This is a genomic window from Atopobium sp. oral taxon 810 str. F0209 (genome assembly GCF_000466405.1).
Lineage (GTDB): Bacteria > Actinomycetota > Coriobacteriia > Coriobacteriales > Atopobiaceae > Olegusella.
In genome coordinates, this window is sequence record NZ_KE952948.1 from 1 (window position 1) to 57,671 (window position 57,671).

Here is a 57,671-nt window from a genome sequence, read left to right on the forward strand (position 1 = left end):
GTGAAGTAGAACGTGGCTTTTGGCAAGCAGAGCCTCACTAGGGGAAAGAATACGTGGCGTTTGGCAAGCAGGGCCATGCTGCATGAAACAGTTCGTGGCTTTTGACACAACACACGACACCAGATTGATGACCCGTCGCAAAAAACGGCAGCCCGCCAAAAGCGAGCTGCCGACAGAGGGAAGGCACGTAAAACCTAGAGCTTAAAACTCGAGGTTGTGCTCGTCTTCCTTGGAGAAGAGATGCACCGCATTGCCTGGGAAAGAGAAAGAAATCGTTGTCTCGGGAGCAAATGCCGTTAAACCTGACTTTGCTAGCTCGGTAGTCTGAACGATAACGATAACGTCTTGACCTTTGGCATTCAGATGCAGGTGAATCGATGAGCCCATCATCTCGGAGACCTCAACGCTACCATTGAGCGTATTGGCTGCGGGAGGCTCGCTGGTATCAAGTACCAAGTGCTCGGGACGCACGCCCAAGGTAATAGCCTGGCTCTGAACATCGTGGGCAAGCAGACGCTCCTGCTTGTCCGCGCTTGGCTCAACTACAACATCACCGATAACCACCGAGTAGCTATCTCCCTTGCGTACGAGCTCGGCATCAAAGTAGTTCATCTGAGGCACGCCAATGAAGCCTGCAACAAAGAGATTTGCGGGATGATCAAAGACTTCCTGAGGAGTGCCAACCTGCTGCACCACACCATCTTTCATGATGACAATGCTGTCACCCAAAGTCATAGCTTCGGTTTGATCGTGTGTGACATAGATAAAGGTGGTATCAATGCGCTGGCGCAACTTGATAATCTCTGCGCGCATCTGGTTGCGCAGCTTTGCATCAAGGTTGGAGAGCGGTTCGTCCATAAGCAGAACCTTGGGCTCACGAACAATAGCGCGACCGATAGCAACACGCTGACGTTGGCCACCAGACAGCGCCTTGGGTTTACGCTCGAGGTACTCAGTGATGCCTAAAATCTCTGCAGCTTCACGAACCTTGCGGTCAATCTCGCTTTTCTCAACCTTGCGAAGTTTAAGGGGAAAAGCGAGATTGTCATAAACGGTCATATGAGGATAAAGAGCATAGCTCTGGAAAACCATTGCGATGTCGCGATCCTTGGGCGCCACATCATTCATAAGCTTGCCGTCAATCAACAGCTCGCCACGGGTAATCTCCTCTAGGCCTGCAACCATACGCAAGGTAGTAGACTTGCCGCAGCCCGAAGGGCCAACAAGAACAACAAACTCGCGGTCAGCAATTTCGAGGTTGAAGTCCTCTACTGCCAAAACACCCTCATCGGTTACCTTGAGATTGTGCTTCTTCTTGGGGGCTTGAGCCTTTTTGCCAAACAAGCCCTTCTTTGCCTCGGTGTTGGGATACACCTTTTCGATATGACGTAGGCTTACTGTTGCCATGAGTGCTTCACACTCCTTTCGTACTGGGTGGTAAGGTCGGCAATTTGTGCCGCCAGACTACTGCTCAGCTGGCCAGGCACAAGTCGCCACTGCCAGTTGCCGCCGAGAATTCCCGGCGAATTGATACGAGAATCTGCACCGAGACCCAGATAATCCTGAATCTGTGCCATAAAAAGCTGTGCCTTGCTTGCCATACCTGCGCGTACAAAAGCCCAAGGAAGATCGGACTCATCCTTTATCTTGAGATACTCAGACGCCGCTGCCAAATCACTCGCTTGCACCTCTTGTGCCCATGCAGCAATAGGCGCGTTGTCATGAGAGCTCACATAGCACACACAGTTTTGGGGATAGTCTTCTGGCATAATGCCTGCACTATCCTGATCGCGTGAGTCAAAGGCAAATTGCATAATCTTCATCCCTGGAAGGGCAGATTGAACAAGCAATTCACGTACCTCAACTGTAAGGTAGCCCAAATCCTCAGCGATCAAGCCACAATCCCCAATGGCAGATTTAATGGCATTGACAAGACGGATACCAGGCCCTTTGACCCAGTGACCATCTTTGGTGGTCGTCGCACCATAGGGTACCGCCCAATAACTCTCGATACCGCGGAAGTGATCGATGCGAATTACGTCAAACAGACGAGCAGCACCAGCAGCACGGCGACGCCACCAGTCAAAACCATCAGCTTCCATTGCTTCATAATCGTACAAAGGGTTACCCCAAAGCTGACCTGTTGCTGAAAAATTATCAGGTGGTACACCTGCAACAAACGTGGGGACATTAAGTTCATCCAACTGGAAGTTTGCAGGCTCAGCCCAGACATCAGCAGAATCCATTGCCACATAAATTGGCATATCGCCAATGATGCCCACACCCCGTTTGTGTGCGTAGCGACGCAACTCCTCCCACTGCTGGAAGAAGAGATACTGCGTATACACAAAGAGGCGTACATCACTAGCGAGCTTTGTGCGATATGCTTCGCAAGCTTTGTTTTCATGCAGGCGAATAGCCTCATCGGGCCAATCGGTCCAAGCAACCATACCAAAGTGGCGCTTTACGGCCATAAACAGCGCATAGTCATCAAGCCAAGTGGCATTTTCCCGAGCAAAGCTAGCAATTTTTGCAGCATCACGCTGCCAGCCACGCTCGCAAGCCAAGGCTAAAAGCGATAGGCGATGCTCATAGAGCGCCTGGTAGTCAACACGTGCGGGGTCATTTCCCCACTCGACTGCCATAAGCTCTTTTGTCTCTAGAAGTCCATCTTGAACAAGCAAGTCAAGATCGATCAAGTAGTGATTACCTGCAAAAGTCGAAGGACTTTGGTAAGGCGAATCTCCATAGCTCGTAGGACCTACCGGCAGCAATTGCCACCAGCTCTGCTTTGCTGCAGCAAGAAAATCAATCCACTCGCGCGCAGCAGCGCCCAAGCTACCAATGCCATAAGGTGATGGTAGTGAGAACAGTGGAGCTATGATACCACTCGACCTCTCCATGACTAACCCTTCACAGCGCCAGCTGCGACGCCCTTGATGATGTGCTTCTGGCAGGCAAGATAGAAGGCAACAACAGGAATAATGGCAAGCAAAATCAAAGCCATCGTTGCACCTAGATCAACTGTGCCGTAACTACCCTTGAGATACTGAATATGAATAGGAATCGTACGATATTCATTGGTATCAAGTACCAAATATGGCAGGAGATAGTCGTTCCAAACCCACATAATCTCAAGGATACCTACAGAGATAAGGGTAGGTTTGAGCATGGGCAACACTACGAGGAAGAAGGTACGAACAGGTCCGCAACCATCAATTGCAGCAGCTTCTTCAATCTCAAGAGGAATTGCTTTAACAAAGCCCGAGAACATAAAGATGGCAAGACCTGCGCCAAAACCTAGGTAGATGATGGGAATGGTAAAGGGATTGTCCATGTGTAACACATAGGCAGTACGCGACAGGGTAAACATCACCATCTGGAAGGGCACTACCATCGAGAAGACACACAGATAGTAGACGATCTTGCAAAACAGCGAGTTCACGCGCTGAATATACCAAGCGGCCATCGAGCAGAACACCAAAATAAGCGCTACCGACAAAACGGTAATGATGACCGAATAGAGAGCAGAGCTTGCAAAGGGATAGTTACCAAAGGTCATACCTTTGATGAAGTTATCCCAACCAGCAAAGCTTTCTGCTGTAGGCAAAGCAAAGGTCTCGGTCTTAACGAAGGTATTCTTCTTGAATGAGTTGATAATCACGGCAACCATAGGCAGTACCCAAGCAATGCAGATGATTGCAAGTGTCACCGACAAGGTAGTCTTGGTACGACGCTCGGCAGCGAGAGTCTGTTCTTTTGTCTTTGCCATTACTGCTGCACCTCCCTTCTACGGGTGTAATAAAGCTGAGCCAATCCAAGTGCTGCAACCAGCACAAAGAAGATGACAGCCTTGGCCTGTGCAACACCGCGAGCAGCGGTTGCAGAGCCATAGAAGGTATTGAAGATGTTAAGTGCCAGCATCTCAGTCGTATTGATGGTGTTGCCATCAGGCTGGATGATGTAGGGCAAACCACCCGTAAGAGCAAGGTTCTGGTCAAAGAGCTTAAAGCCGTTGGTAAGCGACAAGAACATGCAGATGGTAATCGAGGGCATGACATTGGGAATTGTCACCTTAAAGAGAGTCTGCAACTTGGTTGCGCCGTCAATCTTGGCGGCCTCAAGCATATCCTCGGGCACAGCCTGCAAGCCAGCAATATAAATAATCATCATATAGCCAACCTGCTGCCAGCACATCAAGATGATAAGACCCCAAAAACCGTAGGTAGTATTAAGCAAGATTGATGTGTTGTAGGCGCGCAATATGCCATCAAAAATCATCGACCAGATATAACCCAAAACAATGCCACCAATGAGGTTGGGCATAAAGAAAACTGTACGGAAAAGATTGGATCCCTTGATGTTTTGGGTGAGTACATAGGCAACTGTAAAGGCCAACACATTGATAAGCACGAGACTTACCACTGCGGTAAGAGCTGTGTACCAGAAAGAGTGCTGGAAGCTTTCATCAGCCAAAGCCGTTGCAAAGTTTGAAAAGCCAACAAACTGAGCATTGGAAACAAGCCTAAAGCTACACAGCGACAAATACATGCCTTGGATAAAGGGCCCAATGAAGCCGATGCAAAATGCAGCAAACACTGGCAGGATAAAAAGCCATGCCCAATGACGTGTAGACCTGCGGATTGAATTTCCAGTCTTGAGCTTAGCAGCCATTCTCTCTCCTTTCTGCTTCTCGAAATGAATTCAATAAATACTGGAATTTGGGTAAAGAGCCGAGACGGGGTAATTTCATCCCATCCTGGCTCCACACTAAATCGCTAGTACGAGTTGCTAAAGCTTAGGCATTTGCCTTTGCGTACTGGGTTGCCCAGCCATCGACAAACGCAGTCTTGACTGCATCCCAGTTTGCATCGGTCTGATCGGCGCAGTAAGCGTTCATAGCCGAAACAAGAGCTTTACGGTAGTCATCAACGTTGGGCTGATAGCTGGTAACCCAGTCCATGACATAGTTGCCCTTCTCGGTGTAAGCAGCAGCAGCGTTGAGATAGCCGTTGGTAGACTTTGCAGCGTTCTGGAACGGCATAATGCCGAGCTGCTCGACGAGCTGAGCAGAAGCATCAGCATCGGTAACCAGCCAGACCATGAAGTCCTGGGTTGCCTTCTGCTGCTCTTCGGAGGAGTTGGTGTTGACAGCCCAGCGGTTCTCGGTGCCGCAGTTGAGACCAGCCTTCTCCTCGCCCTCAACGCCGCAATAATACGGAATCATCGTGGTGTTCTTCTGAGCCTCTGCATAGGTGGCATACTGCCAGCTGCCCTGAACATCGAAGGCCGCCTTGCCATCGATGAACTCCTGGCCGTTGGAGTAGGAGGTATCGGTTGAAAGGGTCTTGGGGTCAACGGTGCAGTTGTTGATGCACAGGTCAAAGAGCATCTTGTAATTGGGCAGGAACTCACCGGTGATGGTCTTGGGGCACTCATCCCACTTCTTGCCAGCCTTCTTCTCCTCGTAAAAGTACTCGAGGTTTGCCATATGGCCGGTGAAGCGCCAAGAGCTGTCGTCAGTCATATCGCATGCGGTGAATGCGTCAAATCCAAGTTCGTCCTTGCGCTTGTGAATGTCCTCGACGACCTTCTTGAGACCCTCAAAGTTGGTGATCTCGTCCATGCTGTGGCCAGCCTTCTCCACGAGGTCCTTGTTGGCGATGATGCCGTAGCACTCGTAGCAGTAGCCCTGAGAGACCATCTTGCCGTCAGCGTCAAAGAGATCGTAGGTATCGTCGATCTCTTCTTTCTGGATGTCGGTGCCCTTGAGGTCGATAGCATAGCCGCCCCAAGATTTAACACCCGCAGAGTTGCCAATAACAAAGAGGGTGGGAGCCTTCTCTGCCTTGTCCATATCAGCGGTCAGGGTCTGCTCATAGGTACCAGCAGCCGCAGTCTTGACCTTGACATTGATGCCCTTGTCCTTGCTGTACTGCTTAGCAAGCTTCTGGAGGAGCTCATCAATCTCGGGTTTGAAGTTGAGCCAATAAACGGTAGCGCCGCCCTCGTCTGCGGAGGAACCAGCACCACCCTTGCCACCCTTGCCGCCGCAAGCGGCGAGAGTCGTTGCTGCAACAAGACCTGCAGTACCCAAGAAAGTCTTACGTGTCATTCCCTTGCTCATACCAAATCCTTTCCCTCTGTTTATATTTCCCGCATCTTGCGATGCGTTCGTGCCCTACATAAGTTTGTGCCCTACATAACGAGCCGTACCTACTTTGTTGCATCTACGAAGCAACTGGAGCGATGGTGCCTCCCTTCCGCAGATGTGTCTCCACGCGGATGTGCCGCGTAGAATCCTCCTTATTGAGCATCGAGAGCAGCGTATCGACTGCAAGCTCTCCCAGCTCTATCTGGGGTTGTACCAAGGTGGTTAATGTAGGAATTGCAAAGTACGACAGCTCAATTCCGTCGATTGCAATAAGCGAAAAATCCCGAGGGACTATCAAGCCTTCATCATGAAGACCTTTAAGCGCAGCAATTCCCAGTGAATCGGCTACCGCAAAAAGAGCTGTTACTTCAGGATGATTTTGAATGAGTGTACGAGTTCCCGAATAGGCTGCCTCAAGAGAAAAATCCAAAGCACAAACAACAAGATTTTCATCTATCGTCAGTCCTGCTTCGCGCAGAGCTCGACAATATCCGCGATAGCGAAGCTCGGAAATGGAGTGATCATCTGTAGCCGAGAGAAGCACTGCTATATGCTTGTGACCCAGTTCAATAAGTTTATTTGTTGCCTGAAAAGCAGTTGCTTCGTCGTCAATAGCAACCGAGGAATAGCAACTTTCATCAAGGCTGCCAAATTGATTGGCATGAGTACAACAACAAATGACTGGAACACCAATAGAAGCAATGTCTTCGGGGTTATAGTCAAAACGACCGCCAAGCAAAATAACACCGCGCAGACGCTTAGACTGAGCAAGCGCTGCCGCTGCCGCAACCTCATCAGAGTCAAACTCAATTTGATCAATGACCATGGTGTACCCAGCGCGATCAATACACTGCCCAATGGTGCGTACGATGGGAGCATAAAAAGTATTTTCTGCACCACGAATCACTAGACCGAGGTGTTTTACTTGGGTTTGTACAAGATCACGAGCGCTGATATTGGGTACATAGTGAAGCTCGCACACAGCATCCATAACCTTGGCTCGAGTTTCTGCACTCACATCGGGATGACCATTGATTGTGCGGGAGACTGTACTCACTGCAACGCCGCTCAAGGCTGCAACGTCTTTGATAGTGGCCAAGGTCTCCCCCTTTCGGCTCATCTGTGCAAGGCTTGCTTTGTCTTGCCAATGGAAACGTTTCTGGTAACGTTTCCAACTACTTTTATACTATCTTGTAGACATAAAAAAGGGGCACTAAAGTGCCCCAGATTCTAGGCGAGCGGTTAGTTTTGGTCGGCAAACGTCTCTTACGCGATGTTTGCCTTATACCCCGCCTCTTCAACTGCCTTGACAAGTGCACTATCGCGAACAAGCAGGCCCGCGTCAAGATCAGCTGTACCCTGCTCCAAATTGACGGTGACATTCTTGACACCTTTCACGTCCTCAAGCGCTTGAGTAACATGAGCGACGCAATGTTGGCACATCATGCCCTCGACCTTGAGTTGTTTGTGAGACATTTCTTCCTCGCCTTCTGTCAGTACAGACTGACTCTCTTGAACAACGACGGTATGTTGACTGCTAAATTTAGGCTTCTTTGGCTTCCACAAGCGCAAAAGCAAGGCATTGCTTACTACAAAGACGCTGGAGGCGCCCATGGCTGCAGCGCCAATCATCGGATTAATTTGGATGCCCCAAGGTACAAGCACGCCCGCCGCAATAGGAATGCAAAGCGCATTGTAAAAGAGCGCCCAAAAAAGACCTAACTTGATTTTTTTGAGCGTTGCCTGCGACAACTCAATAGAAGTTGCTACATCATTGGGGTCGGAGCGCATCAATACAATGTCTGCCGACTCAATGGCGACATCGGTACCAGCACCAATAGCAATGCCAATATCTGCGCGAGCAAGTGCGGGCGCATCGTTAATACCGTCACCTACCATAGCAACTGTACGACCAGCCTTTTGTAGTTCGCGAACTTTTTGCTCTTTTTCCTGCGGGAGCACGCCTGCAACAACCTCATCAACACCAACTACCCCAGCTACTGCTGTTGCAGTGGTCAACTGATCACCAGTAAGCAGCAAGGTTTTGATACCCATGCCACGCAGACGGTTTATTGCCTCGGCGCTACTAGGCTTGATGGGATCAGCAACAGCAAGCATACCAAGAGCTCGCGTACCCTCCGCAAAAAAGATCGGAGTTTTAGCCTGAGCTGCAGCAGTCTCAGCAGGGCCAAGCAGAGCTCCCAACTCGACGCCCTTTGCCTCCATCAGACGACGATTCCCCGCAAAAACCTGCTGCTCTTCCAAAATTCCTGTCAGTCCGCCACCATCAATTTGCTGAAATTTCTGCACAACAGCAGATTGTCTGTCTTGAACATGATGGGCTTCTGCCCAGCTCATGACGGCGCGTGCCAAAGGATGTTCGCTTTTTTGTTCAAGCGCATGAGCAAGCTTTGCAAGTTCATCTTCACTGATGTTAGCTGCCACTACAACGTCGGTAACCTCAGGTGCTCCTGCCGTGATAGTACCCGTCTTGTCCATCACAACCATATCTACATTGCAAGCACCCTCAAGGGCCTCAGCACTCTTGATAAGGATGCCATGTGCTGCTCCCCTACCAGTGCCCACCATAACAGCAGTTGGAGTGGCAAGACCTAAAGCACAGGGACAAGAAATCACCAGTACCGATACCGCATGAGTAAGCGCTACTGAAAGCCCCGCACCCAAAAGCAACCAAACAATCAGTACTATCAAAGCAATGCCAGTAACTACAGGTACAAATACACCGGCAATCTTGTCCGCCATGCGCTCAATAGGAGCTTTAGAGCTGGTAGCTTCATCGACCAAGCGAATAATGGCAGAAAGTGTCGTATCATCTCCGACTGCCCGAGCCTCAACTGTCATCCAACCCGAGGTACTCGTCGTGGCAGCGCTCACCTTTGAACCCACCGTTTTTTCTGCAGGAATAGGCTCGCCCGTGATTGCAGATTCATCTACCAAAGCAGAACCTTCAATTACCACACCATCTACCGGCAAAGACTCGCCAGCACGCACGATAACTCGCTCACCTAGGTGCACTTCCTCGGCAGGAACCTGCTGCTCTTCTCCGTCACGCATAACATTTGCCGTTTTGGGGGCAAGATTCATCAGCGAAGCGATCGCATCAGTAGTGTGACCCTTTGCTCGGGCTTCAAAGTACTTACCCAAGGTAATCAGGGTCAAAATCATACCAGCAGAGTCAAAATACAAATCATGCGAAGCCGCCATCGCCTGGGTAAAATCGCCACCACCAAGCGACCAAGCCATACGCAGAGTCGCGGCAAGCGCGTAAATTACTGACGAGGCAGAGCCAATAGCAATCAAACTATCCATGTTGGGCGATAGATGCCCTAAGGTGCGGAAACCAACCACAAAGTAATTACGATTAACCAAAAGGATAGGCACCAACAAAAGCAGCTCAACAAGCGCCCTTACCATTATTCCTTGTTGACCCACAAAAAATAACAATTGAGGCCATCCAAACATGGGACCCATTGCAATATAGAAAAGCGGCAATTCAAATATTACGGAGATAATGAGCTGGTGAAGCTTTTGTTCTTGAGTCTTGCGCGCAATCTCTCCGGGCGCAAAAACAGCAGTATCCTTTTTACTTACATCTGAGCGTTGCCTACGCAGAGCACCATAGCCTGCTTTTTCCACGGCTGCCACAACCGCCTGGACTGTTGCAGGCGAGCCATCATAATCTAGGGTCATCGAATTTTTAAGTAGGTTCACATCTGCAGCACCAACACCTGGCACAGCAGATGCGGCTTTTCCCACACGAGCAGAACAAGCAGCACAAGTCATGCCAACAATATCAAGAGTTTCTTTCATGTCTTTCCCCAAAATCCAGCCTCACATCCTCGGCTGGGATATCAACAGTTTTTAAGCGCCAAATTTCTTGAGTAGGGCCATAACCTCATCAAGCACTTCGGTGTTGCCCGCCTGAACCTGCTCGACTACACAGGTTTCTAGATGCTCTTTGAGTACTATGCGACTCACTGCTTTGACTGCACTCTCCACAGCAGCAAGCTGCGTTAGCACATCACCGCAGTAGCGATTGTCATCAATCATGGTTTTTACACCATCGAGCTGACCAATCGCGCGATTGATACGACGAGTAACATCAACTATGAGTTCATCCGAGCGAGGCGTCTGCTTATATGCACAATGCTCTGCCATCCGAATCCCTCCTCCTATATGTTGCAGTTGAAGGCAGTATACCCCTAGGGGGTATATCTAAATCAGCAGGCTGCTCTGTGTGGAGAAAAAGGCAAATCCTCTACTCCTCAAGCTGGCGGAACTTTTCCTGCATGGTGGGATTGCCCCAAGTAAGCTTACGGATAGTAAGACCTTGCGCTTTGTCATTAGCAAGTCGTAGTTGATTTTCGGAGGTTAAGAGGTTTTCTTTAACTTTTTGCAGATGTGAGATTGTCTTATCAATTTCCTCGATAGCCGTGTCAAAGCGCTTTGACGCTGCAGCAAAATTTTTGGAAAAACCATCCTGGAAATTCTGCATCTTTTCTTCGAAATGCGTCACATCGATATTTTGCTGACGAATCTCAGCCAATTCACGGCGAGCATCAGCTGCCGATAAAGCAGCATTGCGTAAAAATGAAATTAACGGAATAAAGAACTGTGGACGGATGACATACATCTTAGGGTAGCGATAGGACACATCCACAATGCCTTGATTGTAGAGTTCGCTTTCAGGTTCAAGCAGACTGACAAGCACAGCATACTCACAGCCCTTACGACGCCGATCGGCATCCAATTTGGCAAAAAAATGCTCATTAGTCTTTTGATTGCGCGTGTCCGAATTTGTAGACTCATTTTTCATCTCAAACATGATGGAGAGCAATTCAACCCCATCATCAGCCTCTTCGCGAAAGATGAAATCCCCCTTTGTACCCTCGGAAGCATCGTTATCTTTCTCAAAATATGCATGAGGAAACGCTGTCATACGAATCTTGTTGAATTCGTTTTGGCAGTGCTGCTCTAAAGACTCTCCTACGAGCTTGACCGAAAGCTTAGACTTCATATCTTTAAGCTGTGAAATCTCTTCTTCGCGAAGTTTGATGAGGGCATCGCGACCAGCAAGCTGCTCAGACATCTGCATCTGTAAGGTATTAACACTACGTTCTGCTTCACTTTTTGCCAGCGCAAGTTGAGAGGTCAGCTCATCTCGCTCCTTTTGGGCTTGAGCATGCATCTTGGTAAGTGCAAGTTCGTTTTGTGCCTGAAGTGTATCTTTTTGGGAGGCAAGCTGAGCTGTCAGTTGAGCAATACGAGTATCGCGCTCGGCTAGCTGAGTTTGTACCTGCTGGATAGTTTGGGTCTCAGCAAGACGTACTGCTTGATCGCGGGTATCTTGAGCAGCCTTAATTTGAGCTTTGAGTTCTGCTAGCTGAGCATCACGCTGAGCAATCTCATGAGCAGCAATTTGCTTGTCTTTAGCTGCATCAGCCAAGAGCTGATCGCGAAGTTTTGCGAGCTCGAGCTGCTGAGACTTTTGACTATCAGATCGCAGCAAATTCTCGCGCGCCTCAAGCTCATGTTTGAATTCCTTGTCTCGCACTTGTGCCACAATTTGAGCGTAACCACTTTCATCAACAGTGAAATGCGTACCACAGTTGGGACAAACGATATCGCTCATGAGCTTTCCTTCCGCTAGCTTTGCTTAACGCTTATCTTCTCACAAGCACCGGACAGCAAAAAGGCTGTCAACATATGACAGCCTTTAGGTACTTCTTTACACAAACAAAATGAATAGGTCTACTCGCCAAAGCCTTCAAAAGGATTGTTGCCTTGAGAATTTTGATTGTTCTGCTGGTTGTTTCTCATGAGTTGCTGTTGGCTCTGTAGTTCCTCATCGTTGCCTAGCGTCACCGTAAAGCTCTTTTCTGCGCCATCACGATTGACGGTAACCTTGACTTTATCGCCCTCGGCATGGCTACGAATGCTCAAAATCACGCCATCAGCGGAGCTAATCTTGTCATCATCAATTGCAGTAATGATGTCACCCTTCTTGATACCAGCCTTTGCGGCGGGGCCATCCTTGTCAACTTGTGCCACATAAGCGCCCTCGTCAACAGAGAGACCGCTGGAATTTTGAGAGTTAACTGTCAGCATCGATACGCCAATATAGGCATGAGTAACCTTTTCGCCAGCAATAATTTTCTTGGCAATATTTACAGCGTAATTTCCTGGAATCGAAAAACCAATGCCCGAGAAGTCACCGCTTGAGGACTCTACCAGTGTATTGATACCTACAAGCTCCCCCTTATCATTAACTAAGGCGCCGCCGGAATTTCCTTGATTGATAGCAGCGTCAATCTGAATAAGGTTGGCGTAAACCGTGGTACCCGAAGAAGAAGGCAATAAGGTTGAGCGGTACAAAGCCGAAACAATGCCCGTCGAAACAGACTGGTTGAGACCGAAGGGGCTGCCAATGGTCATAACCCAGTCACCAACAACCAACTTATCGGAGTCGGCAACATTGATTGGAGTTACGCTAGCGCCCTTGAGATCAACTTTGATCACAGCAATGTCAGAGGAGCTATCTGAGCCTACAACCTCGGCATTGTAAGTTTTGCCCTCAATATCAACGGTAAGCGACTGAGCATTTTCAACTACATGATAATTGGTGATGATATTGCCTTTTTTGTCCAAAATAACGCCAGAGCCCAGAGCTTCCCCACCTGTAGTTTTGACACTGATGGACACAACGGAAGGCAAACACTTGGTAGCTACTGCCTCCGCAATCGAAGCATTCTCACTGTTGGCATTGATAGTTATTTTGTTGCTTGAACCAGCAGTTGTAGTAACAACTTTTGAGCCAAGAACTCCTGTACCAAGAAGTATCGCCGTTAATGCACCAGCACCTACTACACCACCAAGTACGCCCTGCAGAAAATGCTTAGCTCCATTGTGTTTTTTCTTATTGGCATTTTGCACTGTGGGCGCAGGCGTAGGCTGATCACCCACAGGACCATTTGCGCCACCATAGTTTTGTGTGGGCTGTGGCTGTACTGCCGTAGGCTGCGCCACGGGGTTTACACGCGTCGGCTGTTCAGAGACAGGATTACTTACCGTCGGCTGCTCAGGGGTAGGATTCTGCTTATCAAAGATGGGCTGCTCATCAAATTCACTCATCGTCGCTCCTTTGCTTCGGCATTGCTTGTATGCCAAGCCTCAAATATAAGAAAAATTTACCCTTAATGAAAGTTCTCATACCCAATAAGCACTAAGAGTACATTTAGCCAAAAAAACAGTGCGGCACGATAATTCTCAAATTAAATTCTGCTACTTTATTAAATACATGTCGCATCGTGCTTTTTCGGCGCACATAAAGTTGTAGCTAGGCATCAACCTAGCTACAAAGACTTTAGGTATAAATTTTTGGATCTACAGCTTAAATCTTGAAAAGATAGCCGACGCCACGTACGGTCACAATATGAGCTGCAATCTGAGGACCTACCTTGGAACGAACGCGTCGGATATGAACATCAACCGTACGAGTGCCACCGCAATACTCAAAGCCCCACACGCGGTGAAGCAGAGCTTCGCGCGAATAAGCACGTGACGGGTGTGTAGCCAAGAAGGACAACAGCGAGTACTCCATTAGTGTTAAGTCAACGCTCTTCTCATTAATATAGACCTGATACGTAGCCAAGTTAATCGTCATATTGTCAACAGAAATGATGTCATCTGGAGCGTTTTCCTCACCAGGCCACAGCAGCAGAGAACAACGCACCTCAAACTCAGCATCACTGGCAGTAGAGCAAATAAAGTCATTGTGACCCTGAACGGGCAAATGGAATTTGCTGAGCTTGTGCTCGTCCATAATAAAAAGACGAGGAATGAGGCCGTTGTCGGCCACGTAGCTATCAACGCTGGTGAGCGTTTCATTTTCCATATCTTCGGGATCAATAATTACCAGAGAAAACTCATGACCCGAAGAAATTGCCTGCGAAAACGTAGCAGGCGTGGCTAGTGCAACCGAAACGTCAAGCTTATGCGTAAGCTCGCTCATTCTTGCATGATAGCGATCAGACTTCGCAATGAGCAAGATATTCTTGTGATGCATGTGCTTGCTCCCCGTACTCTTTTGCTAAGACAGTGCCAAAGGCCCTGCACATTTCAAAAAGAATAGCATATTGATATAAGATTAGACGCGAATATGAAAACCCACATCGAGTCTCTAGTTGTTACCAGAGACTCGTTCCTTGCAAACATATCTTAACTAGCTGGAGTCTTAAGGTTTTAAATACCTGCGTAATACCTGTCACGTTCCCAGTCAGTAACGGCGCTACAGTACTCATCCCACTCCTTATGCTTTGCCTCAAGCATATAAGAAACAATGTGGTCACCCAGCACTTCACGCATAAGCTCACTCTTCTCAAAGACGTCTAAAGCCTCACCCAAGGTGCGCGGCAATGCGGCCACACCTAGACGTGCAAGCTCGGCAGGACCTTTTGCCAAAGTCTCGGCATTGACTTCACTGGGGAGTACAAGCTTTTCTTCAATACCGCGAATACCTGCAGCAAGAGTAGCTGCGATAGCAAGGTAAGGATTGGCAGAAGGATCGGGGCTACGTAGTTCGCAGCGGGCAGACTGGTGCTTGCCTGGTTTGTGCATAGGCACGCGCACTAAAGCGTTACGATTCTTGAATCCCCAGGTAGCATATGCAGGCGCATCTCCCGAAGGCACCAGGCGCTTATAAGAATTAATTGTTGGGTTGCAAATTAGGGTGTATTCGGGTGCATATTTGAGAAGACCCGCCATGTACTGGCAACCAACCTCAGAGAAGTGTGCATGCGGTGCATCGGAGTCACCATCGCGCGGACCCCAAAAAACGTTATTGCCATCTAGGTCAAAGAGCGACTGATACAAAAACATTCCAGAGCCTGTGTACGCACTCATCGGTTTGGGCATAAAGGATGCCAACACTCCGTTTGCCTGGGCCATCGAGCGGATGACATAACGCGCAGTAATGATGTTATCGGCAGCAGTGAGAGCCTCGGTAAAACGTAGCTCAACAGCATTTTGCGAGGGCGCACTAGAGTGGAAATTGTACTCCACGGGTACAGACATGCGCTCGAGCATCATGGTGGTATCGCGACGCAAATCAGAACTTGAATCAAAAGAAGTCAAATCAAAGTAGCCTGCATAGTCCAAAGGACGCGCCTGATTGGGGCGAGCAGAACCATCTGAAGCAAAATAAAAATACTCAATGCGAGGGCCAATGTTTGCTACATAGCCTTTTTCATCAAGATTTCCGAAGAATGTTTTGAGGCAGGTACGAGGATCACCCTCAAAAGGCTCACGACGAGGTGTAGCGATGTTGCAAATAATGCGCGCAGAGGGACCTTCGGAGGAATTGCCCGGCAAAATCTGAAAAGTCGAGGCATCAGGGAAAGCCAGCATGTCAGATTCCTCAAGCGGTACAAAGCCATCAACGGAGGAACCATCAAAGCCAATACCCTCTTCAAAAGCTTCTTCCAAATCTTCGGCTGAAATGGCAAAAGATTTTAATGTACCAAGCACATCGGTAAACCACAGTCGTATAAAGCGAATGTTGCGTTTTTCCACTGTACGCAGAACGAAATCGATGTTTCTGTCGTCGCTCATTCAATGCCTCCCTCAGGCATATCGTGCCAGACCAACTCTGAACAGCTATTGCACTGAGCAGTCCAGCAAAACTGCGCATATCCATAGTCGAGCATGGGAGTATTCCATATATAAATTTCGTCTCTGTTACCTGTTTTGGCTGAACTCCGCAGAAGGTAGACTAACGACCTTGTACGTCCTTTTCAAGAGCAGAATTTGCGCGCTGGAGCATATCGGCTGCAGCGGAACAGTGACCTGAACCCGTAGCGCGTGCCTCACAGGTACCAGCGCTGCCACAACTAGCACACTCTCCTCCGTCTTTCCTGAAAGAACGAAACGCCAAAAATACACCCAGCCCAATGAGCGCTAGGACAATCACATCAACCATGGGAACCCCCTCGTCTTTGTTAGACAAGTATAACTATACCCAACAAACTCTGCCCTGCGGCAGTGATACGTTGATTGCTACGTGAGGAACACACAGACCCCGCTCTCGCTTACAATAAGAAGTATCAGGTCGCGGAATACCGCGTAGGGACAAGACGAGAAAGAGGAACAGATGGCAGACGACCAGAACATGCACCTCGTCATTATTCGCCACGGCGAGAGTGAGTGGAACAAGCTCAACCTCTTCACTGGTTGGACAGATGTAGACCTTACCGAGACAGGTCACCAAGAGGCTGCTGCAGGCGGCCGTGCGCTCAAGGAGGCAGGCTTTGACTTTGATGTTTGCTACACCTCCCTGCTCAAGCGTGCTATCCATACCCTCAACCACGTCCTTGATGAGATGGATCGCAATTGGCTACCTGTTCATAAGACATGGCGTCTTAACGAGCGTCACTACGGTGCGCTCCAGGGTCTAAACAAGGCTGACGCCGCTGCAGAGCACGGCGATGAGCAGGTCAAGATTTGGCGTCGCTCCTTTGATGTGTGCCCACCTGCACTGGAGCCTGGCGATAAGCGCGATCCCCACATCCAAGATCAATTCCGCGATGTACCTCAGGAGGAGTTGCCTTACACCGAGTGCCTCAAGGACACCATTGCTCGTGCATGGCCGTACTTTGAGTCCGAGATTAAGCCTCAGATGGAGGCTGGCAAGCGTGTGCTCATTGCTGCTCACGGTAACAGCCTGCGTGCTCTTGTGATGCAGTTTGAGCACCTTACTCCTGAGCAGATTCTTGAGGTCAACATTCCTACTGGCGTTCCTTGCGCATACACCTTTGACAAGGACTGGAACGTTATCGACAAGCATTACATTGGCGATCCTGCCACCATTGAGGCAAAGATTAATGCTGTTGCCAACCAGGGCAAGGCAAAAAAATAGTGCAGTCGAGTAATTGCGCTGCTTGTTGTTGCAATTCTTTCTTTTGCTGAATTGTACTGCAATAAATTTTGAGCCAGGGTTTATGCCCTGGCTCTTTTTTACTTTTCTGCTCCAAAGACAATGAGAATATTACCTGCAATAAGAAGTACAATTCCTCCCGCAAGCACGAGATTACGCACTTCCCCCATAAAGGAGCTGGGAAGATAAAAAGCTCCTAGAACCAGGTAGATGCTCATAATGACAGCTATCAATCCAACCATCTTCTTGAGCGTGGGTGTCATATTGCACTCCCCTTGTCCTGGAGCGGATATTTTGATGCTCCCACCATGCCAGCACGGACCATACGCGCGTACGCTCCATTTGAAGTTATGAGCTGATCGTGTCTACCATGTTCAGCAATTACTCCTTTATCAAGCACGATAATATCGTCAGCGTTGCGAATGGTATGTAGGCGATGTGCAATCACGATAGTAGTTTTGTTATGGCACAAAGCAGAGAGCGCCTCCTGAACGTAGTGTTCATTATCAGCATCCATGCTGGCAGTTGCCTCATCGAGAATCACAATTGGTGCATTTTTTACAAGTGCACGCGCAATAGATAAACGTTGAGCCTCTCCACCAGAAACACTGGCTCCGCCCTCTCCGATCATAGTGTCAAAGCCATAAGGCATCTTTTTGATAAACTCAAGGCAGCGCGCTTTTTTGGCAGCCATCAGAATCTCATCATCACTTGCGTGGGGACATCCCATAGCTATATTTTCGCGGACAGTTCCTTGGAATAGATACACATCCTGAAACACCATACTGATTTGATCCATAAGCACAGCAAGAGGCATATCGCGGATGTCAACTCCACGGATACGTATGGTACCTTCTTTTACATCCCAAAAACGACCAATGAGATTTGCAATAGTCGACTTTCCACTACCCGACTGTCCTACCAACGCAAGCATCGTATGAGGTTTCACTGAAAAAGAGATGTCTTTGAGTACATTTTGATCACTATACGCAAAGGTCACATGTTCAAACTCAATCTCGACTGAATTGTTCTTTGGCACACTCTCTTGTCCCGTATCGGACAACTCTGGAACAGAAAGAAGCCATTCAATACGATCCAGCGCACTTTTGGCAATGGTAAGAATTTCAGTTTGACCATAGGCGCTCTTTATAGGCACAAAAAGCTGAAAGAGAAATAGAAGTATCCCGATGAACATGGCCAGAGAAAGGGAGTTCATTTCAAACTGTATGACAGTCACCGCAATTACAGCTGCTGTTCCTAGGGCATACAACACAAGTACCAGCGCTTTAAACGGAGCATGTTCGTTTGTATATGCAACATTCACCTGCTTAAGATTAAAAAAAGAGGAGTGTAAGTCGCGAGCGCTTTCACCCGATGCGCCGTAGGCTTTCGCTGTTGGCAAACCAGCAACATATTCCAGTACTGCCTTGGTAGATAGTTCCGTTGAAGCACGAAGCTTTTCAGAGTTTTGTACAGCTTCTTTAAATGCAATACGTTCTATAAGCATTGCAATCAACTCTACTGCCAGCACCACAGCACCTACGGCAGGGCTCATTACACATAACCAGAGGGTGATAATTATCTGCGATACCAAGCCGCTTACCACTTGAGATAGGGCTGTCATACCCATCTCCTCGAGGGAAATGATATCGCTCGAGAGAATTGAACTTACCTTTCCCAAATTCCCCTCAGTAAAAAAGCCCATAGGAAGTTTACGCAGATGAGCTCCAATTTCACGGCGCTTCTCAGCAAATACAAGATAGCCAGCACCTGATTGCGTGCGGTCAGTCATATATTGAAATAGTGTCTGTAATCCAAAAGAGCAGATAAGAGCAGCGGATGCAATGATACAAAAATAAATAGTGGCAGTTCCCTCGAGTATTGCATTAATCAAAGCAATGGATATAACAAAAGGAACCGTTGCGCAAAGTGAACGCAAAAACGTAAAAAGATAGGCAAGACGTATACGACGTGCATACGGCCCGCAAAATACGAGAAGTCGATGAACCATGGCTAGCATGAGTCAGCCTCCTGATCTTTGAGGGTCCATGCATCCGTTTCAGCAGAAGATGTCCACAGCCGGTGATATGTCTTGCTCTCATTCATCAGTGTTGGGTGGGTCCCACAAGCTTCAATACTGCCTTGCGACAGGACAATAATCTGATCGGCATCAACAATCGATTGGAGCTTATGGGCAATAACAATAAGCGTCTTATCTTTGACAAGTGCTCGAATAGCAGCATCCATTTTCGCCGCATTCTCTGCATCAACCGATGCAGTCGCTTCATCCAAAATCACAATAGGAGCATCTTTTAATATAGCCCGAGCAAAAGCGATACGCTGGCGCTGACCTCGGGAAAGCTGCAAGCCCGCAGCACCAGCATCAGTTTGATACCCATGGGGAAGCAAGTTAATAAACTCATCGCATTGTGCCGCACAAGCAGCACGGCGAACTTCTTCATCGCTTGCGTCAGGTTTTCCTAAACGAATATTTTCGAGAATGCTTTTATTAAAAAGGAATACGTCTTGGGAAACATATGAAATCAACTGCGCTGCAGCTTGAGCCGACATATGTGTTATGTCCTGACCGCCTACACAAATGCTACCCAGCTCGACGTCATATTGGTGGGCAAGTAAGCGCGCAATAGTGCTTTTGCCACTTCCGCTCTCACCCACAATTGCTGTTACTGCGTTTTCGGGAGCTACAAATGATATGCCTCGTAACGCTTCTGAACCGCGATAGGAAAAACGCACATTTTTAAACTCAACCGCATGATTTGTACCACAAAAATCTTCATTGCCCATGCATATGGATGGCATATCAAGTGCTTTTTCTAAGGACTGAATCTTGTAACTTACAAGTGGAATCGAGCTAAGGAATGTAATGCAATGTATCAAAAGTGAGCTTATGCCAAAAGCAAGGCACAATACTAAAACTAATTTTGTGAGCGATAGAGCGCCGATAATCACCAAAAGTGCTCCTACCGGCAGTGCATACAAAACTATATGAGAAAATAAACTGCCATAGAGTGCCATCCATGGCCAACTAATTTGATACCAATCTAAGACATAATCACGGTGAGCATCAATAGCATCTTCAAGCTGTTTGCCTGAATTGTCCTGTCGATTGAATATGCGCACAACTTCCATGCCATTAACGTATTCAACAATAGTATTATTCAGACGTTTTGATGCGGCAAAGTAACCGCCCATGCGTTCTATACCTACAATACTCATCTGTCGAGATGCAACAAAACCTAAAGCAATAACAACAGCCACCAGTATTGCCAGCTCCCAATCAATAAAGAGCAAACACAGCATAACTACAACGACAACAGCTGCGTTAGCCATACCTTCGGGAATCATATGAGCAATAAGCAACTCTATGGATTCAACATCATCAACAAATAGTTTTTTTATTGCTCCTGAACCGCAATCAATGACCGATCCTAAGGGCTGCGCATCAAGACAGCGTTGGAGGTGTATGCGTAAATTTTCCAAAATGGTAAATGCTGCGTGATGAGATATCACCAAACCGCCTGTATAGAGCACGGCATGCAGCACGCCGCACAGTGCCATGATTGCAACAGCGGGTAGAGCATCTGTCCAGGTGAGTCCAAATCCAGATAGCGCACGATCAATGAGATAGTACACAAACCAATACGGAACAAGACTCGCAGCAGCACCAAGCGTCATACATGCTGCAGCAAGCCAAACCTTTTTGCGATGTTCCCCTGCATATGACAATATTTTTGCAACGGGTCCACGGGTATCGCGCTTCTTGCTTGAACTTGCATCGCTTGGTGATAAGAAATAACCCAAAACACGCGTAATACCGCCCTCATCAAGCGGATAGAATGCTTCTACACGACCATTTTTTATATACAGCACATGGGTGCAACACTGCAGGATAAGTTCCGGATCATGGGTGATAATAAACGATGTACCAACATCTTTCCCCACAAGCTTAATAAGAAAGCCAAATCGCTCCATACCCCGTCGATCCAGGCCGCTTGTAGGCTCATCATAAAAAATAATTTCTTTTCCTGCACACAATGCCGACGCGATAGCAACACGCTGCTTTTGTCCACCTGAAAGCGATGCGGGATGACGGGTTTTGTATTCTAAGAGCCCCAAGCGATCAAGAATGTCATTGAGCTTAGCGTCAGAGACTTCAGTGTTAAGCCTCAATTCATCTTCAACGCTTTCGGAGAAGAGCTGGCGATTAACATCTTGCATAACCATGAATGTCTTATGCGCCCGCATCTTATCCGTCATGTAGACGCCATGAAATGCCACAGAGCCATCGGAAGGAATGAGACCGCAAAGCGACTCTGCCAATGTTGACTTACCACAACCATTATCACCAATAATTGCAACAGTCGCACCAAGCGGAAGAGTGAGCCGATCAATATCCAATATACGAGCATTACCCCGCATACAAGCCAAATCCAGCGCATCAATGGCAACATCAAAATGCGTCGAGGAGGAAAAAGACTGACTCGTAGTTGTTATTCTCTCAAGATGGGTACAGCGAAGACCAAGCTGGGAAAGTTGGCTTTCGGATAACGCATCAAATTCTTCAACAGAATATATACGCTCGATATGCCCATCTTTGATATATACAAAGCGATCGGCAATATCCATGAGATAGTGTAGTCTATGCTCTGATAAGACGAGCGTCTTTCCCTCTGCCTTCATACGCGCAAGGATATCGTGCAAACGTCGAATTGCTTTTTTATCAAGGTTGGACGAAGGCTCATCCATAACAAATACGCAAGGATTTTGAGCATAAACTGAACCGCAGGCGATTTGCTGCTTCTCTCCGCCTGAAAGTTCAAAAATATTGCGATTCATAAGTGCATCAAGCTTCATATCAATGCGAGCTTTTTCAATGCGCTTAACAATTTCTGCACGATCTAAACCTTGGTTTTCGCAACCAAATGCCAACTCACCAGTAGTATCCATATTGAAAAATTGGCTTTTTGGATTTTGAAAAACGCTTCCTACCAGCTCTGAAATCTCGGCAAGCTCAGCAGTGCTTACACACATGCCATCAACATAGACCGTCCCATCAAGCTGACCTTCATAAAAGTGAGGAGCTAAACCATTGATTAAGCGTGTAATGGTCGTTTTCCCACAACCGCTCTCACCTACAAGGACAACCACTTCTCCCTGCTCAATTTTCAGAGTAATATGATCAACTCCATCGCCCGTGGCATTTTCTCCACCATAATGAAAGCTGACGTCATTAAGCTCTATCAAAATGCCTCCACCTAAGGAAGTTCTATGCTCACCCATACCACCAGGCAAACAAGTATCGCCAGTACGAGATAGTCCGAAAATCTCATTTTTACATCTGCCAACGTAGTACGCGCCACATTACAATCAAGACCTCGCGCAAGCGAAGCAGCTGCCAGCTCCTCCATCACAGCAACGGTACTAAACAACAGCGGTATAAGAATGTATTCAATTGTTTGAAATGGTGCGCGAATAATTGCAGTAGGCGTCAATTCAATACCACGGAATGCCATCGCTTTTCGTACGCCCATCCATTCTTCCTGGACGGTAGGAACGAAGCGGAACATAACGGTGAGAGGGATGACAACTACCATTGGCATATGCATTGCTTGAAACGCTGCAAGAATCTGACTGACACGTGTAGTCCGCACAAGCAGTGTAAAGGCAGCTAGGATGGGAAAGAACAGTCTATAGAGCGCATAGATGGCCATCACAAGCGAAGCCATACCCGCTGACACGGAAGGCATGGAAGCAACCAATACGTTTAGGCTTTCCATCAACGCACTCATAAGCATGAGTTTGATACCAACAAAGCGCTTTCCATTAAGGAATATAAGAATGCACTCAAGGGCGCACAACAACATCAAAGGCACCTCTCCCGCAGCCCCAAACGTAATAAGACATGCGGAGAGAAGTACCAAAAATTTCGTTCGGGGATCAAAGCGAATTATTGCTTGAGAGTCGTCTGCGTAGGTATCGAAGACCACTTATATAATCGCCGCCTTTTCAAAATGCTTTTTGAGCAATTTGCTAGCAAGCAACGCGCCACCAATGCCTCCGACAAGAGCAAAGCCAATGGTTCCAAGATAGAAACCACCTTGGAAAATTTGGGTAGTAGCCTTCACATATGCGGCGCCATAGTATTGTGCGCTCATGGCCAAGGAAGCATCAAGATCGAACACAAAGCAAAGGTAAGGCCCGCACATGCTCAAATTGAACAAAACAAAAGAGGCGAGATACATCTTACGAGACTCATATTTACCCATAAAAATCACAAGCTCAGCAAGGAGAGGTCCTACCAAACAAGCACAGAAGGTATACCACCTTGTCGAACCAGCTACTAAGGCAAACAGCAGACCCAAGATAAGAGCCGTGCCAAACTTTTTTACCTTCATAACACAGAGTATATAAACTGTGCCGCCAATAAGACCTACAAACATAGGAGCAAGCCAATATAGCAAAGGTATTGCTCCAAGACCCATCACAATAGCAAGCATAAGAACAATGTATATAGCCCCGAATGCTCCTGCATAAATTAAATCTTTCGTGGTGAGCTTATTTTTCTTCTCACCAGATTGAGACATCTCCTTGCTCATAGCTCTCCCTTTTTACACGACTACCCGTACATGACTGCTAACATAGCAGGTTAGCTATACTGTTATACAAGGCTAACACATTCTACAATCACATTAAAGTAAGGTGCGGTTGACAGTATGGGAGAGCCTGAATTCTTGATATGAGGCATATAGGAAAAACGTGTGTCCACACATACACATGCGTTCAACCAATGATTAGCAGATGAAAAGTTCCTCAAAGGTGCATATAGGTTCCCTTGTCACCATCCCGCCCGAAAGGTTCACCGTTCATCACCTCGTTTGGAAAAGGTTCACCGTTCACCATCTCCTCCAGAAAAAGTTCCTAATTCACGTTTGGCTCCACAAAATGCCTGGTAAATTTTGTGCCAATGGGGAAATAGGAACCTAATTCACGGTCTGCTGATGAATTGTGAACCGTTTTGCGGGGTAGGTGTGCCAGATGATGCGTCCGTCTTGAGGAACTGACCTCATTGCGCTTCATATCGCCTCTGCATACAGGGCGCAGTGTTTTCTCTGCCATCAGGCACTTGGACAACAAAGATAACGAGGGTAAACATAGGGTTTCGCCTGCACTGTCAGGTCAGAATCGGACACACATTTTGCCTGACCGCTTAAAATCTCCAGACAGAATTTAAGCATCGATTTTTCCATACTTGACCTACGGATATATCCCAAATTTGGGCACGCATTTTTTCCTATACGCCTGGTATGACAGCTGCGCTAAGCCAAAGCCGCTCACGGTTTAACTCCGCGATCGGCTTTCTTGTTCTCATATTTTGACTATGGGCGCGATATTTCAAATAAGCTTGCATAACCACTGTGGTAAAAACGGACAAGCGCTTGTATATGTTCAGCAGCGGTTCTTTCATCTGGTTCATTACAAAAAATTTCAAAGAGACAGGAAAAATAAGAGCGCGCGAGCGTATGCGCCAGTACATCAGAGATAGGACACATACTTTCATTGCTCTGAGCATTACAGATTTCAACATATTCAGTAGTACTTTTTGCCTCAATCTCCACAAAGCGATCAACGTAATTTTCCCACGGTGTACCACTTGCTTTTTCTAGCACAAGCAAAAAAGAATCGCGATTGGCATAAAGTGCTTCCGTTACATGCTTACTCACCGCAAGCGTGTAATCAAGCATGGCTTCCATGCTTTGCCTATCGGGGCTTAAGGCATAGAACTCTTCTTGAGCTTTTTCAAAAAGGGTAAGAAGGCCTGCAGCTGCAGGCTCAACAAGTGCATTAAAGAGCGCTTGTTTTGAAGTAAAGTAGCCATAGATAGCACCTGTAGTCATATGTGTTTGCTGAGCTATCGTACGCAGAGATGCCTTCTCAAAACCGTACTTCCAAAACTCAGTACGAGCCGCAGCAAGAATTTTTTCTCGTGAAGAACTCTGTACTGCACACATACCAATGCCCCTCTCGCCCGCTTGCCTTGCCAGCCATTATAGACAAGCGGGCATACGGGCCTTATACAGCAGATATCTTCCAACCAGCAGCTTGCTTGCGCATATTTACAAATGTGGCGTAAAGACCACCTTGCTGCATAAGCATATCGTGTGTACCACGTTGAACAATGCGTCCCTTGTCACACACAAGTATTTGGTCGGCATCACGTACCGTTTTTAAGCGATGCGCAATCATGATGACCGTTTTACGAGAGGTAAGTTCAGCGATGGCACGTTGCAGTTCCAGCTCATTTTCGGGGTCAACATTTGCGGTTGCCTCATCAAGCACCACAATTGGCGCATCTTTTAAGATCGCTCGCGCAATTGACAATCTCTGGCGTTCTCCACCCGAAAGCACTGAACCATTTTCACCAAGACGTGTCTCATATCCATCTGGTAAAGCAGTAATAAAGTCATGACAACACGCTCTTTGTGCTGCTTGTACTACCTGCTCATGGGTGGCGTTAGGAGAGCCAAATTTAATATTGTTTTCAATCGTATCGTCAAAGAGAAACACACCTTGAAATACGGTAGAGAAATTTGAAAGCAATGCATCAACCTTATAGTCGCGCACATCATAACTTCCTAAGCTGATGCTACCTTCGTCTACATCCCAGAAGCGCTCAATTAAACGCGCTAAGGTAGTTTTTCCCGAACCAGAGGGACCGACAATTGCACAGGATGTGCCTGCTGGGATATTAAAGCTGACATCTTCTAGGATACGTTCTTTTCCATAGCCAAATGAAACATGATCGACGGTAATATCAAGGCTGTCTGGGGTTTCTTTGCCGCCACCTTCGCTCATCTCTTTCGTAGCAAGCAGTAAGTCAACGCGATTCATCGCAACTTCTATATGGCGCAAAATGGTAGAGAAGGTTCCAGACATTTCAAGACGACTGAACACCATAAAAGAGGCAACTATCATCGTGAGGCTGATGCCCGCATCCATTGAACCCGTAATATACAACCAGCATGAAAGGAGACACATTGCAACACTTGTCGCTTTTGAGACAACAGCTTGCATCACGGCAAAACGCATGGCAGCCAGCTCAAAACTCACATTCTCTTTTTCACAGGCATCAATGGCAGACGTCAATCGATTTTGAGCGCTATCAAGAAGGGAAAACGCACGTACAACAGAAATGCCGCGAACATATTCTAGGACTGCTTCTACAATAGACTGCTGAGCTGCAGTTCGTCTGTCAGAAGCCACGCGCACAAAACGCTGTAAGAGTTCCATACTTCCGCCAAACAGAGCGGTAGTTGTAAGTGTCAAGAACCCTAATCTCCAGTCAAGTACGAACATCATCATGCAAATCATAAATGAAAAAGCCAAGCCACCAAGCACTGCTTGATATACTAATCCACCGAGGTTTTGCACATCATCAAGGGTATTTGTCATAATGCTCGTAACTTCACCTAGGCTCTTTTCATTGAAGTAACCCATGGGCAAATGACGCAATTTGTCACCTACATCCATGCGTTTCTTTCCCGCATTACCAAAGTTAGCCGAGCAAAAATTCATACTCGCAAGATGTGTAGATACAAATGAACCAACAATATTTACCAACATGATGGCAAGAGCAATAAGAGCTGTCGTTCCCGACACCTCATTGCGAACAAGACTAGATAGCACAACCCAAAGCGCCGTAATTTGTAGCCCCTCAAATAACGCATGAAGAAGGGTAAAAATGAGTCCGCGCCTTAGTTTGAGTTGGTAGGCATTGCCAAATGCAAAATACTTTCTTAGAACAGAAAACATAGTAATGCCCTCCTTTAGGCTGCGTCGCGTGCGCCGATATGTGCCGTATACATATCTGCATAAAGCGGGCAATTCTTCATGAGTTCACTGTGGGTACCTCGAGCCTCAATGCAACCCTTTGACACCACAACAATCGAGTCGGCATCGCAGATTGTAGAAAGTCGATGCGCAATAACAATAAGCGTTTTACCAGCAACCAATTTGGCAACCGCAGATTCAACCTCAGCTTCACTTTCGGGGTCAGCATATGCTGTAGCTTCATCGAGCAACACAATAGGTGCATCTTTCAGCATGGCACGCGCGATGGTAATACGTTGGCGTTCACCACCTGAAAGATGTCCTCCAGCACTACCAACAACTGTCTGATAGCCCTTCGGTAGCGCTACTATAAAATCATGACAACCCGAAGCTTTTGCACAAGCAATTACCTCAGCATCACTTGCTTGCGGTCTACCCATGCGGATATTATTCATGATACTGTCATCAAACAAATAACTATTTTGGTCAACATAGGCAATTTGCTGCGCGAGCTGATCTGCGCTCATCTCTTGTAGTGAATGTCCACCTATACACACCTTGCCACTATCAGGGTCCCAAAATCCTGCAATAAGACGCGCAAGAGTGGATTTTCCCGAACCAGAAGGTCCGACTAACGCTGTCATCTGACCTGCTTTTATTTCCAAATTTACACCGTGAATAACTTCTTGATCGCTATAAGAAAAATGAACGTCTGAAAGACTGATATCGTGATTCTCAAGTAAAACTGGCTTTGTAGCGCGGCGTTGATTGGGTAAATCAAGTACTTTGGCAATCTCATCTACCGTGGTACCAATCTGCGCCAAAGAATCTGCAAAACTCATTGCGGCATACAGCGGCGGGAAGATGCCCACCGAAAGAACAGCACACATGACAAAGGTGGCTGCATCAAGTGTTCCCTGTGCAACAAACAAACAACCTAAAGGAAGCACGGTAACAAGCGTTGCAGGCGCCAGCGAAAGAGCACCATCCGACCAAATTTGGCAATGTGCCATCCAATCGATAAACGCATGTGCAGATGCATAAACAGCACGGGAGAATTTCTCATATGAGCTGGCAGATTGTCCAAATGCCTTGATAACCTCAATACCAGCAACATATTCTACTGAGGCATCATTCATGGCTTTGCCTGTTGTTACGGTATTGCCATACCACGTTTCATAGTCATGGGCCATCCCCGCCATGCAAAACATTCCTAAAAAGAACGGAACAAGTGCTGCCAACGCCAATCTCCAGTCAAGGGTAAATAGATATATCAAGACAAGCGCCGGAATCAGCAAGTTTGATGTGAGCTCAGGAACTGCATGAGCAAGCATGGTTTCGATACTATCAACCTTCTCGACCATGAGTGATTTAAGCGTACCTGAGGGAATATCAAGAACATAACCCATAGGGACATGAACGAGCTTTTCAGCCAAAAGCTGCCGGATATTCGAAATAGTAGCAAACGTAGCAATGTGCGAAATTGCCGTCGAAGCAAAGTGAAATACGAGATATACAAGGTAGCCTACTGCCGCCACTACTCCCCAATGCAAAAAGAAGTTCCAATCTCGTTGCCCCGTAAGGATGCCTGTAATCATATGACCAGCGGCAAAATAAGGCACCATACTTCCCGCAACACCAATAATTGCGAGGATAACGCTGAGCACATAACTCCCTTTTTTCTCAGACCAACCCAAAAGTCTCACTAGAGGTGATGATTTTTGGGATGGATTTGACGAAGAAGTTTCCATCTCTTTCCTTCCTAGTAGTTATCCTTAGCTAACTATATAACAGTGTTATAACAGTTTTTATGCCAGATTCCTACCCAAAAAGTAGAAGGTTTTCAATAAAAAAGGTGCCAACCATTGTTGACACCCATTTGAAATATATGACCGAGCAAAAGAGCTATAAAACAGGACTACCAGGACAGAAGCTCATAGCCGTCTTCGGTAACAACCAGCTGGACTTCCCACTGAGCAGAATCACTACCGTCCTTGGTGCGGACTACCCAACCATCACTCTGGTCAATCCAAATATCATGACTACCCGCATTGACCATAGGTTCAATCGTAAAGCACATACCTGGCACAAGGACATAGTCAGTATCTGGCTCGCCCACAAAGCTCACAAAGGGATCTTCGTGGAATTCCTTGCCAATACCATGTCCACCATACTCGCGCACCACCGAATATCCTGCTTCTTCAACGCAACGCTGAACAGCATAGGAAACATCGCCTAGATGACCCCAGGGTATAACTGCCTCAAGACCCGCCTTAACTGACTCGTGCGTCACCTCCACCAAACGGCGGCGCTCATCGGAAACCTCACCAATACAAAACATTCGACTCGAATCTGAGAAATAACCATTCAAGATAGTCGAACAATCAACATTAACGATATCGCCTTCCTGCAACACTACTTTGGGAGAAGGAATACCGTGGCACACCACATCATTAATCGAGATACAAACGCTTTTTGGATAGCCTTCATAGTTGAGGTCAGCAGGTACGCCACCATGTGCGGTAGTGTATTCGTAAATCCACGTATCAATCTCCTCGGTGGTAACTCCTGGAGCAATGCGCTTCCCCACCATATCCAACACACCACGATTAATTTCAGCAGATTTACGAATGCCCTCGATATCAGCCTCGGACTTCATGAGACTACGAGGGAGCACCTCTTCACCCTCAAGCGCGAGTCTTTCCATACGCTCATCTTTGCGCATATGGCATTTCTTGTACTTCTTGCCCGAACCACACCAACATTCGTCGTTGCGACCTGGTACATATTCATTGTCATACATGGCTTACTTCCTTTCGTCGCGTTTCATTATAGGTTTCAACCAGCAAAAATCAGTCTTGACGCAAGAAGAGCACTGTCATACCATCTCATACTAATTTGATATCTATCGAATTAGTGAGGAAAGGACATGGCAGGAGAAGCATTCACCGCACTATCTGATGCAACACGCAGACGCATTTTGAAACTCTTACAAGACCAAGATCTCACTGCGGGCGAAATTGCCGAACATTTTGACCTGAGCAAAGCCACCCTAAGTCATCACCTTGCCATTCTCAAAAATGCAGGGCTTGTAAGTTCTGAAAAAGAAGGACTCTACGTACGCTATCGACTCAATACCACTGTTGTTCAGGGACTTATGGCGTGGCTGTTTGAGCTCACGTCACACGAAGGGACGCAAGACCATGAAGGCTAAGGAAAAGAAGTTTTGGCTGGTAATAGCCCTACTTTGCCTCATTAATTTAGCAGCTCACCTCTATTTTTATCCGAAGCTCCCTCAGACTATTCCTACGCATTGGGATACAAGCGGACAGATAAATGGTCATGGTCCTCGTTGGGTAGCACTGATTTTGTCGAGCTTGCCTCTGGGGATGCTGGTGCTTTTTTACTTTATCCCCAAGATTGATCCAAAAGGCGAGGCGTATAAAAAAATCCAAGGGCTTTGGCATGGCTTTATCATTGCGACTAGCTGTTTATTCATTATCCTTTCTTGGATTACGGAAGCCACAGTATTTGGCTGGATTCCTCAAAGCAGCAAGATAGTTCCCCTACTCATACTCTGCACATTAGGAGTAGGCCTTATTGCCCTAGGGAATTATCTTCCCCGTGTACGCCAGAATTACAGCTTTGGCATCAAGACGCCCTGGGCACTGGCAGATGAGCATTGTTGGCAAAGAACACATCGCATGGGCGGCATTACGTCCATATTTATGGGAGTAGGACTCATCGTCTGCGGTCTTGCCAGCGATATTTTACAAGCGCTCGCAGCACCCATTCTTTCAGTAATTTTGTTGGGCGGAGTTGTGTGGATATATCTCTACTCGTATTTAGTTTATGCAGGTAAAATGCGCTAAGCAGTCAGAGCGCTATCAAGCAGAGCAAAACACGTCTACTGCTCTTTAACCTGACCTGAGAGCAAACGTTTTGTCATAACAGAGTTTGCTTCAAGCTCCTCTGCATCGTCAAGCGGCTCGAGCGTTACATCACCGTAGCGACGCTCGAGTGCACGCGCAATCAGATAGTCTGCCACCCCAGGATTTTTTGGGAGCAGAGGCCCATGAATATAGGTACCTACCACATTTTTGTAGAGACAGCCCTCAAAACCCGTCTTACCATCATTGCCATGACCATATAAAACCTTGCCCATAGGCTCAACGCCAGCGCCTAAATGCGTGCGCCCACCATGGTTTTCGTATCCCACAATACGCTGTGGGGATATGCGACTCTCCACTACAATATTGCCAATAAGACGTGGCTCAGCTCTATCGGTATACATGTCCACCAAAGATAGACCTGGAAGCTTTTCATCCCCCATCAGATAGTTGGAACCTAGTAGCTGATAGCCACCGCAAACTGCCGCAAGTACACCATTATCCTCGACAAAAGCAGCAAGCTCTGCTTGAACCGAGAGGAGCTCCTTACAAACAATACTCTGCTCACGGTCAGATCCCCCGCCGATAAAAGCAATATCTATATCCGAAAAAGTCGGACGATCACCCATGTGACACTCAATGACCTCACAGCCAATCCCACGCCATTCCAAACGACGGCGCAGTACAAGAATATTGCCCGAATCGCCATAAAGATTAAGCAGCTCAGGATAGAGATGCGCAATACGAAGTGTCCGAGAAGTACTAGACATGACGCGCCCCCATCTCTTCGAGCTCAGCTTTGGCAGGCCAGAGCGCCGAGTAATTTGTGAGTACATAGAGTGTTTGTTTTGTATCAGATGCTTCAAGTGAGGCGAGTGTACTTTTTACATTTTCAGAAATCGATGATGCAATCCCTGCATACTTAAGGCGTACTTGCAGGTCATTTGCGCGACTGCCGCTGCAATATACCTGTATAGGATTCTCGTCGTCGGAAAGACGCTCAAAATCGACATCCCAAATCCAAGAGATATCCTTACCATCATTTACATTGTCATTAATGGCAATGTGAACATATTTGGGGCGCTCATCTGCCAACAAAAGAGAAATATTTTGGTTGAAACCCGTAGGATTTTTTGCAAGGTTGAGGACAACTTCACGCCCATAAACGTTGAAGTGTTGCAAACGACCATTGGCAGGCCGGTATTCATCTATAGTGCGCTGAAAACTTGCATCATCTGTGGCAGCAAGATGCGCTGCAGCATAGGCGGCAAGCAGGTTATACACCATGTAAACGCCACCAAAATCAGCATGAAGCTGCAGCGGCTTTTCATTACCAAAGCCAGGTCCCGACACACTAAATGCGATTCCTTCACGGCTGACTTTGACCTCGCGAGCTACAAAGTCGAGCTCAGGACGGGCAAAATCGCAGTTGGGACAATGAAACGCGCCAAGCTGTGCATAGCTGCGATAGTCATAGCTAAGCTCTGCTCCACATTGTTGGCAAAAACGTGCTTCGGGCACGCGGTCGGCTGTTTGATCTAAATCTTCACCAATACCAAAGCTCAACACATGCGTCCCTGCCTGAGCGGCACGATAAGCCACACCTACCGAAAGCGGATCATCGCCACAACAGACAAGGACAGTCTCAGGAGATGCCAGCAGGGCTGACACAATAACATCCTGTACGTGCTCAATTTCGCCTGCCCGATCTAATTGATCTCGAAAGAGGTTGAGCAACACGAGATATTTGGGTTGCAGTTGAGGAAGGATATGAACTGTTGAGAGTTCGTCCGCCTCAATCACTGCCCAGTCTGCCGTCTTTCCAGGAAGCAGTGCCGCCGCAACACCAGGAGCCATATTTGCCCCCACGCGATTGCAGAGCACACGTTGACCCGCAGCCTCAATAGCAGACGCCACTATATTGTTAGTAGTGGTCTTACCATTTGTGCCACAGATAACAATCGAGCCTTTCTGCAGTTTTCCTGCCAAAGCTGCAATCACCTGCGAGTCTATCCCCAACGCCACTCTTCCAGGTAGCTGGGATGCATTGCGGTGAAGCAAATCTCGCAAGCCCCAAGAAGTTAGTCTTCCTAGAGCGATTGCAACTGATGTGCGCAAACTCACCCTTATTCCTCTGTTTCGGTTTCGGTAGTCTCAGCCTGTACAGCTGCTTCAGCAGCAGCTGCGGCGGCAGCGGCATCGGCACGCTTGGAAGCAGCATACTCTTCCTGCGTCAAGACATCCTCAATACGAAGATTGACACCAGCAACTTCGAGTCCTGTCATACCCGTGACCTGCTTGACCACGGTCTTTTTGACATCCTCAAAAACCTGGGGAGCATAGGCACCATACTCAATCATGACTGAGATATTGACACGTACAGCAGAATCGGGGGTAACCTCAACCGTCACTCCCTTGCGAGGCGCATGAGCACCAAAGGTTTCCTGTACACGATCGAGCCAGCCGCCCTTCATACCAATAACACCTGGTACATCGCGCATAGCAATGGCAACAATTTTCTCAATGACACCATTGGAGAATGTCAGGGAGTCTTCACTGTCGAGATCTTCTTCAGAGTCAACAGCTACTCCCTCACCCCCATCCCATACGGGCTCTATAGCAGTACTGGTCTCGCTTTCCTCGATAGCAGCAAGAGGGACTGCGGGGGTATCTACACTTTCCTGAGAAACTGCCTGCTCAAGCTCCTGCTTTTTGTCTTCACTCATGGAAGTGTCCTTTCTAGCTGCACAAAGGCCAGTTCATAATCTTAGTTGCGAGGCTCAAAAAGTGAGCGAATGGTACGAATAATACGGGGATCACCATCAAGTAGCTGCCCCACCGCAACACCAGCAATACAGAAAAGAGCAATTTCTAACGTAGTCCAAAAGCCAACAATCAAAAAAAGAATTGCTAATGCAAGACCTGTGACACCACCGTAAAAGGCGTTCTCATGACCTGGGAAGCTACGATGAACCCACCCAACAACAGCCTGATGCGGAAGCTTGCTCGCCTCAGCACTCTGCGGAGACACTTTTTCACTAGCCACTAATTGTTGAGAGTTGGCTTCAACTGCTTTGGTCTGCTCTTCTTTATCAGCGGCTATCTGCTGTTCTATGGTCATCTTGGGTTTCTTTTCTTGCATTATGAGCCCTCCCTATCAGTTGTAGGGACTTCTTCAGTTATATCCATGTCAACAGAAAGATCATCGTCGTCGTTAGCCTCAGACTCAAGCTGAAGTGGACGCAAAGCCGTTGTGTGTCCCATGGGTACACGAATATCTTCAGCAACAGGCACTTCGGGAGCAGTTGGCTGAGACTCAGACTCTGCCGACGCAGGATGTGCTTTTGCCATCGTGTTAGCATAGCTGGCTTCAAGGCTGTCAAAATTGACAGGCTCGTCATGGGTGACGGGATCAACAAACTCAATCGTGACGCTATCAACCGTATCGCCACATATCTCGGCAAGCCCAAGCATCAAGCGGTCGTGAAGCTCTGCTCCCAACGTTGCAACATTAACCGTATTGTTGGGCTGAATGCGACAAAAGACACGCACATGGCCGCGTTTCTTTGCTTTGACGTTCACACTCCGTGCCGTCAACGTACCATCGCGCTCTATGGTATGCACTGCTTGCGCACGAATAGCATCACGCGTGACTTGCACCTCATCGCCATCAACAACAGACACAATAACCGAATGCGGATTACGCGGAGTAAACAAAGCGCCCAACAGACATACCAACAGACCTAGACCCGTAATGCAGGCAAGCACAAGAGCAGCTGTACCGCCAATAGGATTGGCGAGCACAGTCGCAATGCCATGCTGATAGATGCCATACCAAGGCAGCACTAGTATTGCGAGGCAGGCCATTCCAGCCAGTCCAAAGACAAACATGCACAAGCGCTTAAAACCGCTCATGCCCCACCCCCTCATACTCTGCAGCACACAGGCCGCGATTAATCTACTCTCATGAAGGATAACGCAAGCGCCGGACACGTGGTGTGCTTGCTTTTATTCCATGCCAGTCTTTACATCCTTATCCTCAGGATTGCCACCTGCATTGATGACCTCCATCAGACGCGAAGTTGCCGCTTCATCATTAATGACATAAGACACACCATCAATATAATCAGTCGTGGATGGTAGTGCTGCACGATAAATAGTGGGTGATCCACCCAACATACGCAGCATAATCGGCATCATGTTGTAACAGCGCATCGAACTGTCCATCATGTCGGCCATTGAATTGGCAACACCTACCATCTCCCAAGGCGGCAGCGTGCGAGCTTTGCTCATGATGGCCTGCAATACCAGCATCTGGTCTGCTTGACGTTGAAAATCACCCAAAGCAAAGCCATGACGAACACGTGAGAAAAGCAATGCAGTCTTGCCGTCCATCTGATGCGTCCCTGCGGGTAGGACAAGTCCTGTGTACTCAGGGTCATTTACATCCACTGGCACCTTAACCGTAATGCCACCCACTGCATCTACGAGCGAAGATAGCCCATCAAAGTGAATAACGGCAACCTTTGAAATAGGCACATTCACGAGCGTGCTCACAGCAGATGCCATGCCTCCAGCTCCGCCAAAAGCATAGGCAGCATTGATTTTTTGAGTACCGTGACCAGGAATTTCTACTTTGGTATCGCGAGGAATGGACAACATCGTAATCTTGTTGGACACAACGTCAATGCGCGCCAAAATAATGGAATCGGCACGCGACACTGCATCGCCCTCTCGCGCATCAGAGCCCAGCAAAAGCACATAATAGGGCTGCAGGGGAATATGCATCTGGGTAGCTTCCGCCACGCCTTTTGCCTCGGGATCTTTGAAGGCAAGTCTATTGTCGATAGGCAAAAACACCAGTGCATACACCGCTGCAAGTACAGCAATCAAGACAACTAAAAACTTTAGGAATCCATGACGTTTGTGCTCACGGTGTGGTAAATGAATCTGGCGCCCTGGCTGTCTATCGTAGGCACTCTCATCAAAATATTCCTGCGCAGACCTGCGAGACCTGTGTATAGGTGCAGCAGACCAGCTATCAGTATTGCCGTAGCCTTCATTTCTATAGCGACGATCAAAATCGGCACGATTTGCCTCAAGACTGCTCAGACTCGCCGGATGTTGTGGCAATTGCACGCCTGGATTTGCATTTGCACGACGAGTCTGCGACGCCGAATTGGCAGGCGGCAAGTCGGCTGCGCCCCGCGAAAAGGCTGAGCCACTCTGAAAATGTCCCTTTTTGTGATTATGCGAAGCGACCTCGAAGCCATTGGCCTCGAGGTCGTCGTCATAATTGCGATATTGCCTACTCAAGCGCACCTCGCAATGCTCGTCTTGGCCAAAGTTGCTTTACCTAACTATACGCAAAGCACCTAGGTCGAGGCTACTCGTCAGCTGCGAGGGCCTCCTCAATCTCATCAGTACGGTTCATGGTGTCATAAACGTTTTGAACGTCCTCAAGCTCCTCAAGGCGATCAACAAGGCGCTGAACCTTTTTGGCATCAGCAACAGAAACCTCAGTGGGGGTCGTAGCAATCATCGTGAGCTCGGAACCCTTAACCTCAATACCCTGAGCTTCAAGGCCCTTTTGGACATCCTGCATCTTGTCATAGGCGGTATAAACAATCCACTGATCGCCAGCATCCTCATAATCGTCGCCCTCAGCTTCGGCGACTGCCATCATAAACTCGTCCTCATCGACAGCATTCTCGCGGTCGGCAACCTTCTTGTCATCGCTCTTGATGATTTTCTCAACAGCAATAGAGCCTTTACGCTCAAACTGGAAAGCAACAGAGCCCGAGGTACCAAGATTGCCACCAGCATGAGAAAACGCAGAGCGCACGTCTGCAGCAGTGCGGTTTTTATTGTCGGTTAGGCAATCAACATAGACAGCGACACCCGCAGGGCCATAACCCTCATAGCTAATCTCTTCGTAGACAGCGGCATCGGCACCAGCACCAAAGGCCTTGTCAATAGCAGCCTTAATCTTTGCATTGGGCATGGAAACCATGCGAGCACGAGCAACAGCAGCAGCAAGCGTTGCATTGTTGTCCGGGTTGGGGTCGCCACCAGACTTGGCGGCAACAGTAATGTTGCGCGAGAGCTTAGAGAAGAGCGATGAACGCTTTGCGTCGATCGCTGCCTTCTTGTGCTTGGTGGTAGCCCACTTAGAGTGTCCGGACATGCAGGTCTCCTTCTTGCATCGTGGTAGAAACAGTAGAATTTTAGCTGTTTGTCTTGTTAAGGGAAAGAGAAAAGCTTCTCCCCTACTCAAAACCCACGCAGTCATGGTAATTTTTGCTGCCAATTTTTACCGTCTACCTAGGCTCGTTCAATTGAGAGTCTACATGCGTTAAAGTCACAAGTGAAGAGTTTGTATTGTTGTATTCCTCAGCTAAAGGAGGCGCTCATGCTTTATATAGGTAACTTCAACTACAATGATGAAAACGATGTCTCTGACAACTACGTGTTGATGCCTGCCGTAGTAGAAGCTGCAGATGCAGAAGAAGCGCTGGATCGTTTTGAAAAGATGTTCGAGCGCATAAACGCCAAGTCCGACCTGCTTGATGGTGCGCATTCCATTTACCTGGACTCTTTGGTTGAGCTCGATCGTGCGCCTGAATCCGCCGTACTCATCCAATGGGAAAAGATTGTTCCTACAGATGAGGGGCTCTGCTCTATTACTTCAGCTCTGCCCGAACTCGAAGAAGGTGAAGCGGCGTCTGCTTATGGTTGGAATGACGACGATGGAGAGTTTGAGCACATCCACGTCCACAACGATAACGAACATATTGCAGACGCCGAACTCGACGACTTTGATGATGACCAGAATGGTTTTGAAGAAGAGCCTTTCATGAGACTCTAAGCTCTGCTTTATTAAGTGCTAAAGCAAACTCTACACGTCACGTAAGAGCAAATCCCCGTCGTCATGCCCACGGCGGGGATTTTGCGTTTTCTTGCGCACAGATGGTTCAAGCTTCGGACGCTATACCCACAGATGGTTCAAGCTTCGGAGTATTTCCAAATAGATGGTTCAAGTGTCGGAGTTGGAGTACACAAAACAGCTGGTCATTTTTTTCGGTAGACCGAAGGATGAACCATCTGTGTGAGTGTGCGCCGAAGAATGAACCATCTAGGAAATATCATCTAGGAAATGCGCATGAGGTGAATTCGCTGGGGGCTTTTGAAGTGAGCAGCAATGATGAGTACTGCTATACCAGCAATAATCAATGGCAACGACAGAATTTGGCCCATTGTCAAAAAATTGCCAAAGAGATAGCCCAGCTGGGCATCTGGTACACGCACAAACTCAATCAACGCACGAAATACCCCATAGAGCAGCAAAAATACACCCGAAAAAGTCCCTTGTGGAAGGGTGGGCTTACGTCGTGACAGCACAAAAAGTACCAAGAAAATCACGACGCCTTCAAGCAGAGCTTCATAGAGCTGCGAGGGATGGCGATAGACCATACCACCGCCTGCATCAGAAAACATGACACCCCAAGGCAGATCAGTTGGTTTGCCCCAGAGCTCGCCATTGATAAAGTTGGCACAACGCCCAAAGAAAAGCCCAATCGGTGCAGCACTTACTCCTAAGTCACAAAGGGTTACAAGCGACAAATGCAGTCTACGTACTACAATCCCGCCCCCTATGATTGCCCCTATAAGGCCACCATGAAAGCTCATGCCTCCTTGGTTGAGTGCCAAGATCTCAAGCGGATGCTCCAGATAGTAGCCAGCTCCATAAAAGAGCACATAGGCAAGACGAGCTCCAATAATGACACCAAAAGCAAGACCAATCATGACTGATGTCAACTCGTCGAGGGTTAAATCCAACCCCCAGCGTTTTTGCGTCCTCCAAATCCAAACAGCACCCAGTACAAAGCCAGCAAGATAAGCCAAGCCATACCAGCGTACTACCACTGGTCCCAGTGCAAAAGCTATGGGATTAAGCTGATGATACAGCTCGTTAAGCCACATACCTGCGCTACCTTAGAACGGCATTGCAGGCATAACCTTGGTTACGCCTGGGACATGCTCCATCAAAATGCGCTCAATGCCCTCACTCATGTCATACGAAGACAGAGGGCAACCAGCGCAAGCACCCTGCATCTCAAGCGTTACCACACCATCATCAGTACAATCGATAAGCGCTACATCACCACCATCAGCCTGTAGGCTCTGACGGATAACGTCAATTGTCCTCTCAAGAAGGTCCCTATTTACTGCCATCTCTACCCCTTCCTTCGCGAGCACATTGACACACGCTCGCCATAATCCCTATTTATCAGCTAGACATTAGGCTATGTTACCCGATACAACTTTGCGCATTCACTTGTATCTTTCTTTACATGAATGCCAAATGTGTACACCCTGAGATGCCTCAGACGCCAAAAGACACCCACGGAAAACGAAACATCCATCTGTCGCCTAATCAATCGGGCTAAATAGATGTCCTGTATCGCTTCCTGCAAGGCGCGGAGCAGGACGTTTGCCCGCCTGTACTGCCAAGAGCGCCGCTTGGATACGCTTGAGTTCGCTGCCCACTTCTTGCTCACTTAACAAACTACAATCCACCATCAAGCGGCTTACTCCCGCAGAAAGCAACTCTCCTATCTCTGGCGTCAAATCCAAAGGACGAGCTGCATACAATCTTGAGCGACCCTGCAAATCCGTACGCACAGGCAACAAAGAGCCATCTCGACTACGCAAAGACAAACGTTGCTTGCGTAATCCACAGTGAGCACAATCCTCTATACAATGTCCTGCAGTCTGCAAAATACAATGCTCACTAGTCATCGCGCGGATGCGTCCCGATACAGTCACGCCTATGGGAGTCTTTGCTTGGGAAGCAATCTGACGTATCTCCTCAAGCGTTAGCTCCGAAGACAGCCAAAAACCCTGCGCACCTTGGGCTTCAAGCCAAGAGAGACAGCTTGCATTATGCACAGGAATACATGCCCTAATCTCAGGATACGCACCTCTATCAACAGCTGCCGCCAACTCGGATACATTACCTACCGCAAGCTCGCTACCTGGCACGATATAGTTATCAATACGTTTATGATCTGCTTGTCGGCAAACCTCATCAAGCCAAGGAATTACCTCGGCAGGCCAAGTTGAAAGCGTTGGATCGGACAGCTGATCATCACGAACATACACGCGATGAGCACCAGCAGTGAGTGCCGCATGTGCCACCTCAGGCGTTACCACCAACGCGCAGATTTCTGCAGTCTGCACTGATTTCATATCAGTAAGTAACGCAGCTTTTTCGCGAGGACCGCGCAGTCCTACACCTACATTCTCGGAGCGCCCTTCATAGCTTGCAAGCAATTCTTTTTCAAGCAATCTACAAGCCCTTGATCTCAGCTTATGTAGGGAAGAAAAACCTAGACCCACCCCTTCATCAAGCTCAACATCTATGGCTCGCGCTTCAAAGGCAGAGTTTCCCAACCTACCCGCATGCTCCGCAAGGTCCTCAGTTGTCACAGCCTTGGTGCGTGCCGCCTCAACCAGATCGCCTTCTGCGCGCACGGAAGCAGAGCCATCGACGCAGCTCATTTCAACAGCAAGTGGCATACCCATATGTGCAATAACCCTCATTGTTATCGCGCGTTTGGGAGCAGCACTGGGACGTGCCGCCAAAGCCGAAGCATCCAGCGCTGCCTGCGAGCGAATAACACGCACCACACTTCCCGCAGGTAGTGTGCGTACCGTACGACATGTGAGGATCTCGCCAGGACGTACATCTTTTGATGCCAAGGTAGTCAAAAACTGCGAGGGATCTTCAAGCGGCCTCAACTCAAGCAAATCACCTTTGCCCACTGGCACGTCAACGCGCAGTGTGACTTCAGCCTCGTGGTGCATGCGCGTACGCTCACGACCACCTGCCGAACCGCCCTGCACCCGCCTAAAACTCCCAAGGTCGCGACTTGAAAGCACCTCTCCTGCCAGCTCGCCACGGTTATTCGAGCGGTCATAGCTCATCATCTCATCGCCTGAGCGACCTTTGAGATAGGCATCAGTAAAGTTACGATTGAAGGAACGCAAAAGCAAGTCTCGACGACGATTGATATTGTCCTGACTAGACTTGCGCCCTGCAGCAACATCATCTAAAGCCCCGCGATAAGCAGAGACTACCGACCACACATAGTCAGCCGCTTTCATACGACCTTCTACCTTGAGGGAGCCAAGTCCTGCTTGTGAAAGCTCAGCTAAATCACTTATGGTGCAGTAATCTTTGGGACAAAGCGGTCGAGTGCGTCCGTCCGCTGCTATCACACGACCCTTACTATCCACCAGATCGTAAAGCAGACGGCAAGGTTGCGCGCAAAGACCGCGGTTTGCCGAACGGTTACCCACCGACGAACTCAACTTGCAAATACCCGAATAGCAAAAGCAAAGCGCGCCATGCCCAAAGTTTTCAAGCTCTACGCCCTCCTGTGCAATGCGTGAAATCTCAGCCAAGGACAACTCGCGTGAAAGCGTCACCCGCTCTACCCCAAGAACATCACGCACCCATGCCACAGCACGCCCGTCATGCACATTTGCCTGAGTAGATACATGAATTTCGATGTCAGGACGACGGCGACGGAGTTCCGACATCAGACCCCAGTCTTGCACGATGAGTGCGTCTGCACCAAGTGCCCAAGCATGGGCGGCCCAGCGTACAGCCCGCTCTAGCTCGTCTTCCTTGATAACAACATTTTGTGTTACGTAGACCCGTGCACCCGCAATATGAGTAACGCGGCAGGCTTCACGAAACTCCTCATCAGAGAAGTTATGTGCACCTCGACGCGCATTAAAATCGCTACCAAGACCACAGTAAATTGCATCGGCTCCTGCAGCCAGCGCCGCATAAAAAGCCTCAGGTCCACCAGCGGGCGCCAGCAGCTCAGGTACCTGCCGAGCGCCAGCTTGATTAGTCATCTTTCGCTCCTGCATTTAGGCAAGACGAGCAAACTTGCGCTTGCCAACTTGCACTACACAGCCAACATGCAGCTGTTCGGGGTCAATGTTGTAATTCTTTGCAGCAACAGCAACCTGATCAATTTTGACGCCGCCACCGTCAATCTGGCGACGCCCGTCACCTGCCGAGGCGCAAAGTCCCGCTTCGGCAAGTACACGAGCAAGATAAATCTTGCCTTGGTCGTTGGGAGTCAAATCCACGCTGACTTCAGCAATATTCTCAGGCAGCTCACCCTTCTTGAACCGAGCATCAAAAGCAGCTTGTGCTACAATACCCGCACCTTCACCGTGATAGAGATCACAAATATTGCGAGCAAGTGCGCGCTTAAGCTGGTAAGGGTCGGCCGTACCATCTGCATAAGCAGCATCAATTGCATCGACTTCATCGACAGGCAGTGTTGAGCAGAGACGGTAATACATAGGCACTACTGTGTCATTAATACTCATGAGCTTGCCAAACATTTCGTCAGCAGGGTCAGTCAGACCAACATAATTCTTGTAGCTCTTAGACATCTTCTTGACACCGTCAAGGCCCACAAGCAGCGGCATCGTAAGAGCTACCTGTGGTTCCATGCCAGATTTTTCCATCAAATCGCGACCAGCGAGAAGATTAAAAATCTGGTCGTTACCGCCCATCTCGAGGTCAGCCTTGATAATCACCGAGTCATAGGCTTGCAACACGGGATAGATAAACTCATGCAATGCAATTGGCATACCATTTGTGTAACGATTGTGAAAGTCTTCACGCTCAAGGATGCGTGCAACATTGAACTTGCTCATCAGACCAAGCATTGAGCCCAAATCCAAAGGTTTAAGCCATTCGCCATTGTGAACAATTTGCGTACGCTCGGGATCCAAAATCTTGAGAGCTTGCTCGACATAGGTGGCAGCGTTGGCTTCGACCTGCTCTTCTGTTAAAGGAGGACGGGTAGAATCACGACCCGAGGGGTCGCCAATGAGCGCCGTGCCATTGCCAATAATGAGTGTTACCTTGTGACCAAGATCTTGAAACTGACGCATCTTGCGCAAAGGCACCGCATGACCTAAGTGCAGGTCAGGCGAGGTAGGATCAACGCCTAGCTTTATATTCAGAGGAACTCCACGTTCGAGTTTCTTTTTGAGCTCATCCAAAGGAACAATCTGCATAGTTCCCGAAGTAATTACCTTGAGCTGCTCTTCTACCGATAACACAACAGACCTCCTGAGATTTTATTAACTACCATCGCCCCCCAATAAATTAGTTGAAGGATGGACTCTCCTACTCTAGCAGGACAGGCGCGGTCGAACCCTTATAATGTTGACGCAAATGTCGCTCGCCTGAGGAGGACTGCATGGGCATTCGTACGCGCAGGGCCCGTCTGCATTCGCGCACACATATCGTCGGCTTTGGAATTGTTGGCGTTTTTGGCTTTTTAGCCTTATTCGCCGCCGCTGTGGGTATTTCTCTTGGAGCACTGGTTTCAAGCTGGCTCCAGAACCTACCTGACTATCAGTCAGCCGATGCCTATCTCGTGGCAGAGCCTACACAGGTGCTTGCCTCTGATGGCACGGTCATGGCTGAGTACTATCTGCAAAATCGTCACTCTGTAAAGCAGGCTGACGTAGCAGATGCCGTATTCAAGGCCACCGTCGACGTTGAAGACGAGCGCTTCTACAAGCACAATGGTGTTGACCCGCAGGGTATTGCTCGAGCTATTGTTTCGCAGCTTGCTGGTCGCTCTGAGGGTGCATCTACCATCACTCAGCAGCTTGTCCGCAATACTGTCTTGTCTGATGAACAATTCGAGCAGAGCCTCAAGCGCAAAGTTCGCGAGGCCTATATTGCCATTCAGATGGAAAAGACCTACACCAAAGACCAGATTCTGATGATGTATCTCAACACCATCTACTATGGTCATGGTGCTTATGGCATTGAAGCTGCAAGCAAAACTTACTTTAATAAGAGCGCCAAAGACCTCGATCTCAATGAAGCCACAACTTTGGCTGGTATCCCCAACTCTCCTGGCTATTTTGATCCCACAGTCAACATGGAGGCCTGCAAGAAGCGCCGCAACCATGTACTTGACCGTATGCTTGCAATTGGTGATATCAGCAAGGAAGACTATGACAAGGTTAAGAGCGCAGATATCAAGCTCAACCTAGGCAGCTTCAAAGAATCTGATAGCTCTAGTCCCTACTTTACCGACTATGTCCGCGAACTACTACTTAAGGACTTTGATCAGGATCTGATTCTCAAGGGCGGCCTGAAGGTCTACACCACACTCGACCTTAATTGGCAAAAAGCTGCCGAGGAAGCCGTATCCGACCAACTCAAGACCATTGATGACGACCAACTACAAGCAGCACTGTGCGCTATTGACCCTGGCACTGGTTATGTCAAAGCCATGGTCGGTGGCAGAAGTTACAAGAAGAGCCAGTACAACATGGCTACCCAAGCAAGGCGTCAGCCTGGTTCGAGCTTTAAGGCGTTTACGCTGGTAGCAGCGCTTGAAGCGGGTGTGAACCCTAATATTTACTTGGATTGTAGCTCTCCGCAGCAGATTACCAGCACTTGGAAGGTACAAAACTACGCCAACGAGAATCTTGGTATTCTGACTCTGCAACAGGCACTTGCGGTGTCTTCTAACACAGGCTTTGCACGGGTTGCCATGGGTATTGGCGCCGACAAGATTGTAACTACTGCTCATGATATGGGCATTGATGTTGACCTACCTGCTTATCCTGCTATTACCTTGGGTACCGAGGGTGTACCTCCCATTCAAATGGCAGAAGGCTATGCCACACTTGCCACTGGCGGTATCCACCATGATGCCGTTGCTATTACACGTATCGAAGACCGCAACGGTAATATCGTCTACGAGCATAAAGATGATGGTAAGCGCACTGTACCTGCAGAGATTGCTCAGGCTGCAACTGAAGCTCTGCAAACTGTTGTCACGAGTAGCAGCGGTACGGCAAATGTTGTCTCCTACACCACCAACTACAACCAGCCCATCGCTGGTAAGACTGGCACAACCGAGGACTTCCGTGACCTATGGTTCTGCGGATATACACCTCAGGTTTCAGTTGCGGTATGGGTGGGCAACGAAGATAACACTCCTGTCTTGGTACATGGCAGCTACCTGCATCCTTATAACACCGCCTGCCCCATCTTTGTAGGCTTTACCAATGCCATTCTCAAAGATACAGCACGTGAGGAGTTCCCCACCACAGACAAAAAGCCCACCTACAAGGACAATAGCGCTTGGGACTTTGCTCGCACCTATACCATGGAATACGAAGTCGAGGAAAAGACCGAAGAGACCACAACTGAGCAGAACACTGAAAATACCGAGAATACTGAGAACAATACTCAGAACAACGAAAATCAGACCGATCCTAATAATGGCGGCGGAGCTACAACTCCTGACAACACCGACAATAGTGGTGATGAGCAGCAACAAGATGCGCCTGCGGGTGAGTAACAGTTACTTGTGTGACCCTTATACTGATAAAAAGCATGCTCGACTCAACATCAAGCGTGCTTTTATCAAGCGTGCTTTTTTGTTGCCATGCTTACATGTAAAGCTACTTGTGCGTACTGCGCAGCTTTTCTATGAGATTGAGCAACTCGATTGCTGCCTCGTCATCAGCCGAAACTACAAGTACCGTATCGTTACCAGCAACGGATCCGCAAACATCGTGCAAAGCTGCCGCATCAACAGCAGCAGCGACACCTGGAGCAGTACCCGGCTGACTTTTAATAATCACAAGATTGTGAGCACGATCAACATTTAACACAAATTCAGAAACCATGCGCTGAAGATGCAGGTCTTCGGCGAGCACATAGATACCTTCAGAGAGCTTACGCAAACCCATATCGGCAATATCGCGCGAAACAGTAGCCTGAGTGCATTTATATCCGATATCCTGCAGTTCATCAACTAACTCACGCTGAGTACGGATGGACTTGCCGCGGACAATATCACGAATAGCATCTTGCCTACTGTTGCGTCTTTTCACCATAATCAACCCCACAAATCCGATATGTATGCATAAACCTCAAAATTCAAAGGTCATAATACCTTCTCATTTGAGCTGCATGAGATATAGCCACTATGCATCATACCTACTTAATAATCGAATAATTGAACTTTATGTTTGAACGAGCGGCAAGCGGTAAGAACCAAGGGGACAAACGGAGTTTTACACGTCTCCTGCACATAGTTTAGCTATACATTAAGCACTTATAAATCTTCGAAAGAATTCTCAAAAGGATTACTGATAGCTCAATATGTTAGTTTTCATGAAAAACATGCGTTACCATTCGCATATTTTTTCTCAGCTAGATTTGCGGGCTTGGCATACTATAGATATGGAATACAAGGCACTAAGCTGCTCAGCCTCATAGAGCAGCAAAGTTATAGCTGAGAGGATTCCCATGTCCAATTATGCAGATTCAAACCGTGGCGGTTCGCGTCCGCGTTCTGGCGGCTATTCCGATCGTCCTGCTCGCCTACGTTCTACTTCTAGCAATAGTGGAGCAGGACAAGGTGCTCGTCGTGGATACCGTTCTGGGCAGGGTCCTTCTCATGATAGACGCGGCGGTCAACGTCCCTATCGCTCCAATCGCAATTATCGTACCATCAACGGTCATGACACTGGCTATTCATTGCGCCAGCGCGGCATCAACTTTAGTGGACGCAAAGGCGGTCTGCTTTCCAATCTTGATCAGCGTAGTCTCCTCATTCTTGCTGGCGGCATTATTGCTCTGCTTATTTTGATATTTGCTATCTCAAGCTGTGTCCGCGGATGTGCTTCTGGAGCAAACAAGAAAAATAATTCAACCAGTTCAGTCAACTCTCAGGACACTAGGGTCTCAGCTAGTGCGTCCCCTGACATCACCAGCAAGCTCACCCCTGCTTTGGATAACGCTGACAGTTTGTACAAGATTGCTAAAAATGCTGACAAATATAAGGATAGCCGCATGATTGATTTGGCTGTTAACGAGCCAAATGCTATTAAGTTTGTCCTCACCTACCCCGATGCCGACCACACCAGCGGTGCATATGAAGACACTGTTGAAAAAGGTACCTATCCTTTACTCTTTGATTGGGATTCTCGTTGGGGTAATGTGGATTTTGGCGACGGCGCTCTTGGCGTCACAGGTTCTGGCCCCACTTCACTTGCCATGGCTTATATGGGTCTCACTGGTAAAACCGACCAAACTCCCGCCACGATTGCCAAAGCAATTGCTGATGCAGGTGCAGATTCTGGCGACACGGGCATGGCAACGTCCTTCTTTGACAAGGGCATCTCAACTGTGGGCCTAAGCGTTACTTCAATGGAAGTTAGCAAAGACAATCTGCACTCTATTTTGGGCAATGGAAGCCCTGCTTTGGTACAAGTAAAAGACGATAGCCTTACGGCATCAGCACATTGGATACTTGTAATTGGCTATGGCAACGATGGCTCGATTGTCGTTTATGATCCCACCTCATCGGCGGTATCTTCCCACAGTTGGGATGCAGGTACCATCAGCTCAAGTGCAAGCGCACTTTACTCGGTAGGCGTTGCCGCACAAAACGATACGAGCGACGGATCCGATAGCAACAACAGCGACTCTGGTACAAGCGACACTGGAGATACATCTTCCGATACCGCCGACAGTTCCAACCAGTAAGCCATCTGGGCAGGTCGATTTTTTGCCAATGAGGAATTAGGATTCCTTTTCGATTGGGATGATGAACGGTGGACCTTTTCTTCTCTTAGGACCGTTCCACAATAGGCAAGACAGACCAAACAAACACATGAAAAAAGCCCACACCTGCAAGGATGTGGGCTTTTGCGTAAGCTTATAACAAGCAGAGCGCCATGCTACGAGAGGATCTTCTCGCTAGCAGCACGAAGTTTTGCCTCAACCTCTTCGGCTTCAGCGCGCGTTGCGCCCTTAGCAAAGAGGTATGCCTTGACCTTGGGCTCGGTACCAGAAGGACGGAAGATAACCTTGTTGTCGTCTTCCAAGCGATACTCGATAACGTTTGCCTTGGGCAGGGTCTGCTTGGGCTCCTTCTGAAGACCACCCACGATAGCCATCTGAGCACCAGTGGCAAAGTCGGTAGTACCGATAACCTTGTAACCAGCAATCTCGGTCAGAGGCTTCTCGCGCAAACCAGCCATAATCTCTGCCATGCGCGCAGCACCTGCAGCACCTGGGAAGGAAGCATTGACCGTACCATTGAGATAGTAACCGTACTTCTGATACAAGGCATCCATAGCCTCGTAGAGATCCATACCCTTAGCTGCATAATATGCACTCATCTCTACTGCGAGCATCGTGGCAACGATTGCATCTTTGTCACGAGCGTGAGTACCTACGAGGTAACCATAGCTCTCCTCAAAGCCCATGAGGTAGCGGTCTTCTTCACCCGCATCTTTAAGCAGGTCAATCTGGCCACCAATATACTTAAAGCCAGTCAGCACGCGACGCATCTCAAAGCCATAATCACGAGCCAAAGCATCAGGCATGACAGAAGAAACAATGGTAGAAACAGCAACCTTGCGGGTCACATCCTCGCCATTTTCCTTGGCCATGGTTGCCAGCCAGTCCATCAGCAATACGCCCATCTCATTGCCGGAAAGCAGCACATAGCCACCATCGTGAGGAATAGCGCAACCCATACGGTCGGCATCAGGGTCGGTAGCCACCATGAAGTTCGGCTTGACCTTGTCGCACAAATCCAAACCCAGCTGCAGTGCCTCGCGGAATTCAGGGTTGGGGTACTGGCAAGTTGGGAAATGTCCGTCAGGCTCTGCTTGCTCGGGAACAACGGTCACGTCCTCAACGCCAATCTCCTTGAGGATGCGCGTGACGCACTCCATACCAGTGCCATTGAGCGGTGTATAGACAACCTTGAAGCCCTCGGGAGCCTTAAAGCCAGGAACAGAGACCTTCTTGACAGACTCGATAAAGTTGTCGAGAACCTCCTCAGGCGTCCACTCAACCAAACCCTGAGCCAAGGCTTCGTCAAAGTCCATCATCTTGACTGCATCAAACATGGGCGTACGCGCGATAGAAGCGGAAATCTCATCTGCAGCTTCATTGGCAATCTGGCAGCCGTTGTCGTCATAGACTTTATAACCGTTGTACTGGGCGGGATTGTGAGAAGCAGTCAGCACGATACCAGCAGAAGTATGCAGGTAGCGCACGGCAAATGACAGCGTTGGCACAGGCTCGATACGAGGATAGACATACACATGGATGCCATTTGCAGCCAAAACCCCTGCTGCGACCTTCTGGAAATCCTCACCCTTAAGACGAGAGTCACGGGCAAGTGCCAGCGAGGGATTTTCGTAGTGAGCATTCAGATAATCTGCAACGCCCTGAGTAGCTTGAGCTACAACATGCACATTCATGCGATTGGTACCAACACCAATCGTGCCGCGCAGACCTGCCGTGCCAAACTCAAGGTCGCGATAAAACGCATCGTTGAGTTTTTCCTCATTTCCAGGGGCCATCAGGTCTTCGAGCTCAGATTTGAGATCAGCTTCTGTGACGTTCTCAGCCCAAAGCTGTACCTTGTCCTGAATCTCTTTGTCCATAGTCAGCCTTTCTGTCGAGCCGCGACACTTGTCTGCGGCCTTCTCGCATACTTAATTTAGTTTACCCCGACAGAGTGCATGAAAGCCGAGCAAGACGGCAGAAGGTGGTATTTACCAAGGCTAAAGAACAAGTCTGTCACCCGAAACGGACAAAAGACTTACATCCTCTATCTTTTCTCAAGCAGAGCTGGGTATTAGCAAACTTTCTAGACCGCAGTCGGCCGACAGCGCCGCACGATATAGCAATGATGAATACGCTTATTGCGCAAAAAATCATCGGGGATTGTTTGGTCAGTAATATCACTAAGCTCCACTCCTGCTTTGGCAAGTTTTTCAAACTCTGGTACAAAGTCTCGCAAATTGCAGCAAAACACACAGCTACCCGCCCGTGTCAGCAAACGCGAAACACCAATCAAGAGTTCCACATGGTCTCGCTGAATATCAAACGAAGAACTCTTCATACGCGAGGAATTGGAGAAAGTAGGAGGATCAAGATAAATCAAATCCCAGCGATTGCGTGTATGGCGTTGCTCATTTACCCAGCTCAAGACATCCGCTTGTATATATTCATGCTCAGGCCCACCAAAACCATTGCGCCCCATATTGCGCTCAGCCCACTCCAGATAGGGACGGGAAAGGTCAACCGTCGTCGTATATTTGGCACCACCATCCGCAGCATAACAGCTCGCACTACCCGTATAGGCAAAAAGATTCAAGAAACGCTTGGAGCCAGCAGTTGCTTTGGCCATCTCGCGAATACGTGCGCGAATATCACGGGTATCTAGGAAAAGCCCCACGTCCAGCCCACCTGAAAAATTGAGCTCAAAAGTCAGTCCGCCCTCATCTACGAGATGTGCTCCAGCAGGTAGAGCAAGCTTACCTTTCTTTGCTGCACTATCACGTACTACTTGGCGATTTGCATATTGCGAGCCACCGCGAGCACGCAAGCGCTGACGCACAAAGATATCTCCTGCAGCCACACCTAAAACAGGCGCTGCAATAGCAAGAGCATCCGAAAGTCGAGTGCGCGCTAAAGCAGGGTCAATTTCCTTGGGTGCAGCGTACTCAGACAATACCGCCCAAGGGCCCCCTCCCGTTCCACCATATTTGGCTTCATCAATGAGCACAGAAGGTTCAAAACGCTCAATAGCGACAGCATAATCCGGTAGGTCAGCATCATATACACGGTAGGCGCCTACATCCTCGCGACGTGCCCAACGGCGACGCAGTCGCCAAGCTTTTTCCAAGCGGCGGGCAAATTGCTCACTTGAGGGTAGTTCCACCATCACAGTCGAACCATTCTTGAGCGCAAGCGGCATACCTTGACGCGTGTCTTCTCCTAGCTCGTAGGCTGCAAGCACTCCTTCATCTGCGCCAAGATAGATGCGTTCCTCCAGCGTGGGCTCTAAACCCAAAGTCACACCAAGGCTTTTGTCACGCCCAAGCACGGCAAGAGTTGAACCCGATGGCAAAGCTGCTGCAGCAGAACGTGCCTGTGCCAGCTCGCGCGATGTTTCAGCAAAGTCTGCAGCTCCACTTAGATCACAGCAAAGCAAAACATCAGCAGCTCCAAGCTGCGCAGCATCAAGCCCGTCTATACCAACGTCAATAAAGTTTGCTGTCGTACTGGCTTCGGCAGCCGCCTCCGCGCGTTCATCAGCCTCATCAAGCAAAGCAAACCACGCTGCTTCATCATGTCTAAGCCACGACTCAAAGCTCCAACGATGCCGTAACAAATTGGGTGCTCTGTCATCGCGCTCTACTTGTGCTTCCGCAAGCAGAGTCGCTGCCCTCGCTCCTAGTACCAACAAAGTTGGTGTTTGGTGCCTACACAGGCGATACCAACCGCCTGCTGCCAAAAGTGCTGCCGCATAGTCGGGACGCAAAGATTCACGCAGACTGGATTCGCGCCGCCCATCGCGGTGGAAAAGTGGCTCTCCCGCCAGCTCAATACCTATTACTGCTCGCTCACGCGAAAGACGAACCATCACCGTCAAATCTGCTTGACTGGGATCTGTGGCCAATCGCACGCCACGCATCTCTGCCATACGGTCGGCAATAGCATCTTTAGTACGCAGAGCAGTAAAACGAGTATTGCGTAGCTCAGAATTAGTGCCATGCGCATCAACCGAAATGGTTGCTGTACGTGGTAGCTCTTCTTCCCAAGCAATCTGTGATACACCCTCGTAAAGCTCATCAGCATTACGAGCACCTACACGCGCCAAAATCGCAACCACGCGGGAGGCAAGGCGCGACCATAGGCAGACACGATAAGCATCTGCCAGTTTGCCTTCAAAGCCAACCTGTCCATGCAGGGGGCGCACACGAGGTGTACCCAAAGCCCGCAGTTCATCAGCGAGAAGGCTTTCAAATCCTGCAGGACAGCTGGCAAAAAACTCCATTATTTCCTCCGGCGTGATTGCGTAGGTCAACACGCGTCTTTAATGCTTACGGTAAAAGGCTGCAAGATCGGCATCCATTGCCTCAAGCGTGGGAACATCCACATAGGCCATATGACCACAGCCATAGCGATGGAATTCTACGCGTTGCTTGATTTCATCAGAGAGGAACTGTGCAGAGAGATCATGGACAACATTCCAATAGGTTGTCGCTGCATCGTAGCGACCACCAAGCACGCACATCTTGATAGTAGGATCGCGACGCAAAGCACAGGCGATATCAATGGCAACGTTGGGAGCACCGACTTTTTCACCCGTACCAGGAGCCTCGTGCTCCCAGTCCCATTTCATACCAACACGCTCATAGTTGTTGTCAAGATAGCGAGCAGGACTACGATAGCCCAAGCTATCACGTAGGAAGGTACGGAAGGCATTGTTCCAGACAGCATTAACCGCATCGTCAGCGGCATCCTCACCTGCAATCCAGTCAGGAGTTTGCTGATAGCTTGGCGCATCAGATACAAAACGCATATCGAGACGGCCACAAACTTTGCCCTCGTCTGCCAAGATATGCCTACGGAAATCCTCCAGCGATACACGTAGATGGCGAGAGGCGATGTAGTCAGCAGACAGACCAATAAGCTCGGACATCTGCTCGGCCACCTTGCGTTCGCGCTCCTTGCCTAGGCGGTCTCCAACAAGCAAAGCGGGGGCATAAACCTCGTCAGAAAAGCTCATTGCCTTGTCAAACCAGCTGTCTACATCAATATCTTTGCCTGCACGGCCAAAGAACTGTGCTGTTGCAGCAAATGTTGGCAGCATGCCCAAGTAATACAGATCCTCGCCAGGTAGGGTCTGTACCCAATCCCAAATTGCAGACAGCATGGTCACACCAGTCAACTTGACGCCACGCTCGCCCAAAAGACGCATCAATACCGCATTGCGGACAGTGCCGTAGGACTCACCCAACAAATACAATGGACTTGCCCAGCGACCCTCACGCTCTAGCCAATCAGTAATAGCACGGCAAAAAGCATCAGCATCCCCATCAACACCAAAGAGCGACTTGGGTTCTGCATCTGCAGCAACTGGTGAAAAACCCGTACCCGGTGCGTCAAAAAAGACAAGGTCAGAATATTTCAACAGGGTATGAGGATTGTCAGTCACAGGAGCAGATGAATATAGGTGGTCAGTACCTGAGGTCTCTACGCGCAGCGGACCAAAGCCACCAAAGTTGATAGGCACAGATGCACAACCAGGACCGCCGTTAAAAAGGAAGGTCACCGGACGCGTGGGATCAGATTTACCCTCAGCATCAACTGCAACATACGCAAGATGAAACATCTGAGCCGTCAGGCGACCCGTATCATCACGCACGTCGGCGTGGCCTGCCGTGGCGATGTAATCGATAGTTTCCCCCTCACCCTTCCAGCTAAGGTGCTGGGATACAGCCTCAGGTACAGGCACAGTTCCCGAACCCTGAGCCACCCAAAAGTCACTCTTTTTTGCGGGGGTTGCGGCAGGCGTAGCCACCAGCTTTCCCTCAGTTTCTTCTGCCATATGAGCCTCCTTAAAATCGCGCCGAAGCGCATCTCTTGTCGACAAACACTATAGAGCAGACAAGCAAAACTCGACCTGCCATCCGCACTTCTTCTCTGCATCTACGGGTCTCAACTTGCCCCGCCCCTACAAAAAGATAAAATTATAGATTCAGTGTGCGCTAACACTCGCTTCACACATAGTTTAAATACAGCATGTTGCTTGATGTCTGCGCAGGTAGATACGTTGTTTGGAGCGTCATGAGCATAGCTAATATGCCTGTTGAGGGACCTTCAAAGACCCCTTTGGGATCCGTCAAAGACTTTTCTCGCAAAAAAAGTCACACACATAAGGCGGCACGTGGAAATGCGGGCATTCCGTTTTCTATGGGTATGGTGTTAGTAACCTTAGGCGTTGTCTACGGCGACATCGGCACGAGTCCCATGTACACCATGAAGGCAATCATGGAGGGTAACGGCGGACTCAAAACCATGAGTAGTGATGTGGTTTTGGGTGCTTTGTCTCTACTGATTTGGACCATCACCTTAATTACAACGGTGAAATACGTCCTTATTGCCATGAAAGCAGACAACCACAACGAGGGCGGTATTTTTGCTCTCTACAGTCTCGTGAGGCGCTGTAGCAAGTGGCTGCTCTTCCCTGCTATGGTAGGTGGAGCAGCACTGTTGGCAGATGGCATCCTCACTCCTGCCGTCACCGTAACCACAGCTATTGAGGGTCTGCGCACCATTGAGGCAGTCTACAACATCATTGGTGATAATCAACATATTGTTATTGGTATCACCATTACCATTCTCTGCGCACTTTTTATGATTCAACGCGCAGGTACCTCTACCATCGGCAAAGCCTTTGGTCCAGTCATGACTCTATGGTTTGGCTTTTTGGCAGCCATCGGTTTGATGAATATCATTACTACAGGGAATTGGGGGGTGCTGCGCGCACTCAATCCTATGCGTGGTGTTATCTTCCTTTTCTCAGATATCAATGCAGCAGGTCTCATGGTGCTGGGTAATGTCTTCCTCTGCACCACTGGTGCTGAAGCACTGTATTCAGATATGGGCCATGTTGGTAAGTCAAACATCTATGCAAGCTGGCCTTTTGTAAAGCTCTGCTTGATTCTCAACTACCTAGGTCAGGGCGCCTTTATTTTGGCAAACAGAGGTAACACTGGTTTGTATGGCATTGAACAGCTCAATCCCTTCTTCGAGATGGTGCCCGAAAACCTCCGCGTATTTGCCGTCATTCTTTCAACCTTGGCTGCTATCATCGCTTCTCAGGCACTCATTACTGGCTCTTTCTCCATCGTTAGTGAGGCTATTCACCTCAACCTCATGCCCCACCTCAAGATCACCTATCCCTCCAATACTAAAGGCCAGCTCTACATTCCTTTGGTCAACACCATTATCTGGATTGGTTGCATCTTTGTTGTTTTGCTCTTTAGGACATCCAGTCATATGGAAGCCGCATACGGTCTAGCAATTACAGCAACTATGCTCATGACCACCGTTTTGCTTTTTGTCTACCTCCATACCATCCGCCACAAGCCACTTATTGCCTATGTGTTCCTTGCCTTCTTTATTGCACTTGAGGCTATGTTCTTCGTCTCTAGCCTGACAAAATTCCTACATGGCGGCTATTTCACGGTACTAATGGCGGCGGCAATTTTCTTTGTCATGTATGTATGGCGCCGCGGCACCGCTATCGAACGTACGCAGACGGTCTATTTGCCAGTCAACAAGTACATCGACCAGCTCCGTGACCTTAGTCATGACGAAAGCTATCCTCTCACAGCAGACAATCTGGTGTTCCTTACTAACGATTCCAGCCCTGATAAGCTTGACCGAGACATTCTCTATTCAATTTTGGACAAGCAGCCCAAACGCGCCCGCGCGTACTACTTCCTTAACGTGAAGGTTACTGACGAGCCCCGCACGCTTTCGTACTCAGTTAACAATTTTGGCACCGATTTTGTCTTTAAGGTACAGCTACGTCTGGGCTTCCGTGTTAATCAGCGCGTTAACCAGTACCTTTATCAGATTGTCTCTGAGCTCGTGGAGTCTGGTCAGCTGGCTCCGCAACCACATCGCTACTCTATTTACCGTAATACCAGCAGTATTGGTGACTTCCGTTTTTGCATGCTGCGCAAGGAGATTTCACCTGAATCCGAGATCTCAGGTGGCAACGCTGGCATCTTGACGGTAAAGTACGCTATCCGCCGTTTCTGCGGCTCCCCCGCCCGTTGGTATGGTCTGGAAAACTCTTCCAATATCATCGAATACGTGCCACTGTTTGCCAAGGCAAAGCACACACACAAGCTTACCCGCGAACCTTACAAGCGCACCACCAAGCGTGGCAATACCGCATCTTCTGCGCCAGTTGTTGCTATCCCTGAAGTCAAAGTTGAGGAAGAAGAAAGCGATGTCTTTAGCGACGAGCTACGCAAAGCTCGCGAGGAAGCAACGCAAGCCGCAGCTACCACCCTTATCGGTGGCGATACCGCAAGCTTCCAACCACTTGTAATTGACGAAGATACCGAAGATGATGCTCTGCTTGCCGATGGCGAACTAGGCCGCGAAGAAGACATCGACTAAACGCACATATACATGCGTACGCTGCGTACGTGCCGTTTTGCCGCCTGCATATGTAAGGTAAGCCACCCTTTCATATGCAGACGGCATTCTTTCTGCGCAGGAGGTTTGCTTCTTCTCGGCAAACATCAGTCCATCATACGGACAACGCAATCCTTATACCTATAGGCGGTTCAATAGCGTCGCGCGTTCCCGTAAACGGTTCAAAACCGTCCCCAACCCCCCCACACAAACGGTTCAAAAGCGTCGCTCTGCTTCAATAAAAGCGCTGCTTACCTTTTTGCTGAGGGTGCCTCTTGAACCGTTTGCAGATAAAAGGATGCTTCTTGAACCCGTTGTCTTCCATTTAATGCAGACGGTTCAAAACCGTACCAAACGGCCGAAGAATGCCCAGGTAAAAATTGGCGCAAGGGCACATATTGAACCCGATGCGGATAAAAGGGTGCATTGTGAACCGCCTGCAGGGAAAGCGTGGTTGGAAAGGCACTTCTTGAACCCGTTGTCTTCTATTTAATGCAGACGGTTCAAAAGCGTACCCAACCGCCGAAGAATGCCCAGGTAAAATTTGTCGCAAGGGCGCTTATTGAACCCGATGCACGCAAAAAGGCGCATATTGAACCCGATACGAAGAAACTGCAACTAGGGCTATAGCAAAACCTGCGACGAAGACTACGAGACCTGCTGGAAGGTTAGCGCTCAGCAAGGGGCACATAGGCTTGGTTGGTCATATAGGAGTTATAAGCAGGACGAATAATACGAGCAGCACCATACATTTCTTCCATGCGATGTGACGCCCATCCAGCCAGGCGCGCAAGCGCAAAAATAGGCGTATAGAGCTCTTCAGGTACACCAAGCATCGAATAGACGAAGCCCGAATACAGGTCAATGTTGGCACAGATCGCCTTGTCTGTACCACGAACTTCTTTCATGAGTTCAGGCCCAATGCGTTCGATGGATTCGATGAGACCCAGTCGTCCATCATCACCCTTTTTGTGAGCAAGTTTTTCAGCATAGGCACGCACAACCTCAGCGCGAGGATCGGTCTTGGAATAAACCGCATGTCCCAAGCCATAAATCAAGCCGCTGCCATCAAAGACCTCACCTTTGAGAATGCGTGTAAGATAGCTTGCTAACTCGTCCTCGTCATCCCAATGATTCACGTTTTGAGCAATGTCATCAATCATGCGCGACACCTGCGCATTTGCACCGCCATGTTTGGGACCTTTAAGCGAACCGAGTGCGCCAGCATAGGCAGAATAGGCATCTGTTGCCGAAGATGACAATACACGGCAAGTAAAGGTTGAGTTGTTACCGCCACCATGTTCGGCGTGTAGCATAAGCATAACGTCGAGCATACGTGCTTCATCAACACTAAAGCCCTCATCGCCACGAAGAATATCAAGGACCGTTTCAGCCATGGAGTAATCTTCACGTGCAGGCGGCACCAATAGCTGGCGATTTTCCTCGGATGCACGATATGCCTCGGAGGCAACCGCCGCCACACGCGGCCAGCGACCAAGCAATGACACTGCCACGTCAATCTCGTGTTCGGGCGAGGTATCATCAGGTATTGGGTCAAAGGCATACAGCATGAGCGTTGCACGCTGTAGCACGTTCATAATGGAATGGCTGTAAGTCGCTCGTGGAAAGCTACGTAAAAAACCATCTGGCAGCTGGCGTCTCATACCGATGCGAGCCTTGAAATCAGCTAACTCATCGGCGGAGGGC

Annotated in this window: 46 protein-coding genes (1 of these 46 running past the window's edge); 8 read left to right on the forward strand and 38 right to left on the reverse strand. The window is 48.6% G+C overall.

What is annotated here, in order from left to right; translation table 11 throughout:
- Positions 1-201 precede the first annotated feature (201 nt).
- From HMPREF9069_RS03815 to HMPREF9069_RS03875, 13 genes are all read right to left on the reverse strand, one after another.
- A complete protein-coding gene (locus HMPREF9069_RS03815; protein WP_021625836.1) occupies positions 202-1,407 on the reverse strand; it encodes an ABC transporter ATP-binding protein in 1,206 nt (401 codons plus the stop codon).
- Complete coding sequence (gene malQ / locus HMPREF9069_RS03820; protein ID WP_021625837.1) at positions 1,395-2,903, reverse strand: 4-alpha-glucanotransferase; 1,509 nt, start codon at positions 2,901-2,903, stop codon at positions 1,395-1,397. Before malQ ends, HMPREF9069_RS03815 begins: the two co-directional genes overlap by 13 nt.
- Positions 2,904-2,905: 2 nt before the next feature.
- Entirely contained in the window at positions 2,906-3,772 is an 867-nt protein-coding gene (locus HMPREF9069_RS03825) for a carbohydrate ABC transporter permease (protein ID WP_021625838.1), read from the reverse strand.
- Positions 3,772-4,674, reverse strand: a complete 903-nt coding sequence (locus HMPREF9069_RS03830; RefSeq protein ID WP_021625839.1) for a carbohydrate ABC transporter permease — start codon at positions 4,672-4,674, stop codon at positions 3,772-3,774. The genes HMPREF9069_RS03825 and HMPREF9069_RS03830 overlap by 1 nt, the downstream gene beginning before the upstream one ends.
- Positions 4,675-4,798: 124 nt before the next feature.
- Positions 4,799-6,127 carry an ABC transporter substrate-binding protein gene (locus HMPREF9069_RS03835; protein WP_021625840.1) on the reverse strand — a complete coding sequence of 443 codons (1,329 nt, stop codon included), beginning with the start codon at positions 6,125-6,127 and terminating at the stop codon, positions 4,799-4,801.
- 103 nt (positions 6,128-6,230) lie between these two features.
- The gene (locus tag HMPREF9069_RS03840; RefSeq protein ID WP_051317777.1) at positions 6,231-7,253 is read right to left on the reverse strand and encodes a LacI family DNA-binding transcriptional regulator; all 1,023 of its coding nucleotides are present in this window, start codon (positions 7,251-7,253) and stop codon (positions 6,231-6,233) included.
- A 167-nt stretch (positions 7,254-7,420) separates the two neighbouring features.
- Entirely contained in the window at positions 7,421-9,985 is a 2,565-nt protein-coding gene (locus HMPREF9069_RS03845) for a heavy metal translocating P-type ATPase (RefSeq protein WP_021625842.1), read from the reverse strand.
- Positions 9,986-10,036: 51 nt separating this feature from the next.
- Positions 10,037-10,333, reverse strand: coding sequence for a metal-sensing transcriptional repressor (locus HMPREF9069_RS03850; RefSeq protein ID WP_021625843.1), 297 nt, complete (start codon positions 10,331-10,333; stop codon positions 10,037-10,039).
- 100 nt (positions 10,334-10,433) lie between these two features.
- A complete protein-coding gene (locus HMPREF9069_RS03855) occupies positions 10,434-11,807 on the reverse strand; it encodes a DUF2130 domain-containing protein (protein ID WP_021625844.1) in 1,374 nt (457 codons plus the stop codon).
- A gap of 119 nt (positions 11,808-11,926) precedes the next feature.
- Positions 11,927-13,306 carry a S1C family serine protease gene (locus HMPREF9069_RS03860; RefSeq protein WP_021625845.1) on the reverse strand — a complete coding sequence of 460 codons (1,380 nt, stop codon included), beginning with the start codon at positions 13,304-13,306 and terminating at the stop codon, positions 11,927-11,929.
- A 259-nt stretch (positions 13,307-13,565) separates the two neighbouring features.
- Complete coding sequence (locus HMPREF9069_RS03865) at positions 13,566-14,240, reverse strand: winged helix-turn-helix domain-containing protein (RefSeq protein WP_021625846.1); 675 nt, start codon at positions 14,238-14,240, stop codon at positions 13,566-13,568.
- 176 nt (positions 14,241-14,416) lie between these two features.
- Positions 14,417-15,784, reverse strand: coding sequence for a glutamine synthetase family protein (locus HMPREF9069_RS03870; RefSeq protein WP_021625847.1), 1,368 nt, complete (start codon positions 15,782-15,784; stop codon positions 14,417-14,419).
- Positions 15,785-15,944: 160 nt separating this feature from the next.
- Positions 15,945-16,151 (reverse strand): FeoB-associated Cys-rich membrane protein, encoded by a 207-nt coding sequence (locus HMPREF9069_RS03875; protein WP_021625848.1) that lies wholly within the window; start codon positions 16,149-16,151, stop codon positions 15,945-15,947.
- Positions 16,152-16,322: 171 nt separating this feature from the next.
- Here HMPREF9069_RS03875 and gpmA point away from each other — a divergent pair, with 171 nt between their 5' ends.
- Complete coding sequence (gene gpmA / locus HMPREF9069_RS03880; protein WP_021625849.1) at positions 16,323-17,087, forward strand: 2,3-diphosphoglycerate-dependent phosphoglycerate mutase; 765 nt, start codon at positions 16,323-16,325, stop codon at positions 17,085-17,087.
- 98 nt (positions 17,088-17,185) lie between these two features.
- On the opposite strand, the gene HMPREF9069_RS03885 is transcribed toward gpmA, so the two are convergent.
- The 9 genes from HMPREF9069_RS03885 to HMPREF9069_RS03925 form a co-directional block, all read right to left on the reverse strand.
- Entirely contained in the window at positions 17,186-17,368 is a 183-nt protein-coding gene (locus tag HMPREF9069_RS03885) for a hypothetical protein (protein ID WP_021625850.1), read from the reverse strand.
- Entirely contained in the window at positions 17,365-19,125 is a 1,761-nt protein-coding gene (locus HMPREF9069_RS03890) for an ABC transporter ATP-binding protein (RefSeq protein ID WP_021625851.1), read from the reverse strand. The genes HMPREF9069_RS03885 and HMPREF9069_RS03890 overlap by 4 nt, the downstream gene beginning before the upstream one ends.
- The gene (locus HMPREF9069_RS03895; RefSeq protein WP_035438413.1) at positions 19,119-22,370 is read right to left on the reverse strand and encodes an energy-coupling factor transporter ATPase; all 3,252 of its coding nucleotides are present in this window, start codon (positions 22,368-22,370) and stop codon (positions 19,119-19,121) included. Before HMPREF9069_RS03895 ends, HMPREF9069_RS03890 begins: the two co-directional genes overlap by 7 nt.
- A gap of 11 nt (positions 22,371-22,381) precedes the next feature.
- Positions 22,382-23,113 (reverse strand): energy-coupling factor transporter transmembrane component T family protein, encoded by a 732-nt coding sequence (locus HMPREF9069_RS09380; RefSeq protein ID WP_021625853.1) that lies wholly within the window; start codon positions 23,111-23,113, stop codon positions 22,382-22,384.
- Entirely contained in the window at positions 23,114-23,722 is a 609-nt protein-coding gene (locus HMPREF9069_RS03905) for an MptD family putative ECF transporter S component (RefSeq protein ID WP_021625854.1), read from the reverse strand.
- A gap of 780 nt (positions 23,723-24,502) precedes the next feature.
- Complete coding sequence (locus HMPREF9069_RS03910) at positions 24,503-25,135, reverse strand: TetR/AcrR family transcriptional regulator (RefSeq protein WP_021625856.1); 633 nt, start codon at positions 25,133-25,135, stop codon at positions 24,503-24,505.
- A gap of 61 nt (positions 25,136-25,196) precedes the next feature.
- Positions 25,197-26,936 carry an ABC transporter ATP-binding protein gene (locus HMPREF9069_RS03915; protein ID WP_021625857.1) on the reverse strand — a complete coding sequence of 580 codons (1,740 nt, stop codon included), beginning with the start codon at positions 26,934-26,936 and terminating at the stop codon, positions 25,197-25,199.
- Between the two features lie 14 nt (positions 26,937-26,950).
- The gene (locus tag HMPREF9069_RS03920; RefSeq protein WP_035438415.1) at positions 26,951-28,705 is read right to left on the reverse strand and encodes an ABC transporter ATP-binding protein; all 1,755 of its coding nucleotides are present in this window, start codon (positions 28,703-28,705) and stop codon (positions 26,951-26,953) included.
- A gap of 167 nt (positions 28,706-28,872) precedes the next feature.
- Entirely contained in the window at positions 28,873-29,757 is an 885-nt protein-coding gene (locus tag HMPREF9069_RS03925) for a methionyl aminopeptidase (protein ID WP_021625859.1), read from the reverse strand.
- A gap of 126 nt (positions 29,758-29,883) precedes the next feature.
- Between HMPREF9069_RS03925 and HMPREF9069_RS03930 the strand changes: the two genes are divergently transcribed.
- Both HMPREF9069_RS03930 and HMPREF9069_RS03935 read left to right on the forward strand, forming a co-directional pair.
- Positions 29,884-30,168, forward strand: a complete 285-nt coding sequence (locus HMPREF9069_RS03930; protein ID WP_021625860.1) for an autorepressor SdpR family transcription factor — start codon at positions 29,884-29,886, stop codon at positions 30,166-30,168.
- Complete coding sequence (locus HMPREF9069_RS03935) at positions 30,158-30,826, forward strand: SdpI family protein (protein WP_021625861.1); 669 nt, start codon at positions 30,158-30,160, stop codon at positions 30,824-30,826. Before HMPREF9069_RS03930 ends, HMPREF9069_RS03935 begins: the two co-directional genes overlap by 11 nt.
- 35 nt (positions 30,827-30,861) lie before the next feature.
- Here the strand turns inward: HMPREF9069_RS03935 and HMPREF9069_RS03940 are convergent, their stop codons facing one another.
- The 7 genes from HMPREF9069_RS03940 to HMPREF9069_RS03970 all read right to left on the reverse strand — a co-directional run bounded on the left by HMPREF9069_RS03940 (position 30,862) and on the right by HMPREF9069_RS03970 (position 37,031).
- Positions 30,862-31,614 (reverse strand): type 1 glutamine amidotransferase, encoded by a 753-nt coding sequence (locus HMPREF9069_RS03940; RefSeq protein WP_021625862.1) that lies wholly within the window; start codon positions 31,612-31,614, stop codon positions 30,862-30,864.
- Entirely contained in the window at positions 31,607-32,968 is a 1,362-nt protein-coding gene (locus HMPREF9069_RS03945) for a Mur ligase family protein (protein ID WP_084170307.1), read from the reverse strand. Before HMPREF9069_RS03945 ends, HMPREF9069_RS03940 begins: the two co-directional genes overlap by 8 nt.
- Before the next feature lie 2 nt (positions 32,969-32,970).
- Positions 32,971-33,570, reverse strand: coding sequence for an Asp23/Gls24 family envelope stress response protein (locus HMPREF9069_RS08825; RefSeq protein WP_021625864.1), 600 nt, complete (start codon positions 33,568-33,570; stop codon positions 32,971-32,973).
- Between the two features lie 41 nt (positions 33,571-33,611).
- Positions 33,612-33,986 (reverse strand): DUF2273 domain-containing protein, encoded by a 375-nt coding sequence (locus HMPREF9069_RS03955; protein WP_021625865.1) that lies wholly within the window; start codon positions 33,984-33,986, stop codon positions 33,612-33,614.
- Positions 33,986-34,759, reverse strand: coding sequence for an alkaline shock response membrane anchor protein AmaP (gene amaP, locus HMPREF9069_RS03960; RefSeq protein WP_051317778.1), 774 nt, complete (start codon positions 34,757-34,759; stop codon positions 33,986-33,988). The genes HMPREF9069_RS03955 and amaP overlap by 1 nt, the downstream gene beginning before the upstream one ends.
- A 93-nt stretch (positions 34,760-34,852) precedes the next feature.
- A complete protein-coding gene (locus HMPREF9069_RS08830) occupies positions 34,853-36,160 on the reverse strand; it encodes an LCP family protein (RefSeq protein WP_051317779.1) in 1,308 nt (435 codons plus the stop codon).
- 70 nt (positions 36,161-36,230) lie between these two features.
- Complete coding sequence (locus tag HMPREF9069_RS03970; protein WP_035438416.1) at positions 36,231-37,031, reverse strand: YebC/PmpR family DNA-binding transcriptional regulator; 801 nt, start codon at positions 37,029-37,031, stop codon at positions 36,231-36,233.
- Between the two features lie 225 nt (positions 37,032-37,256).
- On the opposite strand from HMPREF9069_RS03970, the gene HMPREF9069_RS03975 reads away from it, so the two are divergent.
- Positions 37,257-37,712, forward strand: a complete 456-nt coding sequence (locus HMPREF9069_RS03975; RefSeq protein WP_021625869.1) for a hypothetical protein — start codon at positions 37,257-37,259, stop codon at positions 37,710-37,712.
- Between the two features lie 281 nt (positions 37,713-37,993).
- Here HMPREF9069_RS03975 and lgt read toward each other — a convergent pair whose 3' ends face one another.
- From lgt to tyrS, 4 genes are all read right to left on the reverse strand, one after another.
- Complete coding sequence (gene lgt / locus HMPREF9069_RS03980; protein ID WP_021625870.1) at positions 37,994-38,827, reverse strand: prolipoprotein diacylglyceryl transferase; 834 nt, start codon at positions 38,825-38,827, stop codon at positions 37,994-37,996.
- A 12-nt stretch (positions 38,828-38,839) separates the two neighbouring features.
- Entirely contained in the window at positions 38,840-39,079 is a 240-nt protein-coding gene (locus HMPREF9069_RS03985) for a NifU family protein (protein WP_035438417.1), read from the reverse strand.
- A gap of 198 nt (positions 39,080-39,277) precedes the next feature.
- Positions 39,278-41,776, reverse strand: coding sequence for a U32 family peptidase (locus tag HMPREF9069_RS03990; RefSeq protein ID WP_035438418.1), 2,499 nt, complete (start codon positions 41,774-41,776; stop codon positions 39,278-39,280).
- 15 nt (positions 41,777-41,791) lie between these two features.
- The gene (tyrS, locus tag HMPREF9069_RS03995; RefSeq protein WP_035438419.1) at positions 41,792-43,006 is read right to left on the reverse strand and encodes a tyrosine--tRNA ligase; all 1,215 of its coding nucleotides are present in this window, start codon (positions 43,004-43,006) and stop codon (positions 41,792-41,794) included.
- A 140-nt stretch (positions 43,007-43,146) separates the two neighbouring features.
- Here tyrS and HMPREF9069_RS04000 point away from each other — a divergent pair, with 140 nt between their 5' ends.
- Positions 43,147-45,279 carry a transglycosylase domain-containing protein gene (locus tag HMPREF9069_RS04000; RefSeq protein WP_021625874.1) on the forward strand — a complete coding sequence of 711 codons (2,133 nt, stop codon included), beginning with the start codon at positions 43,147-43,149 and terminating at the stop codon, positions 45,277-45,279.
- 103 nt (positions 45,280-45,382) lie between these two features.
- Here the strand turns inward: HMPREF9069_RS04000 and HMPREF9069_RS04005 are convergent, their stop codons facing one another.
- Entirely contained in the window at positions 45,383-45,820 is a 438-nt protein-coding gene (locus tag HMPREF9069_RS04005; RefSeq protein WP_021625875.1) for an arginine repressor, read from the reverse strand.
- 415 nt (positions 45,821-46,235) lie between these two features.
- Between HMPREF9069_RS04005 and HMPREF9069_RS04010 the strand changes: the two genes are divergently transcribed.
- Positions 46,236-47,477, forward strand: a complete 1,242-nt coding sequence (locus tag HMPREF9069_RS04010) for a C39 family peptidase (RefSeq protein WP_051317780.1) — start codon at positions 46,236-46,238, stop codon at positions 47,475-47,477.
- Between the two features lie 194 nt (positions 47,478-47,671).
- Here the strand turns inward: HMPREF9069_RS04010 and HMPREF9069_RS04015 are convergent, their stop codons facing one another.
- From HMPREF9069_RS04015 to HMPREF9069_RS04025, 3 genes are all read right to left on the reverse strand, one after another.
- Positions 47,672-49,396, reverse strand: coding sequence for a phospho-sugar mutase (locus HMPREF9069_RS04015; protein ID WP_021625878.1), 1,725 nt, complete (start codon positions 49,394-49,396; stop codon positions 47,672-47,674).
- A 206-nt stretch (positions 49,397-49,602) separates the two neighbouring features.
- On the reverse strand, positions 49,603-51,798 hold the full coding sequence (locus tag HMPREF9069_RS04020) for a THUMP domain-containing protein (RefSeq protein WP_035438420.1): 2,196 nt from the start codon (positions 51,796-51,798) through the stop codon (positions 49,603-49,605).
- A gap of 39 nt (positions 51,799-51,837) precedes the next feature.
- Complete coding sequence (locus tag HMPREF9069_RS04025; protein ID WP_021625881.1) at positions 51,838-53,355, reverse strand: S10 family peptidase; 1,518 nt, start codon at positions 53,353-53,355, stop codon at positions 51,838-51,840.
- Between the two features lie 365 nt (positions 53,356-53,720).
- On the opposite strand from HMPREF9069_RS04025, the gene HMPREF9069_RS04030 reads away from it, so the two are divergent.
- A complete protein-coding gene (locus HMPREF9069_RS04030; RefSeq protein ID WP_232204041.1) occupies positions 53,721-55,946 on the forward strand; it encodes a KUP/HAK/KT family potassium transporter in 2,226 nt (741 codons plus the stop codon).
- A 468-nt stretch (positions 55,947-56,414) separates the two neighbouring features.
- A complete protein-coding gene (locus HMPREF9069_RS09560; RefSeq protein ID WP_156894159.1) occupies positions 56,415-56,594 on the forward strand; it encodes a hypothetical protein in 180 nt (59 codons plus the stop codon).
- Positions 56,595-56,632: 38 nt separating this feature from the next.
- Here the strand turns inward: HMPREF9069_RS09560 and HMPREF9069_RS04040 are convergent, their stop codons facing one another.
- Positions 56,633-57,671: the 3' portion of a citrate synthase gene (locus tag HMPREF9069_RS04040; RefSeq protein WP_021625886.1), read on the reverse strand. It continues 587 nt past the right edge of the window; 1,039 of the gene's 1,626 nt are visible here — the last part of the coding sequence; the start codon falls outside the window, past its right edge — the gene reads right to left on this strand; it ends in the stop codon at positions 56,633-56,635.

Bases quoted from the DNA above. Each gene is read 5' to 3' on its own strand.
- HMPREF9069_RS03915 (WP_021625857.1), bottom strand. From the start codon at position 26,936: ATGTTTTCTGTTCTAAGAAAGTATTTTGCATTTGGCAATGCCTACCAA.
- HMPREF9069_RS03890 (WP_021625851.1), bottom strand. From the start codon at position 19,125: ATGCTAGCCATGGTTCATCGACTTCTCGTATTTTGCGGGCCGTATGCA.
- lgt (WP_021625870.1), bottom strand. From the start codon at position 38,827: ATGTGGCTTAACGAGCTGTATCATCAGCTTAATCCCATAGCTTTTGCA.
- HMPREF9069_RS03975 (WP_021625869.1), top strand. From the start codon at position 37,257: ATGCTTTATATAGGTAACTTCAACTACAATGATGAAAACGATGTCTCT.
- HMPREF9069_RS04005 (WP_021625875.1), bottom strand. From the start codon at position 45,820: ATGGTGAAAAGACGCAACAGTAGGCAAGATGCTATTCGTGATATTGTC.
- HMPREF9069_RS03970 (WP_035438416.1), bottom strand. From the start codon at position 37,031: ATGTCCGGACACTCTAAGTGGGCTACCACCAAGCACAAGAAGGCAGCG.
- HMPREF9069_RS04020 (WP_035438420.1), bottom strand. From the start codon at position 51,798: ATGGAGTTTTTTGCCAGCTGTCCTGCAGGATTTGAAAGCCTTCTCGCT.
- HMPREF9069_RS03955 (WP_021625865.1), bottom strand. From the start codon at position 33,986: ATGCAAGAAAAGAAACCCAAGATGACCATAGAACAGCAGATAGCCGCT.
- HMPREF9069_RS03935 (WP_021625861.1), top strand. From the start codon at position 30,158: ATGAAGGCTAAGGAAAAGAAGTTTTGGCTGGTAATAGCCCTACTTTGC.
- HMPREF9069_RS03940 (WP_021625862.1), bottom strand. From the start codon at position 31,614: ATGTCTAGTACTTCTCGGACACTTCGTATTGCGCATCTCTATCCTGAG.
- HMPREF9069_RS03930 (WP_021625860.1), top strand. From the start codon at position 29,884: ATGGCAGGAGAAGCATTCACCGCACTATCTGATGCAACACGCAGACGC.
- HMPREF9069_RS03815 (WP_021625836.1), bottom strand. From the start codon at position 1,407: ATGGCAACAGTAAGCCTACGTCATATCGAAAAGGTGTATCCCAACACC.
- HMPREF9069_RS03865 (WP_021625846.1), bottom strand. From the start codon at position 14,240: ATGCATCACAAGAATATCTTGCTCATTGCGAAGTCTGATCGCTATCAT.
- HMPREF9069_RS03825 (WP_021625838.1), bottom strand. From the start codon at position 3,772: ATGGCAAAGACAAAAGAACAGACTCTCGCTGCCGAGCGTCGTACCAAG.
- HMPREF9069_RS04015 (WP_021625878.1), bottom strand. From the start codon at position 49,396: ATGGACAAAGAGATTCAGGACAAGGTACAGCTTTGGGCTGAGAACGTC.
- HMPREF9069_RS03990 (WP_035438418.1), bottom strand. From the start codon at position 41,776: ATGACTAATCAAGCTGGCGCTCGGCAGGTACCTGAGCTGCTGGCGCCC.
- HMPREF9069_RS03920 (WP_035438415.1), bottom strand. From the start codon at position 28,705: ATGGAAACTTCTTCGTCAAATCCATCCCAAAAATCATCACCTCTAGTG.
- HMPREF9069_RS03850 (WP_021625843.1), bottom strand. From the start codon at position 10,333: ATGGCAGAGCATTGTGCATATAAGCAGACGCCTCGCTCGGATGAACTC.
- HMPREF9069_RS03985 (WP_035438417.1), bottom strand. From the start codon at position 39,079: ATGGCAGTAAATAGGGACCTTCTTGAGAGGACAATTGACGTTATCCGT.
- HMPREF9069_RS03875 (WP_021625848.1), bottom strand. From the start codon at position 16,151: ATGGTTGATGTGATTGTCCTAGCGCTCATTGGGCTGGGTGTATTTTTG.
- HMPREF9069_RS03835 (WP_021625840.1), bottom strand. From the start codon at position 6,127: ATGAGCAAGGGAATGACACGTAAGACTTTCTTGGGTACTGCAGGTCTT.
- HMPREF9069_RS03830 (WP_021625839.1), bottom strand. From the start codon at position 4,674: ATGGCTGCTAAGCTCAAGACTGGAAATTCAATCCGCAGGTCTACACGT.
- HMPREF9069_RS03860 (WP_021625845.1), bottom strand. From the start codon at position 13,306: ATGAGTGAATTTGATGAGCAGCCCATCTTTGATAAGCAGAATCCTACC.
- HMPREF9069_RS03910 (WP_021625856.1), bottom strand. From the start codon at position 25,135: ATGTGTGCAGTACAGAGTTCTTCACGAGAAAAAATTCTTGCTGCGGCT.
- HMPREF9069_RS03870 (WP_021625847.1), bottom strand. From the start codon at position 15,784: ATGAGCGACGACAGAAACATCGATTTCGTTCTGCGTACAGTGGAAAAA.
- gpmA (WP_021625849.1), top strand. From the start codon at position 16,323: ATGGCAGACGACCAGAACATGCACCTCGTCATTATTCGCCACGGCGAG.
- HMPREF9069_RS03905 (WP_021625854.1), bottom strand. From the start codon at position 23,722: ATGAGCAAGGAGATGTCTCAATCTGGTGAGAAGAAAAATAAGCTCACC.
- HMPREF9069_RS03885 (WP_021625850.1), bottom strand. From the start codon at position 17,368: ATGACACCCACGCTCAAGAAGATGGTTGGATTGATAGCTGTCATTATG.
- amaP (WP_051317778.1), bottom strand. From the start codon at position 34,759: ATGAGCGGTTTTAAGCGCTTGTGCATGTTTGTCTTTGGACTGGCTGGA.
- HMPREF9069_RS04025 (WP_021625881.1), bottom strand. From the start codon at position 53,355: ATGGCAGAAGAAACTGAGGGAAAGCTGGTGGCTACGCCTGCCGCAACC.
- HMPREF9069_RS03855 (WP_021625844.1), bottom strand. From the start codon at position 11,807: ATGAGCGATATCGTTTGTCCCAACTGTGGTACGCATTTCACTGTTGAT.
- HMPREF9069_RS03845 (WP_021625842.1), bottom strand. From the start codon at position 9,985: ATGAAAGAAACTCTTGATATTGTTGGCATGACTTGTGCTGCTTGTTCT.
- HMPREF9069_RS04010 (WP_051317780.1), top strand. From the start codon at position 46,236: ATGTCCAATTATGCAGATTCAAACCGTGGCGGTTCGCGTCCGCGTTCT.
- HMPREF9069_RS04000 (WP_021625874.1), top strand. From the start codon at position 43,147: ATGGGCATTCGTACGCGCAGGGCCCGTCTGCATTCGCGCACACATATC.
- HMPREF9069_RS03925 (WP_021625859.1), bottom strand. From the start codon at position 29,757: ATGTATGACAATGAATATGTACCAGGTCGCAACGACGAATGTTGGTGT.
- HMPREF9069_RS04030 (WP_232204041.1), top strand. From the start codon at position 53,721: ATGGGTATGGTGTTAGTAACCTTAGGCGTTGTCTACGGCGACATCGGC.
- malQ (WP_021625837.1), bottom strand. From the start codon at position 2,903: ATGGAGAGGTCGAGTGGTATCATAGCTCCACTGTTCTCACTACCATCA.
- HMPREF9069_RS08825 (WP_021625864.1), bottom strand. From the start codon at position 33,570: ATGAGTGAAGACAAAAAGCAGGAGCTTGAGCAGGCAGTTTCTCAGGAA.